Here is a 57,671-nt window from a genome sequence, read left to right as displayed (position 1 = left end):
AGTTGTCCTGGTTCGCGAACTCGATCGGGTTGGCGAGTTCGGTAGGACTCAAGTTCCTCGTAGACGGTTTGCGACAGTGCGTCTTCGCTCATCGAGTCCTCATCCAGATTGATCATTTGCATGATCGTCTTTCCGATGACGACTTGGGTGTCATTGTTCAGCCGTGCGGTGCTGACTTTCTTGCCGTTGACCAGTGTTCCGTTGCGACTCTCGGTGTCACGAAGTTGCCAGTTGTGGTCTTCAAAATAAATCACCGCATGAAAGCGACTGCTGTTGGGATCCGTCAGCATGATTTCACATCCTGCGGCGCGGCCGATGTGCATCGGGCGTTCAGGGTCCAGAGGGAATTGGGTTCCCTTTTCGTTGCCGTCTTGGATGGCGAGGTAGGCGACCATCGATTCAAGCCGTGTGGAAGTGTGTGGATGGATCGGATGAGCTGCTCGCGGACAACGCGGCCGCAAGTTGTTTGAGTGCGATGGGGGTCGGTTGATTGTTCAGCCCCACTTCATTCCACCAACGTTCGACCACGGGAGCCTTTGCCGAAGGAAGTTCGGGCTGCCACATCGACAACGCTTTGGTCAACGGGAAACGACCGCCGGGAATCATGCCAGCATCGGCTGCTTTCGACAAAATCAGAGGAACGATCGCGGTCGTCCAAGGAAGCTCGGACGAGTTGGCCGTGTCACCCGTCGCAGTGTCGGTGCTCGATCGAGTCCCGCTGCTGCTGTTGTGGGTTCGCGTGTGAGAGCTGATGGACATGCAGGTCAACTGGTAGACCAAACGAAGCCATTCGGGAACGTCGGGATCCATGTCGGTCAGCACCGCTTCGATCCACACGCTGGCTTGTTGCGAACTGGCACCCGCGGCACCATTGGCGATTGGCTGCACGGCGTGAACGCTGACCCGCGAAGGCCACCAATCGGTCGGCGGACTGCCATTCCAAATCGATTTACCGACTGAGCGAATCAGTCCGGGACCGTAAGATTCGTACGCTTGTTTGAGCGGAGCGTAACGCAGTCGAAGCTGATCAGCCAAACGAGGCGAACGCGTCGAGATGGCTCGTTGACAAGTTTCCAAGCCACGATGAATGGCCATCGCAATTTGATCGGATTGCAAATCGGAATGCCCGCTGCGAATCAGTGCGATCTCGCAGAGTGCGGGTGAGAGGTCAACATCGTTGTCTTGCGCGATGACTTCGTCTATCAGGTGTTCCCAGATGATTGCCGGATCAATGGACGCATTGATCAATCGTGTCGAGACAGACTGGACCGTTGGCTGAATCGCTTTTTGGAGCGACACATCCTTCAAGTCGCGTTGCCGACCGACCCACTGGACCGTGCGCAAGAGGCTGAGGGTTGTGGAGGGGATCCACTGCAATTTCACGGTGTCAGTCCTCTTTGAGGTGTTCCGCGATCCATCGTTCCAATTCCTCGATGTCCACCGCAGGGACCTTCGACAAGTCCGGACGCAGCTTTACCGCGTCACGAATGTAGACGTGCTGAATTTCAGATTGAGACTTGGTCGTGTTCCAATGCAGCAGCACTCGGATGCACTGCGGCAGCGAGCCTTCGACCGAAACTTCGTAACCGCACAGCAACGGGACTTCGAGCCAACCGAGCTGGCGTGCCGCGAGAGCCGGAAACTCACTGTGCAAATCCTTGGTGACGGTGAACGTCGCGCTGGCCAAATCGGCGGAATCAATCTCGTTGCGGCGGATCATCAGCGCCAGCAACTGCGTCGTTGCTTTGAGAATCTCTTCGCGGTCATCCTGCTCGACGGTGGTGGCCCCGCGAACTCCCCGGCACATGGTCATTTCGTTGCAAATCCTGTTTTGAGACGAGCCTCTTTGTTCCGCTACCATAGCTCCAATCTCAATTTGCGACCACTGGGGATCCCTTGTTTCCACTCGACGTGCGATCGTCGCGGAGCGACGTGGAAGAGTTTCACGGAGCAAAATGCAAGGTGCCAGCCAACCTGTAGCCGACGGAGGCCCTCCGTCGGCTCGAGCGCAACCGATCGCAGTTAGTGTTGGGGGGCTGCGGGGAATGAGGGGACGAGTCTTCGGGGGGATGGTGCGTTTCAGGTGTGGTTTGCCGACTGAGAGGCCTCAGTCGGCTACGGGTGCTGGATCGGAATTGGATGGTGCCACCAACCTGTAGCCGACGGAGGCTCTCCGTCGGCTTGAGCGCAATCAATCGCAGTTCGTGTTGGGGCTGCGGGGAATGAGGTGATGAGCCTTCGCGGGGTTGGTGCGTTTCTGGTGGGGTTTTGCCGACTGAGAGGCCTCAGTCGGCTAGTGCGCCTGCAAAGGCGATTGAATTGTCAGGTGAAAGTCCTGACCGGGGAATTCGTTACCGCCCCGTAGCTGATGGTAACTGCGTTTTCAACAGAAAGGGTGGAGAGCAACCAAAAGCGAATGAGCAGTCCGTAACTGTATTGTGAACTCGATTCGGCCAAGCCTGTCGGGGAGCCTTCTAGCAATGAGCGAACCCTTGACTGCACGCAATCGGCCCAGCGATGACCGGTCTAGGTCAGCCCGACGACTGTGCGGGCGGTCGGTGCAGCAGCCGCGACGATGAACGAACTCGGTAACGTGAGAAATCGAGCGTGGCGAAATGGCGATGCGGTGGTTGGAGACGGAATGTTCGGAAGTTCAATCGAGAGAAGCAGGGAGATCTCGGCGAGCAGCAGACCGCTGAAGCTCAGCCGAGAAGTCAGAGCCTTCATAGTAGTGTCGACCACTGGGAACCAAACCCGGTGCGAGCGAAGGGAGGCAGGGAAGTGGATACGAGAAGACCATGCCAGCGAAACGTAAATCGAAAGACTACATCCCGGTGACAGTGCCGTTTTCGGCGGAATCCCCGTCGGCCAAGGCTAGCCGTGCTGGAGAACCTGAGAAGAAGTCAGCAATTGAGATTTCTTCGTGGGCGAATCGCAGTGTCTGGACGGATCGTATGTTGAACGCACTGTCCGTAGGAGTGCGAGGAGGTAAATGGCATGCCTTGATTGACAAGGTGTACCGTGAGCTGAACCTGTTCGTGTCGGCCCGCAAGGTTGTCGGCAAGAAGGGAGCAGCGGGAGTGGATCGGCAAAGCACCGAGGATTTCAGCGAACAGGAGATCGCTGAGATCAAGCAACTGTATGAACAGTTGCGAACCGACACCTATCGCCCACAGGCGGTACGTCGGGTGCAAATTCCCAAACCGGGCAGCAAACAAACGCGGCCTTTGGGAATTCCAACGGTTCGAGACCGCGTCGTGCAAACGGCATTGGTCAACGTCATCGAACCGATCTTCGACAACGAGTTCCATGAAAGAAGCTTCGGCTTCCGCCATGGCCGCAGCTGTCATGATGCACTGCGAGTGGTCGAAGGGTTACTGGAGACCGGTCATGTCTTTGTGGTCGATGCTGACCTGCAAGGTTACTTCGACACGATTCCGAAAGACCGCTTGCTGGCTTTGGTCAGCGAGAAGATTTCGGATCGCCGGGTATTGGATCTGGTGAAGCTATTCTTGGACCAATCGGTCCTGGAGGAACTTCGCGAGTGGACGCCTGAGAGTGGCGTGCCGCAAGGGGCTGTGCTTTCCCCGCTGTTATCCAATCTGTACCTCAACGAGCTGGACCACCGGATGGCCGATCTGGGCTATGAAATGGTTCGCTACGCTGACGACTTTGTGATCCTGTGTCGTAGTCAGGAGCAAGCGGAGTTGGCCCTTGAGGAAGTCAAACGCTTCGTCTGTGAAGCCGGTTTGACGTTGCACCCCGAGAAGACGCACATCGTTGACAGTCGGGTCAAGAGTTTTGACTTTCTTGGGTACTCGTTCCGCGGGAAGCTCCGGTTTCCTCGCGCGAAGAGTCACCAGAAGATGGTCGACACGATTCGACGGTTAACGCCCCGGAAGAGCGGCCAATCCATGGAAGCGACGATCGCACAGATCAATCGCGTGACGGTGGGTTGGTTCAGTTACTTTCGTCACTGTACGTGGAACATCTTCGACAAGTACGACGGGATGGTCCGCAAACGACTGCGACGTCAGCTCTTGAAGCGTCATCGACGCAACCCCAAGCGGCTCTGTCGCACTCATCGTTGGCCCAATGCCTACTTCAGCGAGCGAGGTTATCGAAGTCTGCGTTTAGCCCACTCAGCTTACGTTCAATCCCTCGACGGGACCCACTGACTGGCGAGCCGTATGCGGGAGAACCGCACGTACGGTTCTGAGGGAGGGGAGTCCGGCTCAACCGGACTTCCCTACCCCTATCGTAGTTGCTCATCGTGCGGAGGCCCGCCCTGAATCGACTGACACACCGAATGGCAGTTCAGTAACGTCGCCGATCAAGTCAACGCCTTGTGAGGCCCCCATCCCGCTGCAACCATCCACAAACCCTCGCCAACCACCGACCAGCAACCATGTAGCCGACTGAGGCTCTCAGTCGGCCTGAACGCACCAATCGCAGCAAGCGATTGATCTCCCCGGCGGACACAAGTCCACGAGCATCCGAATGTGATCGCATGGCAGAACTGTTTTGCCGACAGAGGGCCTCCGTCGGCTACGTTGTTGTTCAGGGGGCTTGGATCTTGAACAGGAACTCTTTTCCACGAACGAAGATTGCGCTGTTGGAGACGGCAGGGCATGCGGAGGTCGCCATCCCTGGCACGTCGTTGGTCGCGATGATCTCGGGTTCTCGCTGAGCCTTCACGACTGTTCCGAGTCCACTTTGATTGAAGAAGTACAACCGATCGCCAGCGAGAATCGGCGACGCCAAGTAGTCGCCGGAAATACGTTTCTTCCAAAGTTCCTCACCGTTGTTCACATCAATGCACGACAACACACCGTTGTCGGTGACTTGGAAGATCAGTCCGTTGTGCTCGATCGGTTTGGCGAAACGAGGGTTGCCGCGTTCACGCACCCATTCGACGTGCGAGTCGGTGACGTCGCCTTGGGTGGACTCGTCTAGGCGAACCGCGACAAGCTGTGCACCACGGGAACCAGTGTTGATGATCGCGAGCTTCTTTTCTGGCAACCACAGCGGCCGAATGCCAGCGTTGTAGCTGTTGTGTCGCAGCGTCCAAAGTTCTTTGCCGGTTTCAAGATCGTAGCTCTGCATCGCTCGAGCACCGACGGAGAGAACTTGCGTTTGCTCGCCAACTTGGACGATCGCGGGTGTGCAGTAGGCTTTCCGCATATCCCCGTCACGCAGTGGTTTTCCGTCGTCACCCAGGTCTTCGTAGTCGGTGCTGCGATCGGTTCGCCAGAGAGCCTTGCCGGTTTCGGCATCGAGTGCAGTGGTGTATTGCTGGTCAACGCCGTCAAAGGTCAGCACCAACTTGTCGTCGTACAAAACAGGCGAGGAACCTGGTCCTCGAAAATGCTGGCACGGCAAATCGCGTCGTTGCCAAATCACTTCAGCAGTCTTCGCATCCAGCTTCGCGGTTCCATAGCTGCCGAAGTGAACGTAAACGGCCCCTGGTCCCAGCACACAACTTGGTGCCGCGTAGTTGTTGAATCCGCGAGCACCGCCGAGTTCTTCGACTTCCTCGTTTTCAAACAGCAATTTGTCGTGAAGGATCTCGCCAGTTTGCTCATCGATCGCGATGACAAATTGCTGCTTTCCATCCTTGGTTGCTGTCGTCAGCCAAACCTTTCCGTCGCTGATCACTGGCGTCGAGTGACCTTCATCGTGCAAAGGAGCCTTCCAGGCAACGTTCTTGGTATCCGTCCAGTGAATCGGCAGTTGCTCGGCATCAGCGTCAGCGACCACGCCGTTGAGATTCGGCCCATGTCGATCCGGCCACTGCGCAAATCCACGCGGTGCAGCATTGGTCAACGACGCGAGGAAAACGGCGACGCATAGAGAGTTCAAAATCAATCGAGTCATGACGATCGCTTGCACGAAACACGGTGGGCAGTGGGGAGGGAGTCTCAAGGACAGCATTGTAATTGACGTTCCGCATGGATTGGTCGTCAAGCGGCAGCGATTCGTTTCTGCGATGTTCGGTTCTGATAAAATTCGTTCGCAACACGATTTGACCTGCCAACAGCGAGCCACCTTGATGATCCAAACATTCTGTTTTTTGCTGACACTCAATGTTGTTGGCCCGCCCGTCGTGGAGGATCTGAACGTTCTGGACAGCGGCAACCCCAACGGTCCGACTTGGATCGATTGGAGCGACCCGGGTTTGATGCTGGTGCACCATCTCAATGACATGACCCGCGAATGTTTGGCATCGCGTGAAGACGAAGTTGGCAAACTGAAAACAGCGGAGGAATGGAAGGCTCGCCAGCTCAAGGTTCGGCAGACGCTTGATCAAATCCTCGGACCTTGGCCCGATCGATCGCCACTGAATCCTCGAGTCACAGGCACACTGCAGAAAGACGGCTACCGAGTTGAAAAGATCGTCTTTGAGTCGATGCCCAATTTTTACGTGACGGGAGCACTCTTCATTCCGGAAGGACACAAGGAGCCTGGCCCCGCCATCCTGAAAGTCATCGGACACTCTGCGCAAGCGTTCCGGAGAGACCTTTACCAGAACGTCATCTTGAACCTGGTCCATAAAGGGTTTGTGGTCTTCGCGATCGATCCGCTAGGACAAGGCGAACGGCTGCAATACTTTGATCCTAAGACCGGGAAGTCGACGGTCGGTTCCGCCACCAGAGAACACTCGCACGCAGGCGTGCAGTGTTTCTTGACGGGACGATCGATTGCTCGCTACTTCATTTGGGATGGCATCCGTGCGATCGACTACCTGACAACTCGGCCCGAAGTCGATCCCAATCGCATCGGTGTCACGGGATTGTCGGGAGGTGGCACGCAAAGCAGTTACATCGGGGCGGTGGACGAACGGGTTCTCGCCGTCGCACCGACCGGATTCATCACCAGCATCAGTCGCCTGTTGGGATCGATCGGGCCACAAGATGCCGAGCAAGTCTTCTACCACGGGCCGATGCTGGGAATCGATCATGCGGACTTGCTGGAAGTCCGGGCTCCCAAACCGACGTTGCAAGTCACCACGACGCGAGACTTCTTCAGTATTCAGGGGGCTCGTGAAACGGCCGCCGAAGTGCATCGTGCCTTTCAAATCCTTGGTCATCCCGAGCGGTTTGATCAAGTGGAAGATGACTTCGGACACGGATTCACGAAGCAGAACAACGAATCCACCTACGAGTTCTTCCAGACGTTTTTGGAATTGCCAGGAGACGCGGAAGAGCAGCCCCACCCGTTTTTGACCGAAGCGGAATTGACCGTCACGGAAACCGGTCAGGTTTCCACAGCGTTCGAAAGTGAGAACGTTTTCAGCATCAATCGGCGGGAGGCCAAACCGCTGCTGGAGAGACTGGAAGAGAGCCGGCGAGATTTGGACCAGCATCTTCCGCAGGTGTTGAGCGAAGCGACAAGGTTGTCCGGCTATCGCAACCCCGAGGCGGCAGTGGCTCCGGTCTTCCGCGGCCAATACCAACGCGAAGGTTACCGGGTTGAGAAATGGGGAGTGCCGGGTGAAGGCGAAACCATCATTCCGACGTTGGTGTTTGCTCCCGATGAACCCGGCACTCGACCGGCCATCATCTACGTGCACGGCGAGGGCAAGACGACGGATGCCGCTGCGGGTGGAAAGATCGAAGAATTGGTGCGACGCGGGTACGTGGTCGCGGCACCGGACCTGCTCGGATACGGCGAGACAACGTACAAGTTCCGGCAAGGGCACTCTCCCGTGCAACCATTTTTCAATGCGTTGATGTCAGGACGAAGCGTGGCGGGAATCAACGCGGGAGACGCCGTTCGTGTCATGAATTTTTTGCAGAACCGAGACGATGTAAAACCAGACCAGATCGGTGCCATCGCGATTGGCGATGTTGGGCCAGCCTTGTTACACGCGACTGCGATGGAACAGCAAATCCAGTGGTTGGTGCTCGTCGACTCTCTGCTCGACTACCAGAGCATCGTCAATCATGAACTGTATGACGTGAACGCCAACTCGTTGGTCGCTGGAGCTTTGACCGCCTACGACTTGCCCGATTTACTGGCGAGCATCACGCCACGACGCGTCGCGGTTGTGCAGCTGCGAACGCACCAGCAAGAAACGGCCACAAGCAATCAGATCGCATCATCACTGGGCTTCGTCCAGCAACACGCGAAAGATCGGTTGCGTGTTGAAACGGAGGCAACCGATCTTTTGGAATTGGTCCAATGGTGTGTCGCTCCCTGATGGTTGACTGAGCGAACGCCAACAGAACTCTCTTGCGATTAATCCCGCGTCGTCAGGAAGACTTGATGGACGCCAGCGCTGATGGAATCGGACAAGGTCACCGAGAGAGTATGCGGCCCCGCCGGAATCGTTGCTTCCAAGAAATGACCACGCCGTTCGCCCGGTGCGACATCGAATGTGTGCGTCTCATCATTCAAGTGAAGTGTTGCGGTTCCTCCACGATGATCTTTGTCGGTCAGGATCAATTCGATCTCGTAGCGTTTCTCTTCCGGAGCGTCCAACAACCAGAAGCCAGTGGAGTTCTTCGCCCAGGGACGGCCGCTGGAGTGCCGCCAATCTTGCCGTGTCAAAACCGTTTGCGGTTCATGCTCGGTGCCGATGACGATCCGAGGTGGTGCGTAGTTGTCAGGACGAGTCGAGGAAACATCATCGAACCACTTGGAATAAGCCTCTTTGAGCCGCTGAACGATCTCAGGATGTTTGTCAGCAAGATCATTTTGCTGCTTGGGATCCTCTTCCAGGTTATACAGTTCAAGTTTGGGCTCGCCCTCAAAACGTTCTTTGCCAAAGCCACTGGGATGAACCAGTTTCCAAGGATGTTCGTGCATCGCGAAATGATGGAATTTCTGAGGAACGTTGCCTCGGTGAGTTTGAAAGGCAATCGATCGCGTTTCCCACTGGGAGTCGTCCATTTCGCCGGTCAGCAGTGGCAGGAAACTCTTGCCATCGAGTGCGGGCGATTCCGGAACCGCGACTCCACAAGCATCGAGCAACGTCGGCATCAAATCGATGTGAGCCAGCATCACATCCGTGGTGTCGCTTGCATCGATTTTCGCAGGCCAATGAAACAACAATGGAGAACGAATGCCGCCGTCATCCACCTGTGTTTTGTTGCCTCGCATGTTGCCGACAAAGCGACGCGAATTGGGACCGTTGTCATTGAGGTAAAGCACAATCGTATTTTCGCGAATTCCGAGTTTGTCGAGTGATGCGAAAAGTTTGCCGACGTTTTCATCGATGTTGGTGATCATCGCGGAGATCCGAGCCAGTTTGTCAAACTCGGCGCTGCGTCTTTTGGCGGGAAGATCGTTCACCAAAATCGGCGAGAAATCGACCTGTTTGTATTCCTCATAGAGTTCGTTTGGTACATCGTCGAACGGACCGTGAGGGGCATTGGTGGCGATGTAGCTGAAGAACGGTTTTCCCGATTCGGTTTGCTTGCGAGCGAAATCAATTGCCGCGTCAAAGAAGATGTCGGTGCAGTAACCTTCCATGGCCACTTCGTCACCGTTGTGAAAAAGTGTCGGGTCGGTGTACTTGCCTTCGGCTCCAATCGGATCCGAAGGCTGCCCGATACCGCCGCCACGGTGAATCAAGCTCTCGTCGAAACCTTGGTCCATGGGACGCATGGGGTAGTTGTCGCCCAGATGCCATTTGCCAAAGATGCCGGTTTGGTAGCCCGCTTCGCTAAGCCGTTCTGCCAGCGTGACTTCGTCCGGATCCATCATCGCTCGACCAACATACGTGTCGATGCAACGCGTTCGGTAGTTGTATCGCCCCGTCATCAGGCTGGCTCGAGTCGGGGCACACACGTTGCTGACATAGAACCGGCTCAGGTATCCGCTCTGCGTTCGCATTTGATCCAGCGAAGGCGTGCGGATGAGCGGATTGCCCATGAAGCCGTAGTCGCCGACGCCTTGATCGTCGCTCATGATCACGATCACGTTGGGACGACCCGCCTCGTTGGTTTCAGCCGCTGAAACCGACGGAGAAGACAGGACCGAGCAAGCCAACAACAGAATGCTTGCGGAGGCAAAGAGAGAGAAGGTTTTCATGTGGGAACCAGGTGGAAATCAAAGGTGGGATGCGTTGTTCAGAAGAGCGGCGAGTTCAGCGACTGCGGCCATCGTCGACGATTTGTTTCATGCGTTTCTGAAGCCGTTGAACGATGTCAGGATGGTCTTGGTAGAGGTTGTTGGCTTCGGCGGGATCGTTCTTCAAGTTGTAAAGTTGTCCGGTCGGGCCACCGGGTTTCGGCGGGATGCGTGATGGTTTGGAAAAACCGCCAGAACCCAGTTCGGTGATCAATTTCCAATCGCCTTCTCGGATCGTCATCGTGGATTTGCTTCCGGCCCGCATCACGAATTCGGTTCTCTTTGAGTCTGGCTGGAATGGCTGTTGAAGCAACGCCGGCAAAAAACTGTGGCTGTCCGGTCCAGCGTTTTGGGGAAGCTCCGTTTCCCAAATGTCGGCAAACGTGGCCATCAAATCCGTGAAGCAAACCAGATGATCCGTGCTGCTGGATGCGTTGGCGCGACCTGGCCAGCGAACGATGAACGGCATCCGGTGCCCAGCCTCCCAGGCGTCGGCTTTCATCCCTCGAAAACCGCCGGCCGAGTCATGCTGGAATCGCTCTGTGTCGTTCTCGTACCAGACCGGACCATTGTCTGAGGTGAAGACGACGATTGTGTCTCGTTCCATGTCCTGCTGTTTCAGAGCACCCAGCACGCGTCCAATTTCGTGATCGACCATCATCACAAAATCACCGTACGAGTCGACTTGGCTCTTGCCAGCAAATTCAGGACTGGGCAACCAAGGTGTGTGGGGAGCGGGATAAGCGAGATACAGCATCAATGGCGTCGCATCGTCAGCGTTTGGATGAGCTTCGATCGTGTCGATTGCCAAGTCCGTGAAGTGTGGCAAAACATCGGACAGTTCCAGATCCGGAGCAATGCCGCCGGCTCGCCAGAACGCACCTTGAATCGGCGACCATCCTTCACTCGCGTTGGCTTCGATGCGATCCGTTGGCGGATGGACCGCTTTCCGATCGTTGATGTAGAAGTAAGGCGGAATGTCGGTGGAGGCTCGGATGCCAAAGAAGTGGTCAAAGCCGCGGTCCACGGGGCCACCCAACAACGGACGGTCGTAGGTTTCGTTGGCACGCTCTTCAAATCCCAAGTGCCACTTTCCAATCATCGTGGAACGATAACCCTGCGATTTGGCAAGCGAAGCCAGCGTGGCTTGATCGGGCTCGATCAAAGGTTCACGTGGCCAAACGCTGACGTTGGTCCGAAACGGATAGCGTCCCGTCATCAGCCCATACCGCGACATGTGACACAGAGGTCCGGGTGCGTGGGCGTTGGTGAATCGCATCCCATCGCGAGCAAGCGAATCGATGTTCGGCGTTTCGATCTTGGAGTCGGGATTGAAACATCCCGGGTCTCCATATCCCATGTCGTCCACCAAAATCAGAACGACATTGGGACGTTCGGCAGCGAAGAGTACTGATGCAAAGAATGCAAACGAAAGCGAAAGAATAGAGCGATTCACGAAATTGGTAGGCGAGAGGCGAGAGGCGAGAAGCTAGTGGTCTGTCAGGACTTGTTTTTAGGGTAGTGGACGAGGCCACGAGTCCTGAACCGGCGTCAAATCCAAGGACTCGTGGCCTCGTCCACTACGATCAACCCTAACTTTTAACTTTGACGGACCACTAGAAGCTAGAAGCTTCAATCGCTTCTTTCAAAGCTTCAATCGTTGGCGGGGACGGTTTGACACTGCCGGGACGTTTGCCACCGGCGATGTCCAGCGGCGTCCATCCACGTTTGTTCTTGTGGTTCCAAATCTTGGGATCAGCGCCGACCGAAGTTAGCTTTCGAACCGCAGTCGGAAACGTTCGCAGCGCGGCGCCGTGCATCGCGGTTTCTCGGTTGCGATCGACGACATTGGGATCGATCCCGAGATCAACCAACATCTCGATCGCTTTGTCAACTTCTTCGGGCGTGCCCGGTTCTTCGCCAACCGCGATCACGCCGACACCGGCCGCCGCCATCAATGCGGTGGTGCCGTCGGCGTTGGGAATCAGCGGGTTGGCTCCGAAATCCAAAAGCAGACTCATTAGTTCAATGTCAGCGCCTCGAGACGCCAAGAAGAATGGTGTGGCACCGTTGGGGTTGAGACGTTGGCCTCGCGATTTGCCGTTCTCCAACTGCAGATTCACGTCGGCTCCCAGGTCCACCATTTGACGGACGAATTCCAAGGTGTGAATCGATCCGGTGATGCGAGGTGCCGGGTCTCCTTCCGGGTTGTCGCCCAGCTCCGTTTTGCGAACCCAAGTGATCGCGTGCAGAGGAGCGTATCCGCTGCGTTGATCGTTCGGATCGGCACCGCGACGGACCAAATCGCAGGCCAACTGAAGGTGCCCGCTTTCAATCGCGAACATCATCGCCGACATTCCCGACCGCGGGTTTCGGCCGCCGCTGCGTTTGGGGTTCGCGACCGTGTTGACGTCCAAACCCGAGTCGAGCAAACGCATGACCACTGCGGATTGACCGTGTCGTGCCGCGAACATCAGTGCTGACAACCCGGACTGCTTCAGTGTTGTTTCAACGTTGCATCCCGCATCGATCAATGCGTCGACGGCATCCAGGTTGCCGGCCGCGGAGGCCCACATCAACGCGGTTTGGCCGCGAGCTTCTTTGTCTTCCATGTCGGCTCCGGACTTGATCAGCGAACGGACCACATTCGCGTTGCCCTGCCGTGCCGCAAACATCAACGGCGATTCGCCGCCGTGTCGAGCCGCGTTTGCATCGGCACCCGCGTCCAACAAGGCTCGCACTGCTCTAAAATTGCCATACTCACACGCCAGGCTCAGTGGCGTGACCTCGTACAGCGTTTTCGCATCCACGTCCGCACCGGCAGCGACCAGTGCCGCGATACTGCGAGCGTGATTGTGGTAGGCCGCCCAGTGCAACGCCGTCATCCCATCGGGTTGAGATGCATCGACGTTCACCCGATCGCCAGCCAACGATTCTCGAACCAAATCCCAACGTTGCTGTTCCGCCGCGGCAACCCACTGGTGATCGGATGCTGATACCTCGGCGCCAGCGACTTCGGTCGATTCCCGATCGGATGGATCCGCCGCGACGACGCCAAGACAAACCAGGAGCGATCCAGTAATCGGCAAGATCATTCGCAGCATCACAGTGTCACCGGATCAAAGAGGTCGTCGACCGTTCCCGTGCTGTCCGCGAACGATTCCAAAGGCACACCGATTTTGTTGAGCAACGTCAGGTGCAAGTTCGACAGTGGCTCAGGGTCTTTGAACCGAAGGTGACGATTGCCACGCATGTTTTCGGCGGCACCACCAGCCACCAAGATCGGCAGATTGCTGTGGTCGTGCGCGTCCGGATCGCCCATGCCGCTGCCGTACATGTAGAGCGAATGATCGAGCAATGTCCCGTCGCCTTCGGGGACTTCATCCATCCGCTTGAGGAAGTCAGCGAACAACGAAACATGGAACTGGTTGATCTTGGCAACCTTGGCCAGCTTTTCTGGATCGCGACCGTGGTGCGTCACGGGGTGGTGTGGGTCAGGCACGCCGATCTCAGGATACGTTCGCGTGCTGGCTTCGCGAGCCAATTGGAACGAAACGACTCGAGTGATGTCGCCTTGGAAAGCGAGCAACTGCAGGTCGAACATCAGCTTCGCGTGATCAGCGTACGCGGTCGGCACACCGACGGGACGGTCCAAATCGGGCAGCGGATTCTCCTCGCTGTTTTGTTCCGCCAATTGGATCCGGCGTTCGACTTCGCGAATGCTTTCGAGGTAGCCATCGATCTTGTTGCGGTCCGAGGCACCCACGCGATTCTTGATTCGCTTGATTTCCAAGTTGATCGAATCCAGCAGGCTGGCTCGTTTCTGCATCGCGGCTCGGCGTTGCTCGGGAGTCCCGCCTTCGCCAAACAAGCTTTCAAACACGATTCGCGGGTGAGCTTCGGATGGCAACGGCTGCGTCGGAGAAGCCCAAGACAAACTGTTCTGGTACACACACGCGTAACCATTGTCGCACTGCCCGACGGTGGACAGCAGGTCCATCGAAAGTTCCAACGATGGCAACTGAGTGGTCGCACCAATCTTTCGAGCCGCGACTTGATCGACCGTGGTGCCGTTGTAGTAGTCGCTGCTCTCGGTTCGCTTGGCACGCGCCGCACTCAAAAACGCCGAGTTCGAAGTCGCGTGGGAACCGGGGTAAGCGTTTTGCAAATCCGTGTTGGAAATCACGGTCAAGTGATCCTTCACGTCTTCCAGTGGCGACAAACTGGATGGCAATTCGTCGAGCGTTTCACCTTCGGGAGTCCATTCGGCTGGGTTGAATCCCATCGGAATGTAGATGTAACCAATCCGTTTGAGGCGACTGGGCGCGGCTGCGGTCGCCGCTGATGCGGTCATCGCGGGAATCATTGCGTCCAGCAGTGGCAACGCGACGGCGGCACCGGTGCCGCGGAGCAAGGTTCGGCGAGAGAGATGGGATCGTTTCATCGAGCTTCCAGTTTAGAAGTGGGCAGCGTGACGGATCATCGGGATGTGTGGCGATTGTTCGGTTCAGACGCGATTTCTCGGTACCGAAACGGCTCGCTTAGAACGATGCCGTTGATCAAAGAAGCCAGCGTGTAGTTGGACTGCGCTGCACCACGAACGATGCGGCGGATTGCCGGTCCATCGTGTGGCTCGACGGCTCGTCCGAGTGCGTATGTCATCAGTTTTTCGGCGACGGTTTGAGCAAAGATGTCCGGGCGAGCGACGATGCCGGCTTCCAGTTCATCGACCGATTGCAACTCGGTACCATCTGGGAGTTGGCCCGACGAATCGACATCCAGCGTGCCTTCAAATTGTCGCCACCGTCCGACCGCGTCAAAGTTTTCGAGTGCGAACCCAAGCGGATCGATCAAGTCATGGCAACTCGCACAAGTCGGATTGGCTCGGTGCATGGCCAGCCGCTCGCGGACTGTCATCGCCGCGAGCGTGTCTTTCTCTTTCAAGTTGGGAACGTTCGGTGGTGGTGGAGGAGCCGGAGTTCCGAAGATGTTTTCCATCACCCAGTTGCCGCGAATCGTTGGCGAAGTTCGCGTGGCGTACGAGGTGACCATCAGAATGCTGCCGTGCCGCAAGATGCCGCCACGATGTGACTCCGGTGAAACTTTGACGCGGCGGAAATGACTTCCGGTGACGCCTCGGATCCCGTAATGCGTGGCCAAACGTTCGTTCAAAAAGGTGTCTTGCGAAGCGATCAGATCGGTGACGCTTCGATCGTTCGTCAATACGTCCTGAAACAACAATTGCGTCTCGCGTTGAAAAGACTGCCGAAGGTTGTCATCGAAGTCGGGGAACAAACGCAGGTCAGGCGTGATCGAATCCAAGTTGCGTAACTGCAACCACTGCGAAGCGAAATTCCTGACGAGCGAATTGGCACGAGGATCGTCCAGCATTCTTGCGACTTGTCCCGCCAGCACGTCATCGTTTCGCAATTGCTTGGCGTCGGCGAGGTCCAACAATTCTTCGTCGGGCAAACTGCTCCACAAGAACGACGCCAATCGAGACGCCAACTCATTATCATTGACGGCGACAACATTCTTTTCTTGTGTTGCCGAGGCATCCGGATCAACGGATTCAATCCGGAACAGGAAGTTTGGGTTGACCAACAACGCAGTGAGAGCGGACTCGATGCCCTCATCAAACTTGCCGGCTGAGAAACCTTCGTCAAAGAAGTCCATCAACAACGCCAGCTCCTCATCCGTGGCGGGACGGCGATAGGCTCGGCGAGCCAACCGCGAGAGAATCTTTTCCGCTTCGTCCCGGTCGGCGTTTTCACCAGACCAGTTCTCGCCGAAGATTGCTTGGCGACTGGTGGTGATGCCGGGACCTTCCGGAGCAAACGGGCCCACGATCGAAACCTGATAGATCGCCGGCGTCAGGCGTGGATGGCGGTGCCGATTGAAGTTGGCATCAAATGGCTGTCGTTTGCCCTCGGTCAGCGACGAGAACGTCTTGGGAAAGGTGACGCCAATCGAATGCCGGCCGGCGTCGAAGTGCAGACGCTGTTTCAGGTGAGAATCCGAATGCGTGTAATCGGGACCGCCGTACTTGCCGGTCTTCTTGGGTGGATACACCTTGAACTGGTGGACTCGAGCACGATCGACCAGCACATCGATTTCGTGTTCGCGATGCAAACCCTCGACTTGTTCGTCTCGGTCGCGAGTCAATTTCAATTCGATTTCGTACTCACCCGTTTGCGGGAAGTGTTGATCGAACAACACGCCGCCGCGGGTTCCAAACGGCAAGCCTTCAACATGCTTTTCTTGCGAACGGTCGGCCGGCAACCGAATCGTCACTCCGGCGGGGCCGTTGCCCAAGCCTCCGACGGCCACGCGAGCGATTTTTTGCGCGGCCGACACGTAGCGGTTCAAGTGAGTCGGAGAGAGTTCCTCGACGGTGATGTTATCAAAACCGTGACTGGATTCGTCTTTGGGAAGGTAGTCCGATGCATCAATGGTCACCGCCAGCAAATCACGGATCGCGTTTTGATACTCCACACGGGTCATCCGCCGCATCGCTCCCACTCGGCCCGGTCGTGGGAACTGCTGGGCGTGATGATCGAGAATCGAAACCAACGAGGCTGTTACTTGAGAGTAGGTTGTCTCGTCGGGTTGGCCGTAATCCGGCGGCGGCATCTGGCGTGTGTTGACGCGTCGAAGAATCTGTTCCCATTCAGCCGTCGCGAAGTCAGGTTGCGTGAACTGATCGGCACCGAAATCAAACGCATGCAAATCCAATCCCGCTTCGGCATCGTTTCCTGTGTGACAATCCAAGCACTGATCGGAAACAAATTCGCGAATCGCAGAAAGATCGTCCGAGACCAGCTGTTTCTCTTTCAATGCAGTCGGTTGAACGGGATCGCTCGCAGCATCACCGCTCTCAGACGTGCCGACTTGGGCGGTCATCCATTCCTTGGGCAGAGTCTCGGTGGGAGCAATCTCGTCGCGTAGCAACTGAGCCGCTCGGCCGACAATCTTGAGGTAGTGATCGCTGGGCAAACCTTCGTATGTCAAGAATTCTGCGTCGCGTCCCTGCGGTGGATCGTTGGTGCATTTGAAAATCGCCGTCGCTTCATCGACTTCGTCAAACATTGCGACATACAGCATCTTGGCTCCGGCTTTCTTCGCCGCCACGATTTGCGACCAAAGGAATTGGCCTTCCAATCGCGGGATGTCATCCAGAGGAGCCTGCCCGTTGCGAAGATTGAACCAACTGAAACCGGGGAAGACGACGGGCAGGTAGCCTTGTCGGTTGGCATCGCATTCCTGTTGATCCGGTTGCCAAGTTTGCTCAGCATGTCGTTGGGCTTGTTCTGGGTTGCGATAGCGTCCAGGTGTCCACGGGCTAAGCACATCCGCCATCTCGAAGATCGTTCGAACGGCGGGGTCGGTCACGCAGTCTCGCTCAAGTTCTCGCCATCCGGTCGGCACACCCAGCATGATGCTGCAGCCAGCTTGTTTCAGTTGAGCGATCAACGATTTGCAATCATCCAGCGTGTAAGCACCGGGTTGGTGTCGTTCGGCGAAACCGACACCCCAAATCGCAACGAGGGGCATGCCGTTGTGATGCAAGTAAGAGTCGCTGTCGGTGATCGCGTCATCGTTGACCAAGCGAGCCCAGTCCTTGCGAACGATGTCGAGTTCTCCTTCTCGAAGCCCCGACAAGTCATACATGACGGCGAAGGCTCGCCCGTTCTCTTCGGCGCCGCGACGACAGTGATTCAAAATCGCCGTTCGATTCGAGAGGCTGGCGGGAGATCGCAGCGAGGTGGCGAACCGTTGGACAAACGCACCATCGATTCCGTACTCTCGCATCCATTCGAAGTGACGCCGAACGGTTTGTTCATTGGCACTGCTGAACACTTCCGCGACGCTGCCGTCGGAATGCTTGAACTTGGTGGCAAAGCGTTCTTCCGGGGAGTATTCCGACATGTCCGGCCAAAGGTCGACCGTGACATTGCCCGGACCAAGGGGCTTGCGCGAGTCGCGCCCCCAATGTCGCCAACCAAGTCCAGCGCCGTCTCCGTCGCAGTTGAACCATCCTTGGTAGCCGCACATCACTTTGCCGTTCAGCGTGCTGCAATCGACCGCTTGAATCGGCTCGGATTGGTCCTTCGAATCGTCACCCAACGAGGGTTCAACGAACCCAAAAATCAACAAGACGGCAAAGACAAAGGCGGGGCGAAGCAAAGGAGTTCTCTTGGGGAGGATCCAAGCGGATGAGACGAGAACAGGAATGACCAGCGAGTCGTCGGATGCAATCTGCTCGCCGTTTTTTGGGACGAGGGAGCGACCGCACCCACGACCAAAAGTTCGCGGTCCATCCTACTCGATCAGCCGGTCTAATGCACCCGGAAAGGGGCTGCATTGCCCCTTATTCGCGGCCATCAGGATCGCATTCCCCGTTGCGTGAGACTACTTCGAAGTCCCCGAGCTCAGTTTTCTCAGATGCTGGCCCCAATAAACCGCTCGGCCTGCAACGAGCGTCATCCGCGGCAGGCCGATTTTGGCAACCCGTTTCACTTAGAAACCCAGGGCCGATCCAGCCAACTTCTTCGTCAGGTCTTGCACCAAACGATCGGTGTTCAGGCTCAGTCCGATCGTTTGGTTGTAGCCGTTGAAGCTGAAGTCGATCTCCGCGTGCACTCCGGCGCTGACGTAGTTGGAGACATTGCCGGAGAGCAAAACGTGATTGACCTCCAGGCTATTGGCGATCTCCAAGCCTCGCAGGACGTGTGCGTTGGCATCTTCGATTCCATTCAGAATCGCTTCCGCTGAATTGACGGCCAAGTTCCCGGCGGCCAGCAGAGCTTTGATTCGCAACACTTCGGGGTTGGCTTCGACACCAACGTTGTCCAGCACCCAACCCGCCGAGTTGCGAATGGTGTTGTACGTTGCCGAAGTCGCGTGATACGTCACCACTTTCGCGGAGTAAACCGTTGCGGCGTATTTGTAGCTGGCGTACTTGGCAACTTCCTTTGCTTTGTAGGATGCGTAGTTGTACCAAGCCGCACGTTTGGTCGCGGCCTGAGCACTTCGCCATGCGTTGTAGCGTGACTTGCGGACTCGGTACCAATAATCTTTGCTGGCTCGAGCACTGTCCACGATGCTTTTGGCCGAATCCAGTTTCGATTGGATCTCGTCGATCTCCTTCTGTGCCTCTGCCTTCGCTTCGGCCAGTTCTGTGTTCAGTTTGTCCACGTTGCTTTTTGCCGTCGCAACGACCGCTTGAGCATTGTCGATCTTCGTTTGCACACTCTGCGCCGCTTCGAGCATCTCACCGGTGACGGCATTGGTGACGTTGTTGAACAGCGTCCCTTGAACGATCGCTTCGAACTGCATGCCGGAGTTGTCCACGGTGAATGTCACCGAAGCATCCAAGCCGGCAACGTCCACGTTCGCAGTTCCGGTCAGCGAGAAGTCGCCATCCGATTGGATCATGCCTTCCAAACTGACTTCCGCTCCCATCATCTCAGCCGACCCGGCAACGCGAAAATACGAGTCGCCCGTCGCGATGCGGATGTCAACGATGACGTCGCTTAGATCCACCGGCCCCAGTTCAATCTCGGGAATGTTCAAGCCAACTTCGAACGAGAGCGTTTCCAGGTCGACGACGAACTCACCAGCGGCGAGCAGTTCGCCATCCTTGTAGAACTCACCACCAATCCCAAACCCGTCGGTGATGCCGAGAGCTTCGTTGCCACCATAAGGAGCGAAGTTGATGTACGCGTCTTGCATTTCGAAATCGCCAAGGGCATCGCTTGGGATGGGCTTCGCATCCGGATCACCTGCTCGGGTCATCGTGTTGGCGAAGACGACCAGGTCCGTGCTCGCCAGCACATCAATGCTGCCGCGGAAAGCGACTTCCCATCCGGTTGTTCCGACGCCGACCAACCCAGCGACTTCGATCTCTTTGGCACCGATGCTGATGCCGGCTCCCAAACCGATGAACATGCTCGCGCCAGCCGCACTCTTTTCGGCACCCACGGTCATGACCACGTCTTCGAGATTCAAACCGGAGACATCAAACGCATCGTCCCACCGGTCAATGCTGCCCGTGAGACTTGCGGAAACTTCGTCTTGGCTGATGGAGAACAGGCCTTCGAAGTCGACGTCCACGCTTCCCATGTCCATCGTCGCGTCCAAGGACAGGCTCATCCCGTCGGTTCCAGCGTCGAGCGTGACGTCGGCACTGCTGAGCGAAAATCCGGAGATACCCAGCAGGTTCTCAAGTTCCAATTCTCCCGGAGGAGAAAGGCTCACCGACACGCCACTCAAGCTGAAATCGAGGTTTCCGACCACATCGACGTAGCTCCCAAACAGCTCCAAGTCCGTGTCCAGCTCAATGTTGAATCCAGACTCGTCACCGTCGGTGGGATCGTGTGCGATCGACAACTCAGTGTCTCTCAATTGCAACGCATCGATGCCAAACGCCCCGGCCCAATCTCCCGCAACGGTCCCTGACAAGTTCGTGCTGACTCCGTTGGGTGTGAGCTGAATCATGCCGCCGATGCCGACATAGGTACCGAACAGATCCATGTCAGCGTCGACATCAACATACAGTTCTTGCGAACCCTCTCGATCGGTCGACGCCAGAACGGTCAAGTTGGCATCCTCCAAATCAAGGTCATCGAACCCAAAGGCATCGTCCCAGTGGGGAACGTTGCCTGTCATCACCACGTCGATGTTGTCTGGTGTGATCTCGACACTTCCCGCCACTTCAACGTCCGTGTTTTCCACTCGCATGTCCGCCTGGATGCCAACCGCAACGCGATGGTCCTCTTTGCGATCCGTGGATGCGACGACGTTCAGGTGAGCGTTGCTCAGCGAGAGTTGTTCGATTCCGAAAGCATTTGCCCAGTTTTCGACGGAGCCACTCAGTTGAGCGTCGATGCGTTCGGGGGAGATGTGGAGAACGCCGGCGACCGCCACGAGAGTCGAATCGATCAACATGTCGGCGCCGATTTCAATGCTGAATTCGGAATCCGATTGCTCGTCAACGGATCCGCTGATCGAAAGCTCGGCTTGTTGCAAATCCAAGTCATCGATGCCAAACGCATCGCCCCAGTTTTCAATGCTTCCGGTGAACGATGCGTCCACGGTTTCCGGAGCCAGATCAACGGTACCGGCGATGCCGATCAAAGTTCCGTCGGTATCCAGGTGCGAATCGACGTGAACGCGGTAGGCATCTCCCGCCAACTCATCCGAGCTGGTGTCGAGGACGATTTGCGTGTCTTTCAGTTCCAATCCAGCGACGCCAAAAGCATCTGACCAAGAGTCCACGGATCCAGCGACGTGAACGTTGACTCCTGATTCGCTGACCTCAACCGCGCCAGAGACGTCGATGAGTTGACCCGCGATTTCAGTTCGTCCGTCCAGTTCGACTTGCAAGCTGATTCGGTCGTTGGAGTCAAACTGGGGCACCGCATCCAGATCGCTCAGGTCCAAGTCGAAACCTTCGACCCCGAGTGCGTCTTCCCAGACACCTTCCAATTGTGAATCGTAGATCCAATCCAGACCTTCACCGCCATCCATCGCCGCGGTTGCTTGGTCGGAGAACAAGAAGTCGTTTCCTGACTCACCAAACAGGCTGACAGGGATCTCGGACTGATAGCTGAACAAGACATCGTCGCCGTCGCCGCCCGCAACTTTGATGCGAGAAGCCTCCGCGAACGGGCGACCTTCCAATTCAGATTGAATCGTGTCGCCGGCAAAGACTCGGGTTCCGGTGACGTCGTTTTGCACGGCGATAAAATCGTTGCCGTCTGTCCCTCGGACTTGCAACGTGTCACCGAGCCAGGAAAAGTCCGCCGCCATCAATTCGCGAGATTGCAGTGCCTCCATCGAGAGCACGCGTTCACGACGTCGGCTCTTCTTGCCGCGGCGATTCTTCTTGTTTTTTGGCGTGCCACGCAGTTTTGTTGCGATGAAGTTCGTCATGGGATCGTCTTTTCACAGCCAGGGTCTGATGCGATGGAGGGCCTGATTCGCAATGAGCGAAAGCCCGGAACAGACGAACCTGCGTGAAGACCCCAAGGATCCCCTCACGGTTTCTCAAAGAATCTAAATGAGTCAGATGGGGCAGGCGATTGAACCATCAGATGGCGATTTGCGCCGTTCGAAATCGGTGCATCGGTTTGTTGTTCAGTGAGTTTCTGGCGTCTGAAGTGGGTCAGTACTCTCGCCAGTATTTGATGCAAACACTGAGGTTCGCACCGGTCTGCCGCACGTCAAAAAGAGACCATCGAACATCCGCTGCCATGCTCGATGGCCACGTGTTCACATCGAGCATTTTTGTTTGACTTGTGAAACCTTGCCCGATAGGTTCGTCCAGATGGTTGTCCCCACACCCCTCTTTGCACGAGATCGGATTCACATGCAGATTTCCGAGATGATCAAGCGGCCTTTCAGCACTCAGAGCAAAAAGCAAACGAGCAAGCGACGTCGCAGACTGCAGCTTGAGACAATGGAAGACCGAAGGTTGCTGGCAGTCATGGTCGATACTTTTAACGACAGCATCGATCCAAACGATGGAGTCACCAGCATTCGCGAGGCAGTCGTCGTCGCCGCGAATACACCCGGCGATGACATCATCAGTGTTCCGTCGGGCAACTATGAGCTGAATTCGCCGTTGTATATCAATGATGCCAGCGGTCATCTCTTGATTCAAAGCCTCAATGGCACGGCCACTCTCGATGCCAGTCAAGCAGTCAGTGCAGACAAGCGTGCAATCGACGTGTCTGCGGACTCGGATGCTACCGTTCAAGGGTTCAAGCTAACCGGCGGATCTGCGGGAATCGGTGGTGCAGTGTTCAACCAAGGCAGCTTGGAGATTTTGGATTCAATCTTAACTGACAACTCCGCTGTCTATGCCGGCGGTGCAGTGTTCAACACTGGTGCGTTCACGGTCAGAGACTCGGTACTAAAAGACAACGAGGTGACGCAGGGGGATGGCGGGGCAATCCGGACGACTCCGCAATCCTCGGTCAACGTGGTTGATTCAACGCTGAAGAACAATTCCGCAGCATCCAATGCTGGGGCAATCTTCGTCGAAGACGCCCTACTGTCGATCAGTAACACTCAGATCAAAGACAACGTCGCCGGCAGTGGTGGCGGGGGAGTGTATGCCGAACGAGCTTCCAATGTGTCCATCCTGGATTCAAAAATCCTCAATAACTCAGCCAGGTATGCGAGCGGTGGAGTCTTCGTGTTTGAAAGCAGTATCTCGGTCGTCGACTCGGCCCTGACCGGAAATGAATCCATCGAAGGTAGTGGTGGAGCGATCTCTTTGCTCGGCCAGAGCACTGGATCGATTGTCGACAGCAACCTCTCCAACAACACTTCTTCGATCGATGGAGGTGCGGTCTATGTGAAAGGTAGCAGCGTCACCATCGCTGACAGCCGAGTCAAAGAGAACGAGTCCGGGAGCGCCGGCGGCGGGATCTACGCGGACGATCTCTCGACAGTGGACATTCAAGATACTGTCATCAAATCCAATCGAACGCGATACATCGGTGCCGCTATTTTTGTTTATGCCGTCGACATCAGCATCGACGACAGCCGAATCTTGGACAACTCCGTTTGGGAATCTGATGGAGGTGGATTGGCTATCCTTGGGAGCTCGTCTCTTCAACTGACGGACAGCAGTGTTGCCTACAACGAAGCACCCAACAATGCCGGGGGAATGATCATCAACAATAGTGTTGCCTCAATCGAAGATTCCAATATCGCGAACAATACTTCGCAAAGCGGCGGAGGTGGTATCTACATCGAAAACTATTCCAATGTCGAAATCACTGACAGTGTGATCGCTGAAAATTCGACGTTCTACGCCGGTGGCGGGCTCTTCAGCTACGACAGTTCGCTGGAAATCGAGGACAGTCGCTTCGTCCGAAACACGGTGGTGTATGGCGATGGGGGCGGAACCAGCATTTTGGGTGGATCAAACGCCCAGATCACCGACACGAAATTCATCGACAATGACACCGCTTCAAGGGGAGGCGGAATTTTCTTTGACGGCAGCTCACTCAACCTGTTGGACAGCCGTTTCGACGGCAATAGTTCTGGAGCAAATGGCGGAGGTTTAGCGATCCTGGGCGGACAGGCCACCATCATTGATTCCGTTCTCAACAACAACGTTAGTCTCTCCAGTGGAGGAGCCATCTACAACGAAGGATCGACCAACATCGTTGATACGAACTTAATGTTCAATCAAGCGAACGTTTACGGTGGCGCGATATTCAATGCCAGTTCCGGCCTGATCGATATCTCCGAATCGTTCTTCAAAGCAAACGAGACCATCTACACTCGCCAAGGAACCGCGATCTACAACGACGAAGATGGCGTTTTAGTTTTGGATGCCAACACGACGTTCAAGGATCAACGCTTCATCGCCATCTATTACGCGTAGTCCGATTTGGATCGCTAGCGATGGTTCCAACAGCGGCGGAGTGATCGCCGCTGTTGGATTCAGACGATGCTGGAGCGGTTGCCTTGAAAGACGGCGCTCTTTTGTAGTCCAAAGAATGAACTAGTCGTCCAGTGGCATGACTTCCGATTTTCGGATGTGCACGATGCTGCCCGGGTCGTGTTGTTGGAATGCGAAGTGGCCGGGGCCGTAGGTCTTTTCGAAGTCCATGTATTCGTACAACTCGTTGCCATCGACGGTGATCTTGATGCGAGTCATGTCGCGTCCGCGCCAGTTGTCGTCTTTGACTTCGATCTCGTAGGTGAACCAGGTGTCTGGTTTGACCAACTGTGGGTACACATGGCAGAAACCGTATAGCGAACCGGTGCGAATGGGATCGGTATGGGTGCTGTCGACTTGGGCTTCATAGCCGTCCATGAAACCGGGTTTGCGTGTGGTGCGAAAGTAAACGCCCGAGTTGCCGCCGTCGTTGATTTTAACTTCCGCGCGGTAGCGGAAATTCTTGTACGGTCCCGATGTGTTGACCAACATCGACACTCCACCGGTGCCTTTGATCACGCCGTCAACAACTTCCCATTTGCTGTCGTCTCGTCCGACTTTCTCCCAGCCTTCCAGCGTTTCACCGTCGAACAGAGTTGTCCACTTGGCCGACTCGTCGCCTTTCGCGTCGTCTTCCCCTGAAACACTGAGGCCTGCAAATGAAACGCACAGTGCGAGGGCGAGCCCCATCGGATAGCGGAGCGAATGAACAAGGTTCGTCATGTTGTTTCTCTGATGTGACTGAATTGGAAAGACAACCCGCCTGAGACGCGTTGTCGAACAGGCCGGTGTCGAATGATTAAAACTACCGCGGTTGCGTTTGTCCATAGACTGAGGGGCGAACGCGAGACAAGCATGCGGGATTCATTCGGGAAAGCGAGTCTCCTGGGTGTTTCTGGCATTTTTCGTGGACAACCGGGACTAACGCCCAAACGGCTGATGTGGTTGTTTTCGAAACCTTTTGAGGAGGGACTTCGCGACGTTGCGTTGGATTTTTTGTCAGCTGCAGATTGCGACCGGCTTCTGTGAACATTCGAGCGGCGACCTCAACTGTTGGCCGGTGGCTCGGTGACTTTTTCCAATGGTTTGCCGCAACAACGAAATTCGGGTTCGCAGCCCTCGCAGTCGCAGCCTTTGGTCACATGAATCTCCATTTGGCAGTTCACGCATCGGTACATGTCGCCGACTTGAGGTGAGTCTTTTGAAACAGACATGAGAGGTCTCCTTTGTGAAGTGGTTTCGATCCCGATCATCGCGTGATCGGATTTCACTCGACGATGACAGCGATTTGTGCGCCGAGCAGATGTTCAGGTTCGAGCCAGTTCCATTTTTCGCCTGCAGCTCCGTTTTTCGCCCGCAAGGGAAGTCAAAAATCAGCTCATCGGCATGCGATTTGATTCACTCCGAGTGGATGTCCATCGAACTCCAAGCGGTGTGCTTGGATGGAGGCTTGAACGTTTGAAATGGTTTGGGCGGCGACGGAACTGGTCCGCTGGTTAGCCATAGCAACGCGATCGGCCAGATCCATTCCACGGCTGTCTCGAAGATGAGAGGAAACACTCACGTGATCCAGCGACCCAGCCTGGCTGATTTGAATTCGTATTGGTTGGCCACCAACTATCTGTCCGCCGCGCAGATTTATCTGCGCGAGAATCCTTTGCTGCAAGAGCCGCTGCGTCCGGACCACATCAAGCCTCGGTTGCTAGGACACTGGGGGACGTGTCCCGGTATCAATCTCATCGCCGCGCACTTGAACCGGTTGATTGTGAACCACGACCAACCAACGTTGCTGATCACGGGACCGGGGCATGGGGCTCCCGCCGTGCTCAGCAATCTATTCTTGGAAGGTTCGCTCGGTGAACGCTATCGCGAATATAAGCTTGATGGAGAGGGAGCGAAAAATCTGGTGCGTGATTTTTCTTGGCCTGGCGGTTTCCCAAGTCACCTGACGCCAGCCACGCCGGGGACGATTCACGAAGGTGGTGAGTTGGGCTATGCGTTGGCGACCGCGTTTGGTGCGGCAATGGACAACCCTGACTTATTGGTGGCCTGCATTGTCGGCGATGGTGAAGCGGAGACAGGACCGACCGCCACCGCTTGGCATTTGACGAAGTACCTCAATCCGAAACGCGATGGTGCGGTGTTGCCGATCGTTCATTTGAATCAATACAAGATCGCCAGCCGTACGATCTTCGGCGCGATGTCCGATGACGAGCTACGAGATCTCTTTCACGGCTACGGGTACGAGCCGATCCTGATTGAAGCCCACGACTCGGAGAATTCAGCGGATGAAAGGATCCCGGTCGCCAATCATCGTGAGGTCGCAAACGCGTTCGATCAAGCGATCGATCGCATTCAAAAATTGCAGCGTCGTTGGCGAAACGGCGAGGGAGAGCCTCGGCCTCGTTGGCCGGTGATTCTGCTCCGATCGCCGAAGGGTTGGACTGTTACGAAGGAACTCGATGGCGAGCGAATCGAGGGGACTCATCGGTCTCACCAAGTTCCAGTGGAAGATCCGCGAAACGATCCGCAACACCTGGACGCTCTGGACCGTTGGCTGCGTTCCTACCAACCGGAGACCTTGTTTGAGGAAGACGGATCGCCCAAGCCATCCATCATTCGTTGGTTGCCGAAAGGTGCACGGCGTCTGGGGATGATCCCCGAAGCGAACGGAGGTTCAATTCGCAAACCGATGACGATTCCCGATTGGAAGCAATACGAACTCGACATCGATAGGAACCATCGAGGCCGCGAAACGGCGAGCGACATGAAAACCACCGGAGAATTTCTTCGCGACGTTATCGACAACAACCGAGGCCGGTTTCGTTTGTTTTGCCCTGATGAGTTGAATTCGAACCGGTTGGGAGCCACGTTGGATGCAAGCCAACGACAGTTTGTGTGGCCCACTCCAGCGGACGATCCAAACATCGGAATGCAAGGCAGTGTCTTTGAAATGCTGTCGGAACACACCTGCCAAGCTTGCATGCAGGGATACTTGCTGACCGGTCGTCACGCGATTTTTCCGTGCTACGAGGCTTTCGTTTCGATCGTCGATAGCATGATGGGGCAGTACGCGAAATTCTTGAAGCGTTCGGATGAGATCGAATGGCGAGACCAAGTGAGCTCCTTCAACTACCTGCTCAGCAGCGAAGGTTGGCGACAGGATCACAACGGCTACTCCCATCAAATGCCGGGCTTTCTGAACATGCTGCTCAACAAAAAAGCCCAGAACGTCCGCGTCTACCTGCCGCCGGATGCCAATTGTTTGTTGTCGACGATCGATCATTGCATGCGAAGCACGGGCAAGATCAATCTGGTGATCGCCTCCAAGCAACCGATGCCGCAATGGTTGTCCGCCGAGGAAGCCGAAGAGCATTGTCGAAACGGGTTGTCGATCTGGGATTGGGCCAGTTCACCAACGGACGAAACCGTTGATGTCGTTTTAGCGTGTGCCGGCGTCTATCCCACCGCGGAAGCAGTCGTTGCCTCGCGTCTGTTGCGACAAACCATTCCAGACTTGCGGATTCGATTGGTGAACATCACCGACTTATTGATTCTGGAGCAGCAGTCGTTTCACCCGCATGGGCTGAACAACGAACAGTTCGATCACTTCTTCCCACCGGGCACACCGGTCATCTTCAACTTTCACGGCTACCCTTCGGCGATCAAACAATTGCTTTGGAATCGTCCAGGCCATGAGCGGTTTCGCATCAATGGCTACATCGAAGAAGGCACGACAACGACGCCATTCAGCTTGCTAGCCGCCAACGGGATCGATCGTTACACGTTGGTCGATCAAGTCCTCTGTGCCGGTGCGATCGAGCGTCCCGAATTGCGTGAGCGATGCGTCCAAACGCGAACTCACTTCCAAGACGTGAGGGAGGAGATGCTTCGACACGCACAACACAATGGCGAGGACGTGCCATCGTTCACGCAGTGGGAAATCGAACCGCTCGCCAACGCCGTGCAAGGAGACCCAATATGAAATTGCTCTGTTTGAATCCCGGAAGCGGAACGCTGCGATACCGAGTGGTGGAGACGGAGCGATGTGAATCTGACTTGCCATCGCCGGATCTTGAGCGCGGAATGGTCGACCGTATCAAGGGAAAAGAGAAGGTCGCCGAAGAAGCAATCAAGCTGTTCAGGCGAATCGGAAACGACTCGCTGGACGCGGTAGCGATTCGTTTCGTCCATGGTGGCCCGTTTTGGAAACAACGTTCGCGGGAGATCGATGCGAACGTGCTGCAGTCGCTCGAAGAGGTCCGGCATCTGGCTCCGTTGCATGTACCAACCGCGATCGCCGTTGCCAAGGCGATCCGCAGTGAAACGGGTTTAAAGGTGCACGCGGTTTTCGACACAGCGTTTCATCGCACACTTCCGGAGCATGTTTGGCGGTATCCGTTGCCGCACGACATCGGCGAGCGATATCGACGAATCGGTTTTCACGGGTTGGCACACGAGTCGGTTTGGGGCGCGTGGGATCGTGAGTCATCGAAGGTTTTGTCACTTCACTTTGGCGGTGGTGCCAGTGCATGTGCGATCTTGGATGGCAAAAGCGTTTGGACGACGATGGGGCTGACTCCACTGGACGGTTTGATGATGAGTTCGCGATCGGGCAGTTTGGATCCCGCGTTGGTGCTGGCGTTGCTTCGCGATGGTCGCTCGATCGACGAAGTGGATAAGATGCTCAACCGAGACAGCGGGCTGCTGGGCGTATCCGGGATCAGCGACGACACACGTGATTTGTTGCCCGCCGCGGCAACAGGCAACTCACGAGCTGAACTGGCCCTGCAAATGTATTCGGCTCGAGTCCATGAATGTATCGGGGCAGGGATTGCCGTCTTGGGTGGTTGCGATGCGCTGTTGCTGTCAGGAGCTTTGGTGAAAGAGTCGGCCGAGTTTCGCCGTCGGTTGCTTGGCGATTTGCAATGCTTTGGAATCAAGCTGGATGCGAATCGGAATGACCGAGACGACGAGCTCCAGCAGCCGACGCTTCTCTCGGCTGATGACGCACGCATGCCAGTGGCATTTGTGCCCGCGGAAGAAGAATTGCAAATGGCGCGGCAAGTCGTTGCTTCACAAGCTCCTGCGGATGTCACGCGATGAGTGTTGCGACTCTCGAACTGCGTTGGTTCTTTCAAGAAAGACCTGAATGGTTTGACAAAGCCGCTGAGTCTGCATGGCGGCCCGAGCGAAGTGTGCGCACGGATTGGTACGCGCCGATTGCGGACCGAAACTCCAGCGTCAAATTGCGAGGCGTGACCGAAGAACGCGGCCGAGGACAACAAGAGAACGTGGATGCGACACCTGCGATCGAGTCAAAGATCTTGCAATCGACCGACTGCCATCCCATCGCTGACGATCAATCGTTGATGATCGAACGCTGGGTCAAACACACCCTGAGAACTTTGGATCCGTCCGCGAAAGAGGACGCTGAGCTCAGGCAGTTGATCACGGAGAACTGGTTGCCAGTTCGCAAGGAACGGTTGCTCTATCAAACCGAGGATTCGATACAGATTGAATTCGCGACGGTTGAGCTTCTCGGCGGAACCTATTGGACGCATTGCATCGAAGCACCAACCAAGCTCAACGCAGGGAACTTGGTCCGATGGCTAGGTGACTCGGGGCAACCAGGGATCGCTCCGATCGAGGTGATGACTCGGAATCCGCAACAATCCTGGCCATCGTGGCTGCAAACAAGGATGTTGGTCTGAAATGTCAAATGTCCATGTTGGTAATAGAATTTGCGACTTTGCGACACGGAATCGGTTTGCGACTCGGAATAGAATTTAAGAAAACGGTCGCGCGAGCCAAACCTCGATTGAATACTGAAAGCCGGATGAACCATGCCTTACCGAATCAAGCGAAAAGAATCTGTTCAAGCCGCGACACGGCGAATCGCGACGGAACAAATCGACAAGGCACTTCGTGAAATCGACGAAGCGGCCAAAGATCGGAACCACGCCATTCATCAGGTTCGGAAGAGATGCAAAAAACTTCGTGGTCTGTTGCGACTGGTTCGGCCCGCCCTCGGGAAGACTTATCAAAAGGAAAACAAAGCCATTCGAGACGCGGCGAGGAGGATCTCGGACCTCCGTGACGCCCAAACGACCGTCGACAGTCACGACCGACTGATGACTCGGTTTGACAAGAAGATTGACCGAAACGCGTTCGCATCCACTCGTCTTCGATTGGCGGGAAATGTCCAGAAAATCCCCAACCAAAAAATTGATCGTGAACTCGCCAAAGTGCGATCAGAGCTTTCAGATGCAAGGCGTCGCGTCGGGAAATGGAAGTTGGATGAGAAGGAGTACGACGCGGTGCGGAAAGGAATGATCAAGACGCGAAAACGCGCGGAGAAGATGTTGCAGGAGGTTATGCGGGACCCGACAACAGAATCGTTGCACGAATTTCGGAAACGTGTGAAGTACCACGGGTACCATCTGCGTTTGCTTCGCAACGTCTGGTCTGATGCGCTGCACCCCATGGAGCGGTGGTCCAGTGACCTTGGTGAACTTCTGGGTGATGATCACGACCTGGCGGTGTATCGACAAAGCGTGCTTGATCGATCAAAGAAAGAAGGCAAGGTGTCGAAGAAGCATCAGCGTGTGCTTGGCAAACTGGTCGATCATCGACGGGAAACCTTGCAGAGCTCTTCGCTGACGCTGGGACGCAAGTTTTTCGCGGAATCGACAGATTCGTTCAGCGATCGGATTGGTGCCTATTGGTCGTTGTGGCGAGAGGATTCCAACTCAAATTCGCGTTGACTCGACCAACGAACGTTCGTTCACGGATGTGTCGGGAGAACGGCCGCGGACTTGGTTCGAAAGTTGCTTAATATCGGTTTGTCTGAATTGCCCAACCGATTTCAATTGCTTTCAAAGGATTGGAGATGAGTACCGATCACAACGCCCCCATTGAACAGATCATCCATCAGATCGATGAAGTCGCCGAGAACAACGAACAGGTGAAATTCGGCCAGGTCATGGACGCTGTTGGACGAAAGTCGTTCGCGTCGTTGCTGCTGATCGTGGGCGCGATCATGGTGTTGCCCGGCCCCGCTGATATCCCGGGCGTCCCCGTATTGCTGGGGACAATGGTGGTCATCTTGTGCGGCCAAATGCTGGCTGATGCCGACCACGTTTGGATCCCTGGTTGGATGGAACGATGGGAGATCGGTCAAAGCAAAGTCCAAAAAATGTTGGATTGGTTGCGCAAGCCTGCGTCCTGGATCGACAGCATGACCGCCCAGCGATGGACTTGGATGATGAATCACGCCACGATCAGCACGCTGGCGGTGGCCGCGATTTTGGTGGCGATGAGCACGCCGGTTTTGGAATTCATTCCATTCAGCGCCAACCTGGCCGGAGGAGCCATTTTCGCATTCGCTTTGTCGATCCTGGCTCGCGATGGTTTGCTGGCGGGAGTCGCTGTCTGCATCGCGCTGGCCACGTTTGGCTTGGTGGGATACCAGTTGCTTGGGTGAGTCACCTTTGCTGGCCTAGCACGCCGTGGTGTCTGGACGCTCGCCACGCTGATTCACTCTTCCTCCGGCCGGAACCACCTTCGCAGAAAAAGTTTGCTTTCTTTTCGCCGCTGATGTCGATCGTCGACAAACGAAATCGACTATTTAAGAGTCACCGCCAAATCCAATGGTTTTGGAAGGCGAACCATTCGACGCACGTGAACATTTTTCTAGTGAAGCAAACATCCCGATGGAGGAACATCAATGCGAGTCATGGTGATGGTGAAGGCGTCCGAGAGTTCAGAAGCGGGGAAGATGCCCGACGAAAAACTGCTGACCGACATGGGGAACTTCAACGAAAAGCTGGTCGAAGCCGGGATCATGAAAGCCGGTGAAGGATTGAAGCCGAGCTCCCAGGGAATTCGCGTCCACTTTCAAGGAAGCGACCGAACGGTAACGGACGGACCATTCGCGGAAACGAAAGAACTGATCGCTGGCTATTGGATCTGGGAAGTCAGTTCGATGAGCGAAGCGATCGATTGGGTGCGGCGTTGTCCGAATCCGATGATGGAAGATTCTGACATTGAGATTCGTCCGATCTTTGAGATGGCAGATTTCGGCGACGAGATGACGCCGGAGTTGCGAGAGCAGGAAGCTGCCATTGAGCGAAAAACGCAGAATGACGCGGAAGCCGAAGTACGACGAATGGTTCATCAATGGACCAAGGCGTTGGAAGCTCGTGACTACGACGGTTTGGTCGCGAATTACACCGAGGATTCAGTGCTGTACGGGGGTATTCCACCGTACAAGACCGTTGGACCACAGAACATTCGCAAGCTTTGGGAAGGTTGCTTGCCGCACTTTCCTGAATTCAAATCGGTTCATCAAAATCTGACGTTCGAGGTCGGCGACGATGTCGCCTTCGTTCATGGTTTGCATCAATTCCAAACCTCCCCGACGGATCATCCCGCCGGGCAATCGTGGATGAGAGTGACAATTTGTTTTCGGAAAATGCACGGGCAGTGGAGGGTGTTGCACGAACACGTGTCGTTGCCCTTTAATCCGATGACCAATGAGGCGTGGAAGATCAAAGATCCCGCTGTTTTGGACGAGCCCTCGTATGGTGCAGATGCCTGCACTTGAGAACCGACGATCGTGACGCACCGAGTCCGCGTTGCGATGGTTTGAATGGTTGTTTTTGTTTGCCCCACCTCCTTCAACATTGAGTCTGTTTATGTTTGCCAAACCACAATCCGAGCACCAATGGATCGAGCAAATCCTCGGCGAATGGGAATTCGACCACGACTGCAAAATGCCGGATGGTTCCAGCACGACCACGCACGGCAAAATGTCCTGCCGATCGCTGGGAGGCATGTGGGTGATCTGCGAGAGCGGCGGTGAATCTGCGGAAGGCGAACCTTGGTCGTCGATCATGACGCTGGGGTTTGACACAGCGGACGGTCACTACGTCGGGGCCTTTGTAGGATCCATGATGTCGAACATTTGGCCGTACGAAGGCTGCTTGGACGAGTCCGGCAAAAAGTTGCTGCTGAGCTCGCGTGGTCCCGCTTTCGATGGGGCAGGAAAAGCGAACTATCGAGACACGATTCACATCCTCGATAAAGACACGTGGATGATGACCAGCGAACTGCAAGACGAAAACGGTCAGTGGGTTGAGTTCATGAGTGGCAAGCACACACGTTGCTAGCGGGTTGTTGACTTGACGCACACACATTCAAGCGAAGTGAGAATGACATGAAATACATGTTGATGATTTTCGGGGCGGAGGAAGATTGGACGGAGGACGAGCGTGAACGCTGCATGCTGGATTCGATGGCGATCTGCGATGAGTTGGCGGTGGAGGGTAAATGGCTGGATTCTTCGCCACTTCATTCCGTCACGACCGCTACCAGTGTTCGTGTGCGAGAAGGCAAGTGCGAAGTGACGGACGGTCCGTTCGTAGAGACGACCGAGCAGTTGGGCGGGTACTACATCATCGATGTGCCCACGCGAGACGAAGCGGTTGCGATCGCGAGTCGGTTGCCACCAGCAAAGAAGGGAACCGTTGAGATTCGTCCCTTGCTGCCAGTTCCCATGCCGATGCCATCGTTGAGCGAGGATTTGATTTCGCTGCGAACGAAGGAGAGCAATGCCGGGAAAGACTACATCGTTCTGCTTTACGCTGGCGAAGGAGCCTGGCCACCGGAAGAACATTCGGCCGCGTTGGAGGAATCCATTCGTCTGTGCCATGAACTGCACGAACAAGGCAGCTATCGAGCTGCGGCGCCGTTGCAGTCGCCGACGACCGCGACATGCGTGCGGGTGCGCGGTGGCAGTCAGGAGATTGTCGACGGTCCGTTTCCGGAAACCAAGGAACAACTCGGCGGCTACTTCTTGATCCACGTCGCGGATCTGGATCAAGCGATCGCGGTCGCGTCGAAGATCCCGGGGGCCAGACGAGGCACGGCGGAGATTCGGCCATTGTTTCCGCTGCCGGTGCCACATCGGTCAGGTTGAGTTCGGCTCGTTGCGACAGTTCAAGCGTGCGTGGTGGGACAAGTGATCGAAGGCGGTTATGAGAGTTGTGTGTGGGAACCGGGGTCTATCGCCCAATGGCACTTGCTTTAGAATCAATCGAGGGGATTTTGTTAGCGAAACGGCGCAAGTCGTCTGGTAAATCGTGGGTGTTTTCCGGCGTGTCACCGGACGGCTCGCGCCGTTCCGCTACAAAGTAGATCGCATTCGGCTGTCGCCCAGCGCCTGATGTAGGCGTTGATTCTTCGATGCGTGATCAACTGCCGAGGGCGTCTTTTAGGATTGCCAGCTTCTGACTCAGGAATCTTTGTTCCGGGGCGTTCATTGCTAGCGAGAGTGCTTGTTCGAACGCTTGGATGGCATCTTCCTGCTTGCCCATCCGCCGCAACAATTCGCCCCGTGCGGAGTGGGCCAAGTAGTGATCGCGAAGATGGCCGGCATCAAGAATTGCTTCGATTTGCTTTATGCCTTCCGCTGGCGTGTCTCGCATTGCAATGGCGACGGCGCGATTGAGTTCGACGACCGGCGAGGGCTGGATTCGCAGCAACACGTCGTACAGCGCAACGATCTGTGACCAGTCGGTCTCACTGGCTCGTTCGGCTTCGGCATGCACGGCCGAAATTGCTGCCTGAATCGTGTAGGTTCCAATCCGTCGAGTACGGAGCGAACTCTGCAACAACTGACTGCCTTCTTCGATCAAGTTCCGGTCCCACAAAGAACGATCTTGATCCTCCAGCAAAACGATGTCGCCGTCTTCATTCACTCGTGCATTGCGACGTGACTCGTGCAACAACATCAACGCGAGCAAACCTGCGACTTCGGGATCAGGCAGGAGTTCCAACAACAGCCGAGCCAATCGGATGGCTTCCGCTGACAGATCGGTTCGCAGCAGCGTGTCGCCGCTCGTCGCCGAATAGCCTTCGTTGAAAACCAGATAGATGACGGACAGCACGGCGTCCAAACGCGAAGGGAGTTCGGACAGATTGGGAATCGAGAACGGAATTCCTGCGTCGCGAATTTTGGCTTTGCCTCGGACAATCCGTTGAGCCAACGTGGATGGTGCCAGCAGGAACGCTCGAGCAATTTCCTCGGTGGTCATCCCACAAACTTCTCGCAAGGTCAGCGGAACTTGGACCTTTTGGTCGATCGCAGGGTGGCAGCACGTGAAGATGAGTCTCAGCCGATCGTCCTGAATGTCTTGCTCGGCGACCGAATGGTTGGCGGATTCAATTTGGTCGATTCGCCGAACCAGTTCCGGTTGCAAATCATCGAAGCGTCGTCGGCGGCGAATGCGATCGACTGCTTTGAAACGCCCCGTTGATATCAACCAAGCCGCTGGGTTGTCCGGAATGCCATCGTGGGACCACTTCTCCATCGCGGCGGCGAAGGCATCGTGCATGGCTTCTTCCGCCAAGTCAAAATCGCCCAAAACCCGAACCAGCGTCGCGAAAACTTTTCTCGACTCGGTTCGGTAGATTCGATCGATTTGGTTGGAGACTGCTTGGGCGGAGCTCATCGGCGGCGGGACTTGCCATCCTTCCGGTGTCACGGGGCAAAGCGATGAACATAGTCCAAACGCGTGTTTCAACGCGAGATCGTCGGCCGGCTTGACACCTCATCGCAGCCGAATGTCTCCGAGAAAATCTGACTACGGATTGGTCTCAACCGGTTCGCGATCGATGCTGGCGTCGATGTTTCCTGCCGCACGGTCGATTGCGTTGGCGGCACCGTCGGCAGCATCTTTGGTTGTCTCGACGAGGGACGATGTGTCTTGCTTCATTTTGTCCGTGTCGACACGAACCGATGGATCACCATCGTCCGATGTGAACCGCAACCAACCAACGACAGCCATCAGCAGAACGATTGCGACAACAAAAATGAGGGCACGCATGGGATTTCTCTTGGTGAGGTAGAATGGCTGGCCGCCGAGGCTTTCTCGGTGGCCGATTTTGATTCAGTTTGGAATGCGACGTGGTGATGGACCGCCACGCTCGAGGTTCGATACCGATGCAAGTGGCATACCAGCATCCGAATCCGCAGATGCGATCGATTCCGTTCCGAGGAAGTGACGCGGTTGCAAAGACGTGGCACGAGAATTGCCAACTCCAATCCGGCTTGAGAGAATTGGCTCCGGTTGAGTCGTGCGATGTTTGATTCGCTGCACCGGACAGTTGCTCAGCGTTTGATCGTCATTAGAGGACGTGAGATGGGACAGACTGCGTTGTTGGACGGAATGGAAGAAAAGGCGGCTGAACAGTCGCAAGTCGCCAAGTCAGGAATGGGGGCCATCGTTCACGACGACGGAGTTGCCTTCCGAGTTTGGGCACCCAACGCGGATCGCGTGAGCGTGGTCGGCACGTTTAACGATTGGCAATCAGAAACCACTCCGCTGAAGCGAGAAGAGCACGGGACTTGGTACGTCGACGTTGCCAATGCGAAAGCGGGTGACGAATACAAGTACAGAATCACCCGAGGCGACAACTCCTTTGATCGCATCGACCCGTACGCCCGCGAAGTCACCAACTCGATCGGCAACGCGGTCGTCTACGAGGACACATTCGATTGGAAGCATCCGACCTTTCACCGGCCGACTCAGAACGAGTTGGTGATCTACGAGATGCACATCGGAACGTTTCATCGAGACGATCCGGATCAACCGGGGACGTTCTCCGATGCGGTTGCGAAGTTCAAGCATCTCAAAGAGCTCGGAATCAACGCGATTCAGATCATGCCGGTCGCCGAGTTCGCTGGGGATCTTTCGTGGGGCTACAACCCAGCGCACATCTTTGCGGTCGAACAGGCTTATGGTGGTCCGGACGCGTTGAAAGCGTTTGTCGACGCAGCACATGAAGCTGGTTTCGCGGTGATTATCGACGTTGTCTACAACCACTTTGGCCCCAGCGATTTGGATTTGTGGCAGTTCGATGGTTGGAGTGAGAACGACAAGGGCGGCATCTATTTCTATCAAGACCACCGGTCCAACACGCCTTGGGGCGACACGCGACCTGACTACGGTCGCGGCGAAGTTCGCCAGTTCATCCACGACAACGCAATGACGTGGATGCGGGAATACCATGCTGATGGTTTGCGGTATGACATGACCGCCTACATTCGTACGGTCTCCGGTATCGGCAACGACGACATCGCGGAAGGCTGGGGATTGATGCAGTGGATCAATCGCGATTTGCGAGACGAGTTCCCGGGGTGCTACTTGATCGCGGAAGACTTGCAGACCAACAACTGGTTAACCAAGACGGAAGATCAAGGCGGTGCGGGTTTCACTACCCAGTGGGACGCGGCCTTCGTTCACCCGATCCGAGCGGCGGTGCAAGAGATCGACGATGCACATCGAGACATGTGGGCGGTGCGAGACGCGTTGTGTCATCGATACAACGGCGACGCTTTCCAACGAGTCGTGTACAGCGAATCGCATGACGAAGTTGCCAACGGCAAGTCTCGCGTTCCCAGCGAGATCGATGCGGAAGATCCTGAAAGCCGCTTTGCAAAAAAGCGAACGATCCTGGCAGCGGCTTTGGCGCTGACTGCACCGGGAGTTCCGATGTTGTTTCAAGGCCAAGAGATGTTGGAAGACGATTGGTTCGAGGACACGGATCCGCTCGAGTGGGAACGGACTCGCCGCCTTCGAGGAATCAAACGTCTGTTCCGTGATCTCATTCACTTGCGTTTGAACAAAGACGGTTTGTCAAAAGGGTTGACGGGCCAACACATCGTGATGCATCACGTCAATGAAAATGACAAGGTCGTCGCATTCGTGCGGCGTGCCGAGGATCCTCAAGACGACGTTTTGGTGCTGGCCAACTTTGCCAATCGATCTTGGGATCAATACGAAATCGGTTTTCCCGATTCAGGGGATTGGCAATTGAAGCTGAACACCGATTGGTCCGGCTACGATCAAGACTTCGACGATCACCCGGTTGAACATGTCGATGCGACGGACCAGCCGTACGATGGTTTGGCAGCGAGAGCCGAAGTGTCGTTCGGTGCTTACGCTGTGCTGGTGTACACGCGGAAGTGAGGCTTGGATAAGCGAGTCCCAAGGCCGATCACGAACCTCAATGAAGGACTTCGTTGAGGACGTGGCCATGGACATCTGTCAGGCGACGTTCAAAGCCGTTGTGATAGTAGGTGAGCCGCTCGTGGTTCAAACCCAACAGATGCAAAATCGTGGCGTGGAGGTCGTAAACGGTGCTGACATTCTCGACGGCTTTGTAACCGAATTCGTCGGTTGCTCCGTATGTGAAGGGGGCTTTGACGCCGGCTCCCATCATCCATGCGGTGAAGCCTTCCGGATTGTGGTCACGCCCGCTTGCTCCTTTCTGAAAAGTTGGCATGCGCCCGAACTCGGTCATCCATACGACCAAAGTGTCTTTCAACAGCCCACGCCGCTTCATGTCTCTCAGCAGAGCGGCGCAGGGTTGATCGAGCACCGGACCGTGCTTGCTGTATTGTTCGTGAAGCGATTTATGTCCGTCCCAATTGCTCACACCTTCGCCTCCGGTTTGATAGGCGCCGTTGAAAAGCTGCACAAAGCGGACACCGTTCTCAATCAGCCGCCGCGCAAGGATACAGTTCTTCGCGAATTGTGCCTTCAAAATATTCTGCGAATCGTCGGCACCGTATTCCCTCAGGATGCTCTTCGATTCGCTCGATAAGTCGGTGACTTCGGGAACACTCAACTGCATCCTCGCCGCGAGTTGATAGCTGGAAATCCTGGCTGCCAATTCGGTATCACCCGGAAATTGTTTGAGATGCCGTTGGTTCATCCGTTCTAGAAAACCACGAGTTGCTCGATCGGTTTCGGGACTGACACCCGCCGGGATGTCTAGGTTGTCCAGCGGTTTGAGGGCACTGAATTCGGTGCCTTGAAAGGCGGCCGGAAGAAAGCCCGGTCCCCAGTTGTTGACGCTTGACTGCGGAGTGCCACGCGGATCGGCGATCGCGACGTAGGCGGGTAGGTTTTCGTTTTCGGTTCCGAGGGCCCATGTCGCCCACGCTCCCATACTGGGGAAACCGTCGAGCGTTTGACCAGTCGACATGAAGTTTTCGCCGGGCCCGTGCGTGTTGGTTTTCCCGGTCAACGAATGGAGAAAGCACATGTCGTCGGCAAGTTCTCCGAGTTGAGGCACCAGCTCCGAGATCATCTTGCCCGACTGGCCACGTGGTTTGAACGCCCACGGACTCTTGGTCAGCATCCCTTGTTCGCCTTGAAACGTTACCAAGGACTCCGCACCCGGCATCGGCTGACCGTGGCGTTTGATCAGCTCCGGTTTGTAGTCAAAGGTATCGAGTTGACTGCAAGCGCCAGCGCAAAAGATCACCAACACGTTTTTCGCAGCGGCAGGATGGTGCGGAGGTCGGCTGGCAAACGGTTTCGCCGGATCGATGTTGGGGCGAATTGGTGTTGAATCAGCGAGCAATCGTTGCTGATTAAGCAAGCTCGCCAGAGCGATGCTGCCCAGCCCAGACGTCGCTTGAGTGAGAAAGTGTCTGCGGTTTAGGAATGGAGTCATGATTTACTCTCTTCGCGTTGCTCCCAATTACGGAATGAACACAAACTCATTTGCATTCAGCATCGCCCGGGTGAATTGTTGAATGCCTTCTTGCTCGATGAAACTGACGCTATCGGCTAGTTCTTCATCGGTTGGCTTTCGTTGAAAACACAACCGCCAAGCTCGCGTGATTTGCTGTGACAGTGTGTCTGATTCATTTTCCAAACGCTTCGCGAATAGGTCGGCTTGTTGCATGACAAATCGGCTGTTCAGAAGATTCAACGCTTGCAGTGGCGTGGTGGAGTGACTGCGTTTCGCCACGACCATGCTGGCGTCGGGACAATCAAAAGCACCGAACACCTGCTCGCGTTCTTGACGAACCTTGGTCATATAGATCATCCGTCGCCAATCTGCTGGGCCAAACGCCTGCTTTGCGTGATAGTGCCGCACGTTCTCCAGTTCCACTTCAAACGGGCTGAATCCTGGCCCACCGGCGGCCTCAAGATCAAGGACATCGGTGACGGCAAGAATGGAATCGCGAATGGCTTCCGCCTCCAATCGTCGCGGAGGGAAACGCCATAGCAACCGAGAGGTCGCATCGACTCGGATAGCATCTTCGTGGGGCCGATTGCTTTGTCGCCATGTGTCTGAATTCAGAATGAGCCGATGGATGTGTTTGAGAGACCAATCGTGGTCCATCAGTTCGCTGGCCAGCCAATCGAGTAGCTCGGGGTGACTGGTCGGTGATCCGTTGAGTCCAAAATCACTTGGCGTATCGACGAGTCCCGTGCCAAAGTGGAACTGCCACAAGCGGTTGACGATCACGCGAGCGGTCAGCGGGTTGTCCTTGCTGGCGATCCAGTTTGCCAATGCGAGACGACGGTCACGTTCGGGAGCATCGGTTGACAAATTCAGTGATGTGAAGACTTCGATCGCGTTGGGAGCAACTTGCTCACGCTTCGCGTCCGGCTCGCCGCGATAAAGACGATGAGTTGGCCCGGGCTGTACGAAGGTCCCCGCATAAGCGAGCGCTGACTTCTTGAGTTGTTGTTTTTCTTCGAGAGCCGCCTGCAAACGGTTTTGCCAATCTCGTCCTTGCTGTGCTTCCGCCGAGGGAAACTTCTCGAACTGATACTTTGGACTCGCTGACGTTTTGCCAGCAAACGTTTGTCGATCCGCCGATGAAGTAAGCAATTCCCAGTTGTCGGCTTCCATGGCGGAGTCGATGCGATATTCGATCGGCAATCGGTCGGTGTACTTTTCGCTGCGATCGCGACTCCACACGATGCGGTCGATGACGGTTGGTTCGGCGAGTTCAATTTGTACCCAACCGCCACTGGCTGATTCGACAATCCAGCTGTGGTCATTGCCGTGGCGAGCATCATTGATGTGCATCAATTTGTGTTTTGGATGCACGAAGTCGCCGGACGATATTGCCTTGGAACCGCTGCTCGCCAAAGCGACATTGAGTCCGTTGGAATAGATTTCCAGTTCATCCAAGCACCCTTCCCCGCCGGTAGTTTTCTGAATGGTGAAACGAATGAACCGGGCTTCTCGTTCTTCGAAATCCTCTTCGTTTCGCTTTGCGTTGACTGCCGGACGGGGCTTCGACTCGTCAATGACGATGAATTTCTTCAAACGTTTGGTTAGTTCTGAGATCTCCTCATCGAGCGATGCGATTCGTTTCGCGGTTTCTGGCGTAGGTGGCAGTGCGCGATCGCCATGCTGGACGCCAGCGAACACGGCTTGCATGGAGTAGTAATCACGCTGGCTGATCGGATCGAACTTGTGGTTGTGGCATCGTGCGCATCCAGTCGTCAGGCCCAAGAATGCGGTGCCGGTGGTGTTGATCATGTCGTCCAACTCGTTCATCCGCTGAGTCTGTCGCAGCTTCGGATCGGACCCTTTGACTTGATCGACCGGACCAGCAACCAAGAACCCGGTTGCAACATCCGCTCCCAGGGCATCGCCAGCGATCTGCTGCCTGACAAATTCGTCATAGGGCTTGTCGTCATTGAGCGACTCGATGACCCAATCGCGATACTGCCAGGCTGTCGGACGTTCACGGTTCATTTCATAGCCGTGAGTCTCGCCAAACCGCACCAGGTCCAACCAATACGTCGCCCATCGCTCGCCGTAATGCGGGCTGGCGAGCACACGCTCGACAAGGTTCTGCCAGGCGTCGTCACTTTCATCGGTCGCAAACGCTTCGACTTGCTCCGGTGTTGGCGGGATACCGAGCATGACGAGATACAATCGCCGAACCAAAACCCTTCGTTCCGCGGTCGGTGACAAGGTCAAACCGTTGGCCACCAGTTTGTCTCGAATGAAACGATCGATGGTACTTCCGTGCGAACGTTTCACAGGCTGAAACGACCAGTGTGATAGCTCGATGTCCGTCTTCTCAGGTCCGTAGCTTTCGGGAGTCTTGGCACCGCCGGCGATCCACGTTTTGATCGACTCGATTTCAGAATCTGAGAGCGAATCATCGGGCGGCATTTCCATACCGGATTCTTCGTGCTGAATGAGTTTCAGTAGAAAACTCTCGCCCGGTTTTCCCGGGACAACGGCGGGTTCGCCGGAGTTGCCACCGGAAATCAGAGCGGCTAGGCGGTCCAGGCGAAACTGGCTTTCCTGTTCATCCGGTCCATGGCAATCGATGCAATGAGCCTGAAAGATCGGTTCAATGTCTTTGATGTAGTCAACGGCTGTGGCTTCACAACCCAAGATGATTGTGAAGAGAAAGACAGAAAGAAGGACCCGAGAGAAAGATCGGCCTTGTCGATTGAGCGTCATAAGCCTGACATTCCATCATGGAGGAAGATCGTCTGGTCAGCCGATTGTGCATTTGCCGCTATGGAATATACACGTCGGCGAGCCCGGTGGTGGCGTGATGGCTCTTGAAGACTGACTTATGAAAGGTTTGGCTGCTCCGGATTTCTGTTGGATCTTTCTCGTGTGGACAAGTGTCAGACGGTGGCTATTGCTCTTTCGCGGGCGTGATTTTGCCGAACAAGTGACCGCCCTTTGCATCGTGCTGCCAAGTGCCGGCGTAGCGTCCGTCGTGAATCAGAACTCGCGAAGAGAACGTTCCCAGTCCGGGGATCCAAACCGAGTCCATCGTGATCACTGGTGTGCGGTCAGACCAAAGAATTTTGAGCTGCATTGGGAACTCGCCGTCGGTGTCACCGTATTTGATGCCGACTTTCAACGAGTACATGTCTGGCTCGGGAAGCTTTTCGCACGACTGAATCGTGTACGACTCGGGCTTCAGCGCGCGGTCTTCTTTTCCATCCACGGTGAAGTGACCGGTGAAGGTCGCGCCACTCAGATACTTCGCCAATCGAATTTCGCGGTCGGCAGCTTTGGATTCGGGTGGTGTGACTTCCGTTGCGACTTCAGCGGTTTCCGAAGACGTTTGCGTCTGAGCCGCGGACATGCTGCAGTTCAGCGACGCAAAACACACAAGTGACAAAGCGATGGATCGAATCATGGTTTCAGACTCCTGACGGGTCGGTGGGAAAACACTTTCGCAACCAGAACAGCCCGGCTTTTGCGACGCGGGCGTGCAAGATGCTTGGGTGAGCCCCAAGGTGTTGAGTGATGGAAGGAAAGGATTCATCGGGGGCAGCCACGGTGAATGTGACCTCTCCTCCCGGTAAAGGGTGCTCGTTCGTTTGATGAAGGCTGGGGTATTCGTCAACCAACAATACCCAGTCGGCCGACACTCGTTGGCGAAGCGCTGACAGACACGTTTCGACCGAAGCGTCGGCAGGCATCCCGGCCCATTGTCGCAGATCGTCGACGTTCGCGAGCGAGATTCCACCGACAAATGCTGGAACGTCGGCGGTGAATCCGGGTTCGTCAGAGACAGCGGCAAACCAATCGCCCAAAGGTGCGGCGCGTCCGAGTTCGACTAAAAGAAGACGCTGGCCGACTTTGTTGAGATGCTGGACGACAGCGTGATGTTGCTCGAACGTTTCTCCATCACCGAAGTAGAACTCGCCGGCTTTGCGGAGAATCTCATCACGAGTGGTCGCGCTTGCGGATCCGCAAGCTTCCATGGTTTCGCCCGTCGCGACGATCCGCAGCGAGATGGTTGCGGCGCTGACCGTGATCCCGACTCGTGGTTGGCGGTCGCGAGCGATCATGTCGCCCAAGCGTTGTTCCATGTCGCTCTCGCCGACGCCGAAGAATTTCATGACGTGGTGAGCGATGTGCCTTCGCTGGCCATTGGAACCTAGAACCGCGGGAGCGACGGTTTCGTCGAACATTGTCTTCATTTCCGCAGGCACGCCGGGCAACGCAAAAATTCGGGACTGCGTGCCATCCTCGCGAGGCGCACGAACATCGATCCCCGGCGCGGTGCCTTGCGGGTTGTGAATCGGCACAGCCCCGATGGGGAACATGGCTTGGGATTGATTCCGCTCGGGCATCTCACGACCACGCCGTTGGAACATCGACTCAATGAACTTCAACGAAGGTTCATGCAACTGCAGTGGACGCCCGAGCGATTCGGCGATGGCTTCGCGGGTCAGGTCGTCGCGTGTGGGTCCCAATCCACCCGTGGCGATGACCAGGTCGGCACGCCGCGCGGCAATGCGAAACACATCGGTGTTGTGCGACAACGTGTCGGCGACCGTGGTATGAAATTGCACGTCGACACCCAATTCGCCGAGGCGTTGGCTCAGCCACTGAGTGTTGGTGTCCAATCGTGCTCCGGTGATCATTTCATCGCCGATGGAAATGATTTCGGCCGTGATGTGTGGCATTCGGTTGACGTGACTGATGGTTGCAAAGAGAAGCGTGAAAAGACCTCGCCTCCACGCTGACCTGGGGCGACAAATCCGTCCACGCAGCTTAACCTTTGCGGGACAGTTCGTCATTGGATTCGAATCAGATCACGAGATTCCAGGCGGTGTTTCCTGGCACACGGGAGACGCCCCGGATCTGAGGTTTGGCCCGTGAACGATCCCAAGAATGGCTGGCCAGTCGTCGCAACCGCCAAACGCTCGGTTCGGTCATTGAGTAGTAAAATCAGACGCAATTTGGACATTCGCCACGCATGACATCATCGCTCAATGGTTACCCCGACGTCCGCGCCGTCATCGAAAAGTCGCATTCAGTTAACACGAGCGGGGGATCTGATCTTTCGCAGGAATCCGACTCACCCATCCGCTGGACGGTGGGCTATTGCACGAACATCCACGCCGGAGCGGATGTCGAAGGGGTAACGAACAACTTGCAATCGATTTCCGCGGAAGTTCGCCGCCGGATTTTGGATTCGCAATACTCGGATGAGAGCGGTTCGCCGAAGGTCCAAACCGGAAAGAATTTTGCAACCATCGTGAGCACTGCACCTCCGTTGGGTCTCGGGTTATGGTTGTCATCAGAAGCGACTGCCGACTTGCGACGCAATGGGCTGGATCCATTGACGTCGGCGATGAAGCAAGCTCGTTTGCTCGCTTACACCTTCAACGGATTCCCACACGACAACTTTCATCAGGATGTCGTCAAACATGCGGTGTACACGCCGACTTGGTGGGAAGACGCTCGGATCGGCTACACCCGAGACCTCGCGAAAATCTTGGCTGAGATTTTGCCGGCGGACACGAACCTGGGCACGATCAGCACGTTGCCGATTGGATGGCCACAGCACACTGACGAAGACGGCAATCGGATCAAGGTCACCGAGGATCAACTGCATCACGCGGGAACGAACCTGCGACGGATGGCGGAAGATTTGCGTCGCTTGGAAGATCGCACTGGCAAACGAATCGTTTTGGCGATCGAGCCCGAACCCGGATGCATTCTGGACACCGCGGCCAAGGTGATCGACTGGTTCGAAAAGCAATTGCCGGACGCGACTCATCGGCGGTACATCGGTGTGTGCCATGACGTTTGTCATTCCGCCGTGATGGGTGAATCGCAACATGAAGTTTTGGCCGCGTACGCCAAGGCCGGCATCGTTGTTGGCAAAGTTCAGATCAGCAGTGCCATCATGGTCGACTGGAGCCGAATCGCGGACACGGATCGCGAAGCCACCTTGGTTCAGCTGCGTTCGTTTGCTGAGGACCGTTACCTGCACCAAACCGGCCGCGTCACGGGGTCGGGGAAGTTCGTGTTGGAAGAAGACTTGCCCGCCGTGTTGGCGGATTTGGATGCCAACCCGAGTCGTTATGCGACCGACAAACGATGGATGATCCATTTCCACGTGCCGATTTTCGCGGAGCAGTTTGGGCATCTGCAAACGACTCGCGGTGACGTGCTGGACACGTTGAATAGTCTCGTTGAATTGACGGATGCATCGAAACGTCGACAGCCATTGCAGTTCACCGGTCACTTGGAAGTCGAGACATACGCTTGGTCGGTGTTGCCTGAGTACGCCGGTCGAAATGACTTGGCTGGCGACATCGCCTCCGAACTCATTTGGTTGCACGATGTCTTAGATGAACTGTCTAAAACGAAATGCCATTGAAAGCAGAGTTGCACCGAACAGGCGACTGCAGGCATTCACCATCTCCACTCCATTCTGATTCCGCATTCCACTCATGCCGCACTTCATCGATCTAGGCGTCAACGTCGATCACGTCGCCACTCTCCGTCAGGCTCGCCGAGGCCAAGAGCCCGATCCGATCATCGCAGCGGCTTTGGCTGAGCAAGGTGGCGCCGACGGCATCACGTTTCACTTGCGAGAAGACCGGCGTCACATCATCGATCGCGATGTTGAATTGTTTGTGAAAACGGTTCAAGTGCGAACGAATTTCGAGTTGGCTTGTGCGGCCGATGTCTTGGCGATCTGTTGCCGCGTTCAGCCGGATTGGGCGTTGCTGGTTCCCGAGAGTCGCGAAGAAGTGACAACCGAAGGTGGCTTGGACGTCGTGGGTGATTCCGGTCGAATTGCCGACGCGATCAAAATGTTGAAAGACTCAGGCATCGCGACGAGCGTGTTTCTGGATCCAGAGCCCAATCAAATCGAAGCCGCCGCCAAGTTGGAAATTGACGCGGTGGAACTGCATACCGGACCGTATGCGTTGGCGAGAGACGCCGCGGTTGAACACGAGATCAAACGTTTGGCTGATACCGGCAAGATGATTCGCGATGCCGGGATGCGTCTGCACGCCGGACACGGATTGAACTACGCGAACGTTCGACCCGTTGCCGCGATCGAAGGAATGGCGGAACTGAATATCGGACACAGCATCGTCAGCCGTTCCGTGATGGTCGGCATGCGAGAAGCGGTGGCGGAGATGCGTCGTTTGCTGGATAGCGTGACGATCGCTTGCGGTTGAGTTGTTGGGGAAGGGGTTGCGGGTGGGATGTGAGGCGGAGATTGCAATTTGCAATGAAGCTCCGTGAGGAGCTGTTTCCGTTACCGAGTCGGGGCGATTTGGACTCGGTAAGCTTCAGGCGAATCATTGTTGACGGACGCGATCGGTTTGTGACCGGCGGGCAAGTTGATTCGCAACAGCACCCACGAGGGCTCTTTGATTTCGATGATTTGGGAACCCAAGACCGCAGTGGAACTATCTGAAGAGTTCGTTGACTCAGCGATCGTCCGCGCCACGTCGGTTCGCGTGATCACGGGGCGAACATCCAGTCTCGGGATGGTGGCTCCCGCGGGAGTGGCGATTGGCAGCACGCAGACCTGCAATTGACCAAGCGGTGTGCCGCGGTTGTATTCCAACGTGATCCCGGCAGGCTCGCTGACCCATTCCGGCGAGACGTGACATCGTCCCTCAGCGGCAAATCGTAGCTTGGCTCCTTTGGGGAACCACACGCCGACGGATTGCCATGCTTGGTCCGGAGTCACACTCATCTGGATCGGCGAACCACTGGCTCGCGAATCGGAGGTGGACAGGTTCAGGTTGTGACGCGACCAATCGAAACCGTAGTCCAAGTCGTGAAGCAGCAGTCGCCATCGGGCCGACAGTACCGGCCATTGATCAGCAACGTCTCGGTAGAACTCCGATGTGAATGCCTCGGTTCGATCCTTGCCACGACCAGCGGCTTCCAAGAAGGCTTCGCGGGATTCTGGGGATTGGGTGAACAACGATGAGGCGGCCCAGCACCACGTGTAGGCTTCGACTTCACCATTGAGTGCGGTCGGAAGTTTCAAAACACTTTTCAAGGTTGGCAACGTGCCCGCGTCGCGGTGGCGAGCCACGATTTTGTAGCGTCCCCAACCCGGTGTATCCAAACGGTTTCGCGGCAATTGATTGATGGTAAATGCATCGATCGATTGAGCCAGCACGGGAGCGTTGGCGGAGAGTCCGGAAGGAGGTTGTTTTGACGGGGTTGGCACGCGATCACGGTGCAGGGACAGCAATTCGGCGGTGCCTTCCATGTACCAACTTGGGCCACCTGCACCAAACAGTTCAAACGCAAGCGAGTGGACGCCTTCGTGCAGCACCAAGTGTCGGTTGTAGTAAGTCGTGTCTTGGTACCGAATCCAAACCGTGTGCGGCGTCGAATAGCCATGGTCGAATCGCGGCAGGTAATCTGGCAGGGCACCGGAACGGCGAAACGTGTCCACGTTCTGCATCAGGTACGCTTGGATCTTCCAGTTCGTGGCCCGCGATTCAGGCACATTCCAAAACGCGAGCCACTGTGGCAGGGCATCGTCAAACGATTGAACCAAGTCATCCAGCAAGGCCGGATCGTCGACATCGCTGGTCAGCCGTAGATGCTGGCTTTCTCGGGTCAGCAAACCGGTTTCGGTGGCTGGGGAATCGTCGGCGGAAAGCGAAACAAATGGCGACGAAGCGATCCCACCGATCGCCATCACGAGCAGCACACGCCATAATTGAGTTTGCAAACGCTTGTCCATCATTCCTCCAGCGTACTCGGCTTCACGTGTCATTGAAAACTGTCTGTGCCTCCACCGCTTCGTTTTCCGCCACGCAGCTGGTTTTTGCGGCCGCCTCGGTGTTGCTTTGTTCCGGTTGTGTGCCTCGTAGCGAATCCGATGTCGTTGTGTATTCAGCTCTCGACGAAGAGTTTGCTTCACCGATCTTGGCGGCGTTCGACCGATCGACGGACAACGAGATCGGCGTGATTGGCAAGTTTGACATCGAATCAACGAAGACGGTTGGATTGGCAAACCAATTGATTTCGGAAGCGGATGCACCTCGCTGCGATCTGTTTTGGAACAACGAAATCATGCACACCGTTCGGTTGCAGAAGCTGGGAATCCTCGAGTCACATGATTGGCAGGTCCCGGCGACTTGGCCGCAAGACATGATCGCTAGCGACGGAACTTGGTGCGGGTTTGCAGCTCGCGCTCGGGTGCTACTGATCAACACGGACTTGCTTCCCAACATTGATGACCGCCCGACTCGTGTAAACGAATTGGCGGACCCCAAGTGGGCTCAAAAATGCGCCATGGCTCGACCGTTGTTTGGAACCACCGCGACTCACTTCGCCGTGCTTCGCGAGATCATGGGCCGAGATGCGGCTTTGGAATTGTTGCAACAGATTCATGACAACGCAGTCGTGTTGTCCGGCAACAAACAAGTCGCACAAGCCGTATCGTCCGGCAAGGTGGCTTGGGGGCTGACCGACACCGACGACGCGATCATCGAAAAGGATCTGGGGTACCCGGTGGAGATCATCTATCCGGATCAACAGCCCGACCAGCCAGGAACACTTCGGATTCCAAACACCCTGGCGGTTCTGAAGGGCTCACCGCATCCAATCGCGGCGGGCAAGCTCGCTGATTTTTTGATGACGCCCGAGATCGAGGATCGGCTGGCGATGGGACGCAGCAGCCAGTTGCCGATCAGCAAGGACTCCAATTTTCCGCCGGCGGTATTGCCCAACGAACCAGTTCGATGGATGCGGGTGGATTTTGAAGCTGCTGCCGACGACTGGGATGCATGGGCGAAAACCTTGGCGGATCTTTTCGCGAATTGATCAAATTCGGTTGCCGGTTGTCACCGCGCGAACGAGACTTCTTTTGGGTCGAGGCGTTGGCTTTCTTCAACAGCCGAGCTGGCTTGGACGACGCACCGATGTTGCTTTGATGACCGTTCAACGGTCATGCAATCGGCACTCATGAGCACCGTGTTCTCGTTGAGGAAGCGAACTCTCAGGTGAAATTTCACATGCGGTGTGCGTGTTTTCTCATTGTTGCTCGCCGCCCTATGTTTAGCATCAAGTCGTTGTTTGCATCACAATGGCTAAGTCCGCCGCTTTGGGCGTCCCAAATCGCGTGGTTGCATTGATGTCAGCGGCGTCGATTCCCTTCCGAGCACTTCGTATCACGGCACTGGTTGTCGTCCCATCCTTATGAAGAACACCTTGCTACTCGCTCTCGCATTCCTCGCGTCTTGGACGTCCACCGCGGTGTGGCAAGCCGAGGCCGCATCCGCAGCCGAGGACCAACGACTCAACGTGTTGTTCCTGGGCGACAATGGTCATCACCAGCCCAAACCGCGGTTCGAAGAGCTGCAACCGGCGATGGAAAGCAATGGCATCGATCTGACTTACACCGACGACATGTCGGTGCTGAGTCTGGACAAGCTCAACGAATACGATGCGTTGGTGGTCTACGCCAACATCGACGAGATCGAGAAATCACAAGCTGACGCGTTGTTGCAATATGTCGAAGACGGCGGTGGATTCGTGCCGCTTCACTGTGCGACGTACTGCTTCCGCAACAACTCAGAAATTGTCGCGTTGATGGGCGCGCAATTTCAGCGACACGGCACCGGTGTGTTCCGGGCGACTCCGGCCAAACCCGGGCACGAGGTGATGCGTGGTTTCAGCGGTTTTGAAAGCTGGGATGAGACTTACGTCCATCACTTGCACAACGAAACAAATCGAACGGTTTTGGAATACCGAGTGGATTCCAGTGGCCGGGAACCATGGACTTGGGTTCGCGATCAAGGCGAGGGACGCGTCTTCTACACCGCCTGGGGACACGACAGCCGAACCTGGACGAACCCAGGTTTCTTGAATTTGGTCGAGCGCGGCATTCGCTGGGTTGCGAAGAAAGACCCGCAGCAGGCCGGTGAGTTCGCCGATGCGGCAGCCTTTCCCGTTCCTGAAATGACATCGCTTCCTGAAGGCGACAAGCCATTCACGTTCACGGATGTCGGAGCAAAAATTCCGAACTACACGGCTGGCAAAAAGTGGGGTGTGCAGGGCGAACTGAAAACGCTGATGCAGAATCCACTTCCACCAAGTGAGTCGATCAAACGCTATACCAATCCCCAAGGCATGCACATGGAATTGTGGGCCTCGGAAGCTGGCATGGGTGGCAAGCCGATCGCCATGACATGGGACGAGCTCGGACGATTGTGGGTTTGCGAAACGATGGATTACCCCAACGAACTGCAGCCCAAAGGCAAAGGTCGCGATCGCATTCGAATCTGCGAAGACACCGATCAAGATGGCGTGGCGGACAAGTTCACGGTGTTCGCTGAAGAACTGAGCATTCCCACCACGTTGGTGTGCTATCGCGGCGGAGTCATCGTCCAAGACGGCCAAGAAACGGTCTACTTGAAGGACATCGATGGCGACGACAAAGCGGACTTTCGCCAAAGCCTGATCACCGGTTGGGCGATGGGCGACACGCACGGCGGCGTCAGCAATTTTCGTTACGGTTTGGACAATTGGATTTGGGGGATGCAGGGTTACAACGCCTCTCGCCCGGTCATCAACGGTGAACGCCAGCAGGGATTCCGCCAGGGTTTTTGGCGATTCAAAGTGGACGCCGATCCCAATGGCAAAGCTCGCAAAATCGCGGGTTCCAACGCCGGTGACGACTTCGCCGACCACACGTTGCGTGTCGACAAGGTCGAATTTATGCGTGCGACCGACAACAACACCTGGGGATTGGGTTTCACCGAAGAAGGCCTCGTGTTCGGATCGACCGCGAACCGAAACCCCAGCAACTTTCTGCCGATTCCAAACCGTTACTACGAGCAAGTTCGCGGATGGTCACCTCAAACACTGCACATGATCTCGGACACTCACCTGTTTGAACCGATCACACCGAACGTTCGTCAGGTTGACCAGCACGGTGGATACACGGCAGCCGCCGGACACGGAATTTACACTGCTCGGCAGTACCCGCAGGCTTGGTGGAACCGGACCGCATTTGTCTGTGGTCCGACCGGTCACCTGGTCGGAACGTTTGTGTTGACGCCTGATGGAGCCGGATTCAAATCCACCAGCCCGTTCAACTTGGTCGCCAGCGACGATGAGTGGGCGGCGCCGATCATGGCTGAAACTGGACCCGATGGGTTCGTATGGGTCTTGGATTGGTACAACTACATCATCCAGCACAACCCAACACCTCATGGTTTCGAAACCGGTAAGGGCAACGCCTACGAGACTGATTTACGAGACAAAAAGTACGGGCGTGTCTATCGCTTGGTCACCGACGGCGATGCAGCGAAAACGGTCTCCGTTCCCAATCTGAACTCGGGCGATGTGCCGGGCTTGTTGGCTGCTCTGAAGCATTCGGCCATGCCCGTCCGATCCCAAGCCCAACGCTTGCTGGTTCAATTGGGACAACTCGACGACGCGACCGTTTCCGCGTTGCTGGGATTGATCGCTGACCAACAGCAAGACGCGATTGGTCTGACACCCGGTGCGATTCATGCACTGTGGACCTTGGATGGCTTAGGGTTGGTTGGCAGCGGAAACGCAACCATCGACGCGGCCGTTCGCGAGGCTTTGCAACACCCAAGTGCCGGTGTCCGTCGCTCGGCAGTCACCGTGCTTGGTGACTTCGAAGAAGACATTCAGCATCTGATCGAATCAGGTGTGTTGAACGATGGCAACGCTCAAGTCCAATTGGCCGCGTTACTGAAGCTGGCGGAACCGACGACGCCAACCACCGATGGGGTTGTCTCGGCGTTGGTTCAAACAGCGAAGGGTCTCGGCAATGATCGCTGGATGTTGGATGCTTGGACGAGTGCCACCGCGATGCACTCCAGCGGAGCTTTGCCGGCCGTGTTGGCATCGGCACCTGAACGTGACTTACCGCGATCGATTCGCGGTCGACTCAACGTGATCAGCGAACACTTCGCTCGATCGCAGCCCGATGCCGATGCCATGCAGCGATTGATTTCGGCGGTTGCTGAGACAGCCCAAGGCAATGCGTCAGGCGTTATGGAAGGACTCGCAAAGGGGTGGCCGAAGGATCACAACGTTGAACTTCCCGAAGCGGCTGAAACGCAATTGGTCGCGTTGTTTGATCAAGTCTCGGTTGATCAACAAAGCCAACTCGTTCGGTTGTCTGAGAACTGGGGCACCGATGCATTGACCGAGAAAGTCGCTGAACTGGCGGAGCAATTGCTCGGGTTGGTCCAAGACGATTCGCTGAGTGACCAAGACCGAATCAGCTCGGCTCGCCAATTGGTTGCGATGCAGCCGACCGATGACGACGTGGTGTACGATCTGTTGGAAAGCATCGGCCCGCAAACGTCACCTGCTGCGACGACCGGAATCTTGGACGCCTTGAAGTCCAGTCGTAGTGAAGAGCTCGGTGGTGCTTTGGTGGAACAAACCGCTGCATCGACTCCCTCCGTTCGCGGAGCCATCATTCGCGTGCTGCTGTCTCGCCCCAACACGACGTTGGAGCTGATCAACAGCATCGAAGCTGGTGAATTGCGGATGTCAGACCTTTCGCTCGATCAACGTCAGGCACTGAACAATCACCCTGACAAATCGATCAAGGAACGAGCTCAGAAATTATTGAAGTCATCCGGTGGCGTTCCGACTGCGAACCGTGTGGCTTTGCTGCACGAGTGGTTGCCGGTTGCTCACGCGGAAGGCAACGCGACTCTGGGAGCCCAGGTGTTCAAGAAACATTGTGCCAACTGTCACCGCCACAGCGGCGAAGGTGCCGACGTGGGTCCCGATTTGACGGGCATGGCGGTTCATCCAAAGGAAGAGTTGCTGACCCACATCTTGGATCCGAACCAAAGCGTGGAAGGCAACTTCCGCACGTTTGCCGTGTTGACGACCGAGGGCCAAGTCTTCACGGGGATGCTGGGTGGTGAGTCACGAACATCGATTGAATTGATCGACGCTCAAGCCAAACGGCACACGATTTTGCGAGAAGAAATTGAGCAATTGAATGCTTCCAGCCAATCGCTGATGCCGGAAGGTTTTGAAAGCCAGATCAAGAAGGAAGAGATGACGAATTTGCTTGAGTTTTTGACTTCTCGGGGCAAGTACACACCTTTGTCATTCTCGGGAATCGCCACCGCGGTCAGCACCAAAGGGATGTTCAGCGATGTTGACAACGGTCCCGACCGAATCATCTTCTCGGATTGGGGACCGAAGGAGCACAACGGTGTGCCGTTCAGTTTGGTCGATCCGCAAGACGGACGAGTGCCAAACGTGATCTTGTTGCACGGGCCGCAAGGCAGCAAGCCATCGTCGATGCCCAAGCAGGTGCCGATCGTTTGCAACGCGAATGCGTCGGCGATTCATATTCTGGGTGCCGTCAGCGGTTGGGGATTCCCGTTCGGAGCTGAAGGGGAACACACTGCAACGGTTCGTCTGAAGTACGCCGATGGCGAAGTGGAAGATCACAAGCTGCTCAACGGTGTGCACTTCGCTGACTACATCCGTCGAGTGGATGTCCCGGAATCGGAATTCGCGTTCGATGTTCGCGGTCAGCAGGTTCGTTACTTGAAGCTCACCCCGAAACGCCAAGAACCGCTCGAGACGATCGAGTTGATCAAGGGAGACGACAGCAGTTCGCCCATCTTTGTGGCAATCACGGTCGAGTCACCCTGACCCTGACTTGGCAACTTGTTTCGCGATCACCTCGCTCTTGCGAGTTGGTCGCTCTAATGGGCTTGCAGGTTCAAAGAGTTGAAACGCGGAGTGAACGGAGAAGCGGAGAACACGGAGTGGTCTGGATACGGAAGTTCCTCCGCGATCTCCGCTCCTCTGCCTCTCCGCGTTTTTGATCGAGCGCCCCGCTCGCGGATTTGACAATCAAAGCAAGTCAATTTGCTTGCCCTATCGTTCTTGGCGTTTCCGAGACCTTAAGCGCAGAACGAACGAAAATGCTGAGATACCGGACTTCGTGCCGCCAGAAAACAGCCGATTAGATCTTCCGGAATTTGCGCCGGTAGGTCGCCGGCGGATGTCCCATGGCACGTCGAAATGCGACGCTCATGTACTCGTGGTTTTGAAACCCGGTCCGTCGAGAGATTTGTACGAGCGTCAGATCGGTTTCAATCAAGAGATAACGCACCCGTTCGATGCGTCGCCGCGTGATTTCTTGGTGAGGCGTGCGTCCCATCAATGCCAAGAAACGGCTTTCGAAAACGCGTCGCGACAGCGGGACTTTTTTCACCACGTCTTGGACGTTGATTCCATCGCAACAGTGGTCGCGAATGAAACGGACTGCGGCGGCGATCTCTGGATCTTTGATGGCCAGGACATCGGTTGATTGACGAGTTGCAACGCCGAGCGGTTCGATCAAATGAGGCTTAGCGTTGACCTCGTCGCCACGCATCATCGCATCGAGTAACGACGCGGCTTCGCGTCCTGTCTGATGCGCCGCCGGAACGACGCTGGACAGCGGCGGCGTGCACAAGTCGCAGAGCAGTTCGTCGTTGTCTACACCGAGCAACGCGAGTTCGCTTGGGACCTTGATGCCGTGCAATCGACAGACATCCAGAATCTTCTGAGCCATGATGTCATAGCATGCCAGCACACCGATGGGATGTTGAAGCGAGCGAACCCATCCTGCCAAACGATCTCGTTCGCGTTTGAGAGATTGAGGACTCTTGTCATCGACGTCGAAATCGAAAGAGTGGCACTCGAATCCGTCCTCCTTCACGCGGGCTTCGAAAGCCTCGCGACGCAAGACGGACCAATTGAATCGAGACTCTCCGCAGAAAGCGAAGTGTTCAAAACCTCGTTCGCGAAAATGTTGGTAAGCCAATTCGCCGATGGCGACATCGTTGGTTTCAACCCACGGGATATTCGGAATCCGGCGAGCGGCACTCACGTCGACAACAGGGATCTTCAATTCGCGAACGGCGGAGGCGATTTCCTCATTCTCGATTCTGGCGATCAGTCCATCGCCATCCCAATCCTCCAACCAGGTTGGTGGTGCGGCTCCGCGTTCTTGCTCAACCAAGTAGATCGACCACAGGTCGTGCTCGTGAATGTAGGAGGCGATTCCGCCGAGCAGTCCTCGCGCATAGGCGTTGGACGTTTCAATGAGGAGAGCGACCGCTTTCTGCTTTGGCATCTTCGTCCAACAAATCAAACCTGACGAACGAGGTCTTTCCTCGCGATCCGAACGGTGAAACGGGAACAAATAGCCTCTCGGTTCCGCACGGGAAGCCAATCATAAACGATCAGGTTTTGCTCGGCCCGTGAAAGAAGACAGGTTTTGTGTCCTATTTAACATGTGCCCGATCGTTGACTCGATACAGAATCAGACGACATGATCGACCGTCGCAGGGCGGCCATACAAATATCCTTGCCCAAGCTCAAAGCCCAGTTGCACGCACGTCTCGTGCTCCGCTTCTGTTTCGACTCCTTCTGCGAGCGTGATCGACCCCGAGTCTTGAGAGATTCGGATGAGCGATCGCAGCAGATCCTGGCGAGCGGCAGACGCACGGTCGATGTCTCGAATCAATTGCATGTCAAACTTCAGAATGTCCGGGGGAACTTCGACCAACTCTAGCAGACGCCCTTGTCCCGCACCAAAGTCGTCATAAGAAAGCTGCATTCCGAGTACCGCCAGTTGCTCGCGGAGTCGTCGCATTTCGTTGACTTGCGTGACCGCACCTTCATGGATCTCGATGATAAATGCGATGGAAGGAAAACGCTCGCGAAGTTCGGTCAGCGACGAAAGCAAGCGATCGGTCCCGACTTCATCAGGGTGGGTGTTGAGAAAGATCTTGGCGTTGGTTTTGCAGGACGCCATCAACAGCCGAGACGCTTCGTCTCGCATCAGTTCACTGAGCGCCGCGTTCTGTCCCAAACGTTCGGCAACCTCGAACATCGCGGCGGGACTTTTGAGTTCAGGCAAATCGCTTCGAGCCAAGACTTCATAGCCTGGGGTGGATGCCCGATCCATTGTGATGATGGGTTGATAGTGCGGCACCACCGCTCGCTGCGAGAGCAAACGCTCGAACGTCATCAACGTTTGTGCCCAAGGGATCAGCCCTTCTTCCATGGTGCCATCGGACATCTCCTCTTCATTGCATCCCACGCGGAAGACAGCGTTGGCGAATTGCAGAAGATCGCCTTCGGCGAGCGTCGCTTCTTGAATGGGACGACCGTTGTGATGCGTTCCGTTGGTACTGCCTAAGTCCTGGACGTGCAGCCCATCGTCTTCGACCCAAATTTTTGCGTGTTGTTTGGAAACGGAAGACACTGCAATGCAAACGTCAGATTCGTCAGTGCGTCCGACGGTTGCAATTCGATTGGGAACCTTGATGGTGCGGCGTTGCTGGTTTCCACTCCCATACTCCGACAGAACCCACTGACTTTTTTGTGGCGATTGAATGATCATGCTGTGCGACCCGAGAGCAAGAGGGTAAGACGTTTGGTTCGAGTGTTGGGGCTTCCTGGAAGATCCACTGACTCAACTTGATGGTTCAGGGTGGTCAATCGATCCGCC

Annotated in this window: 40 protein-coding genes (2 of these 40 cut by a window edge); 16 read left to right on the top strand and 24 right to left on the bottom strand. The window is 55.8% G+C overall.

The genetic code is table 11. The features are described from left to right. From CEE69_RS01605 to CEE69_RS01590, 4 genes are all read right to left on the bottom strand, one after another. Positions 1–395 carry the start of a sigma 54-interacting transcriptional regulator gene (locus tag CEE69_RS01605; RefSeq protein ID WP_099258818.1) on the bottom strand. The gene continues 1,411 nt to the left of window position 1, outside the view, so only the first 395 of its 1,806 coding nucleotides appear in the window; its start codon is at positions 393–395; the stop codon falls past the left edge of the window. Positions 396–399: 4 nt separating this feature from the next. Further along, positions 400–1,383: a hypothetical protein gene (locus CEE69_RS01600; protein WP_099258816.1), complete on the bottom strand. Its 984-nt coding sequence runs from the start codon at positions 1,381–1,383 to the stop codon at positions 400–402. Positions 1,384–1,387: 4 nt separating this feature from the next. Continuing rightward, positions 1,388–1,813, bottom strand: a complete 426-nt coding sequence (gene aroH / locus CEE69_RS01595; protein ID WP_099258815.1) for a chorismate mutase — start codon at positions 1,811–1,813, stop codon at positions 1,388–1,390. Between the two features lie 713 nt (positions 1,814–2,526). Continuing rightward, complete coding sequence (locus tag CEE69_RS01590) at positions 2,527–2,727, bottom strand: hypothetical protein (protein WP_008656111.1); 201 nt, start codon at positions 2,725–2,727, stop codon at positions 2,527–2,529. Between the two features lie 71 nt (positions 2,728–2,798). Here CEE69_RS01590 and ltrA point away from each other — a divergent pair, with 71 nt between their 5' ends. After that, complete coding sequence (ltrA, locus tag CEE69_RS01585; protein ID WP_099258814.1) at positions 2,799–4,178, top strand: group II intron reverse transcriptase/maturase; 1,380 nt, start codon at positions 2,799–2,801, stop codon at positions 4,176–4,178. Positions 4,179–4,560: 382 nt separating this feature from the next. Here the strand turns inward: ltrA and CEE69_RS01580 are convergent, their stop codons facing one another. Further along, entirely contained in the window at positions 4,561–5,892 is a 1,332-nt protein-coding gene (locus CEE69_RS01580; protein WP_099258813.1) for a PQQ-binding-like beta-propeller repeat protein, read from the bottom strand. Here CEE69_RS01580 and CEE69_RS01575 point away from each other — a divergent pair. After that, the gene (locus CEE69_RS01575) at positions 5,876–8,203 is read left to right on the top strand and encodes an alpha/beta hydrolase family protein (protein ID WP_233214492.1); all 2,328 of its coding nucleotides are present in this window, start codon (positions 5,876–5,878) and stop codon (positions 8,201–8,203) included. The two genes, CEE69_RS01580 and CEE69_RS01575, sit on opposite strands and share 17 nt — an antisense overlap. A gap of 38 nt (positions 8,204–8,241) precedes the next feature. Here the strand turns inward: CEE69_RS01575 and CEE69_RS01570 are convergent, their stop codons facing one another. The 6 genes from CEE69_RS01570 to CEE69_RS01545 all read right to left on the bottom strand — a co-directional run bounded on the left by CEE69_RS01570 (position 8,242) and on the right by CEE69_RS01545 (position 22,014). After that, positions 8,242–10,038 carry an arylsulfatase gene (locus CEE69_RS01570; protein WP_099258812.1) on the bottom strand — a complete coding sequence of 599 codons (1,797 nt, stop codon included), beginning with the start codon at positions 10,036–10,038 and terminating at the stop codon, positions 8,242–8,244. 55 nt (positions 10,039–10,093) lie between these two features. Beyond that, positions 10,094–11,533 (bottom strand): sulfatase-like hydrolase/transferase, encoded by a 1,440-nt coding sequence (locus tag CEE69_RS01565; RefSeq protein WP_099258811.1) that lies wholly within the window; start codon positions 11,531–11,533, stop codon positions 10,094–10,096. 160 nt (positions 11,534–11,693) lie between these two features. Next, positions 11,694–13,181 (bottom strand): ankyrin repeat domain-containing protein, encoded by a 1,488-nt coding sequence (locus CEE69_RS01560; RefSeq protein ID WP_099258810.1) that lies wholly within the window; start codon positions 13,179–13,181, stop codon positions 11,694–11,696. After that, positions 13,181–14,521 (bottom strand): DUF1552 domain-containing protein, encoded by a 1,341-nt coding sequence (locus tag CEE69_RS01555; RefSeq protein WP_099258809.1) that lies wholly within the window; start codon positions 14,519–14,521, stop codon positions 13,181–13,183. Before CEE69_RS01555 ends, CEE69_RS01560 begins: the two co-directional genes overlap by 1 nt. 35 nt (positions 14,522–14,556) lie before the next feature. After that, the gene (locus CEE69_RS01550) at positions 14,557–18,264 is read right to left on the bottom strand and encodes a DUF1592 domain-containing protein (RefSeq protein ID WP_099258808.1); all 3,708 of its coding nucleotides are present in this window, start codon (positions 18,262–18,264) and stop codon (positions 14,557–14,559) included. A gap of 333 nt (positions 18,265–18,597) precedes the next feature. Further along, on the bottom strand, positions 18,598–22,014 hold the full coding sequence (locus tag CEE69_RS01545; RefSeq protein ID WP_099258807.1) for a coiled-coil domain-containing protein: 3,417 nt from the start codon (positions 22,012–22,014) through the stop codon (positions 18,598–18,600). Positions 22,015–22,450: 436 nt separating this feature from the next. On the opposite strand from CEE69_RS01545, the gene CEE69_RS01535 reads away from it, so the two are divergent. Continuing rightward, a complete protein-coding gene (locus CEE69_RS01535) occupies positions 22,451–24,484 on the top strand; it encodes a right-handed parallel beta-helix repeat-containing protein (RefSeq protein WP_233214491.1) in 2,034 nt (677 codons plus the stop codon). A gap of 120 nt (positions 24,485–24,604) precedes the next feature. Here the strand turns inward: CEE69_RS01535 and CEE69_RS01530 are convergent, their stop codons facing one another. From CEE69_RS01530 to CEE69_RS32325, 3 genes are all read right to left on the bottom strand, one after another. Further along, entirely contained in the window at positions 24,605–25,264 is a 660-nt protein-coding gene (locus CEE69_RS01530; protein ID WP_099258804.1) for a 3-keto-disaccharide hydrolase, read from the bottom strand. A 323-nt stretch (positions 25,265–25,587) separates the two neighbouring features. Continuing rightward, positions 25,588–25,755 (bottom strand): hypothetical protein, encoded by a 168-nt coding sequence (locus CEE69_RS32725; RefSeq protein ID WP_199169778.1) that lies wholly within the window; start codon positions 25,753–25,755, stop codon positions 25,588–25,590. Positions 25,756–25,939: 184 nt separating this feature from the next. Further along, complete coding sequence (locus CEE69_RS32325) at positions 25,940–26,101, bottom strand: hypothetical protein (protein WP_158230943.1); 162 nt, start codon at positions 26,099–26,101, stop codon at positions 25,940–25,942. 4 nt (positions 26,102–26,105) lie between these two features. Here CEE69_RS32325 and CEE69_RS01515 point away from each other — a divergent pair, with 4 nt between their 5' ends. The 8 genes from CEE69_RS01515 (at position 26,106) to CEE69_RS01480 (ending at position 34,523) form a co-directional block, all read left to right on the top strand. Further along, positions 26,106–28,526 carry a phosphoketolase family protein gene (locus CEE69_RS01515; RefSeq protein ID WP_099259208.1) on the top strand — a complete coding sequence of 807 codons (2,421 nt, stop codon included), beginning with the start codon at positions 26,106–26,108 and terminating at the stop codon, positions 28,524–28,526. Continuing rightward, complete coding sequence (locus tag CEE69_RS01510; protein ID WP_099258799.1) at positions 28,523–29,647, top strand: acetate/propionate family kinase; 1,125 nt, start codon at positions 28,523–28,525, stop codon at positions 29,645–29,647. The genes CEE69_RS01515 and CEE69_RS01510 overlap by 4 nt, the downstream gene beginning before the upstream one ends. Next, entirely contained in the window at positions 29,644–30,255 is a 612-nt protein-coding gene (locus CEE69_RS01505; protein ID WP_099258797.1) for a hypothetical protein, read from the top strand. The genes CEE69_RS01510 and CEE69_RS01505 overlap by 4 nt, the downstream gene beginning before the upstream one ends. Positions 30,256–30,387: 132 nt before the next feature. After that, positions 30,388–31,308, top strand: coding sequence for a CHAD domain-containing protein (locus CEE69_RS01500; RefSeq protein ID WP_099258795.1), 921 nt, complete (start codon positions 30,388–30,390; stop codon positions 31,306–31,308). Between the two features lie 125 nt (positions 31,309–31,433). Next, entirely contained in the window at positions 31,434–32,027 is a 594-nt protein-coding gene (locus tag CEE69_RS01495) for an exopolysaccharide biosynthesis protein (protein WP_099258793.1), read from the top strand. 243 nt (positions 32,028–32,270) lie between these two features. Further along, a complete protein-coding gene (locus CEE69_RS01490) occupies positions 32,271–33,149 on the top strand; it encodes an SgcJ/EcaC family oxidoreductase (protein ID WP_099258791.1) in 879 nt (292 codons plus the stop codon). A 91-nt stretch (positions 33,150–33,240) separates the two neighbouring features. Further along, complete coding sequence (locus tag CEE69_RS01485) at positions 33,241–33,714, top strand: DUF1579 domain-containing protein (protein WP_099259207.1); 474 nt, start codon at positions 33,241–33,243, stop codon at positions 33,712–33,714. 47 nt (positions 33,715–33,761) lie between these two features. Then, positions 33,762–34,523 (top strand): YciI family protein, encoded by a 762-nt coding sequence (locus tag CEE69_RS01480; RefSeq protein ID WP_099258790.1) that lies wholly within the window; start codon positions 33,762–33,764, stop codon positions 34,521–34,523. 274 nt (positions 34,524–34,797) lie between these two features. Here the strand turns inward: CEE69_RS01480 and CEE69_RS01475 are convergent, their stop codons facing one another. Together CEE69_RS01475 and CEE69_RS01470 are read right to left on the bottom strand one after the other, a co-directional pair. Next, positions 34,798–36,057: an RNA polymerase sigma factor gene (locus tag CEE69_RS01475; RefSeq protein ID WP_099259206.1), complete on the bottom strand. Its 1,260-nt coding sequence runs from the start codon at positions 36,055–36,057 to the stop codon at positions 34,798–34,800. 132 nt (positions 36,058–36,189) lie between these two features. Continuing rightward, on the bottom strand, positions 36,190–36,432 hold the full coding sequence (locus tag CEE69_RS01470; protein WP_008658394.1) for a hypothetical protein: 243 nt from the start codon (positions 36,430–36,432) through the stop codon (positions 36,190–36,192). A 255-nt stretch (positions 36,433–36,687) separates the two neighbouring features. Between CEE69_RS01470 and CEE69_RS01460 the strand changes: the two genes are divergently transcribed. Continuing rightward, positions 36,688–38,577 (top strand): alpha-amylase family glycosyl hydrolase, encoded by a 1,890-nt coding sequence (locus CEE69_RS01460; RefSeq protein ID WP_099258788.1) that lies wholly within the window; start codon positions 36,688–36,690, stop codon positions 38,575–38,577. 37 nt (positions 38,578–38,614) lie between these two features. Here the strand turns inward: CEE69_RS01460 and CEE69_RS01455 are convergent, their stop codons facing one another. The 4 genes from CEE69_RS01455 to CEE69_RS01440 form a co-directional block, all read right to left on the bottom strand. Further along, entirely contained in the window at positions 38,615–40,072 is a 1,458-nt protein-coding gene (locus tag CEE69_RS01455; RefSeq protein ID WP_099258787.1) for a DUF1501 domain-containing protein, read from the bottom strand. A 27-nt stretch (positions 40,073–40,099) separates the two neighbouring features. Next, positions 40,100–42,847, bottom strand: a complete 2,748-nt coding sequence (locus CEE69_RS01450; RefSeq protein ID WP_099258786.1) for a PSD1 and planctomycete cytochrome C domain-containing protein — start codon at positions 42,845–42,847, stop codon at positions 40,100–40,102. A gap of 184 nt (positions 42,848–43,031) precedes the next feature. After that, entirely contained in the window at positions 43,032–43,544 is a 513-nt protein-coding gene (locus tag CEE69_RS01445; protein ID WP_099258785.1) for a hypothetical protein, read from the bottom strand. A gap of 4 nt (positions 43,545–43,548) precedes the next feature. Further along, complete coding sequence (locus CEE69_RS01440; protein ID WP_099258784.1) at positions 43,549–44,823, bottom strand: competence/damage-inducible protein A; 1,275 nt, start codon at positions 44,821–44,823, stop codon at positions 43,549–43,551. A 293-nt stretch (positions 44,824–45,116) separates the two neighbouring features. Between CEE69_RS01440 and eboE the strand changes: the two genes are divergently transcribed. Both eboE and CEE69_RS01430 read left to right on the top strand, forming a co-directional pair. Further along, on the top strand, positions 45,117–46,529 hold the full coding sequence (gene eboE, locus CEE69_RS01435) for a metabolite traffic protein EboE (protein WP_099258783.1): 1,413 nt from the start codon (positions 45,117–45,119) through the stop codon (positions 46,527–46,529). 73 nt (positions 46,530–46,602) lie between these two features. Beyond that, positions 46,603–47,343 (top strand): pyridoxine 5'-phosphate synthase, encoded by a 741-nt coding sequence (locus CEE69_RS01430; RefSeq protein WP_099258782.1) that lies wholly within the window; start codon positions 46,603–46,605, stop codon positions 47,341–47,343. Positions 47,344–47,423: 80 nt separating this feature from the next. Here the strand turns inward: CEE69_RS01430 and CEE69_RS01425 are convergent, their stop codons facing one another. Continuing rightward, positions 47,424–48,914: a hypothetical protein gene (locus tag CEE69_RS01425; RefSeq protein ID WP_099259205.1), complete on the bottom strand. Its 1,491-nt coding sequence runs from the start codon at positions 48,912–48,914 to the stop codon at positions 47,424–47,426. On the opposite strand from CEE69_RS01425, the gene CEE69_RS01420 reads away from it, so the two are divergent. Together CEE69_RS01420 and CEE69_RS01415 are read left to right on the top strand one after the other, a co-directional pair. Further along, positions 48,908–49,966: an extracellular solute-binding protein gene (locus CEE69_RS01420; RefSeq protein ID WP_099258781.1), complete on the top strand. Its 1,059-nt coding sequence runs from the start codon at positions 48,908–48,910 to the stop codon at positions 49,964–49,966. The genes CEE69_RS01425 and CEE69_RS01420 overlap by 7 nt on opposite strands. 375 nt (positions 49,967–50,341) lie before the next feature. Next, positions 50,342–54,814: a PVC-type heme-binding CxxCH protein gene (locus CEE69_RS01415; protein ID WP_099258779.1), complete on the top strand. Its 4,473-nt coding sequence runs from the start codon at positions 50,342–50,344 to the stop codon at positions 54,812–54,814. 316 nt (positions 54,815–55,130) lie between these two features. Here the strand turns inward: CEE69_RS01415 and CEE69_RS01410 are convergent, their stop codons facing one another. The 3 genes from CEE69_RS01410 to CEE69_RS01400 form a co-directional block, all read right to left on the bottom strand. After that, the gene (locus CEE69_RS01410) at positions 55,131–56,288 is read right to left on the bottom strand and encodes an AraC family transcriptional regulator (protein WP_199169770.1); all 1,158 of its coding nucleotides are present in this window, start codon (positions 56,286–56,288) and stop codon (positions 55,131–55,133) included. 189 nt (positions 56,289–56,477) lie between these two features. Beyond that, on the bottom strand, positions 56,478–57,563 hold the full coding sequence (locus CEE69_RS01405; RefSeq protein ID WP_099258777.1) for an EAL domain-containing protein: 1,086 nt from the start codon (positions 57,561–57,563) through the stop codon (positions 56,478–56,480). Next, positions 57,560–57,671 carry the end of a protein kinase domain-containing protein gene (locus CEE69_RS01400; protein ID WP_099258775.1) on the bottom strand. Its footprint extends 3,458 nt past the window's final position, so the window shows 112 of its 3,570 coding nt (coding positions 3,459–3,570); the start codon falls outside the window, past its right edge; the stop codon is at positions 57,560–57,562. The genes CEE69_RS01405 and CEE69_RS01400 overlap by 4 nt, the downstream gene beginning before the upstream one ends.

The sequence above is a fragment of the Rhodopirellula bahusiensis genome (genome assembly GCF_002727185.1).
Lineage (GTDB): Bacteria > Planctomycetota > Planctomycetia > Pirellulales > Pirellulaceae > Rhodopirellula > Rhodopirellula bahusiensis.
This window is presented reverse-complemented; position numbering and strand designations above follow the sequence as displayed.

What these genes read in the sequence shown, in the direction of transcription:
- aroH (WP_099258815.1), bottom strand. Translation starts at nt 1,813, where the DNA reads ATGACCATGTGCCGGGGAGTTCGCGGGGCCACCACCGTCGAGCAGGAT.
- CEE69_RS01590 (WP_008656111.1), bottom strand. Translation starts at nt 2,727, where the DNA reads ATGAAGGCTCTGACTTCTCGGCTGAGCTTCAGCGGTCTGCTGCTCGCC.
- ltrA (WP_099258814.1), top strand. Translation starts at nt 2,799, where the DNA reads ATGCCAGCGAAACGTAAATCGAAAGACTACATCCCGGTGACAGTGCCG.
- CEE69_RS01575 (WP_233214492.1), top strand. Translation starts at nt 5,876, where the DNA reads ATGACGATCGCTTGCACGAAACACGGTGGGCAGTGGGGAGGGAGTCTC.
- CEE69_RS01570 (WP_099258812.1), bottom strand. Translation starts at nt 10,038, where the DNA reads ATGAAAACCTTCTCTCTCTTTGCCTCCGCAAGCATTCTGTTGTTGGCT.
- CEE69_RS01560 (WP_099258810.1), bottom strand. Translation starts at nt 13,181, where the DNA reads ATGCTGCGAATGATCTTGCCGATTACTGGATCGCTCCTGGTTTGTCTT.
- CEE69_RS01555 (WP_099258809.1), bottom strand. Translation starts at nt 14,521, where the DNA reads ATGAAACGATCCCATCTCTCTCGCCGAACCTTGCTCCGCGGCACCGGT.
- CEE69_RS01545 (WP_099258807.1), bottom strand. Translation starts at nt 22,014, where the DNA reads ATGACGAACTTCATCGCAACAAAACTGCGTGGCACGCCAAAAAACAAG.
- CEE69_RS01535 (WP_233214491.1), top strand. Translation starts at nt 22,451, where the DNA reads ATGCAGATTTCCGAGATGATCAAGCGGCCTTTCAGCACTCAGAGCAAA.
- CEE69_RS01530 (WP_099258804.1), bottom strand. Translation starts at nt 25,264, where the DNA reads ATGACGAACCTTGTTCATTCGCTCCGCTATCCGATGGGGCTCGCCCTC.
- CEE69_RS32725 (WP_199169778.1), bottom strand. Translation starts at nt 25,755, where the DNA reads ATGTCTGTTTCAAAAGACTCACCTCAAGTCGGCGACATGTACCGATGC.
- CEE69_RS01510 (WP_099258799.1), top strand. Translation starts at nt 28,523, where the DNA reads ATGAAATTGCTCTGTTTGAATCCCGGAAGCGGAACGCTGCGATACCGA.
- CEE69_RS01505 (WP_099258797.1), top strand. Translation starts at nt 29,644, where the DNA reads ATGAGTGTTGCGACTCTCGAACTGCGTTGGTTCTTTCAAGAAAGACCT.
- CEE69_RS01500 (WP_099258795.1), top strand. Translation starts at nt 30,388, where the DNA reads ATGCCTTACCGAATCAAGCGAAAAGAATCTGTTCAAGCCGCGACACGG.
- CEE69_RS01495 (WP_099258793.1), top strand. Translation starts at nt 31,434, where the DNA reads ATGAGTACCGATCACAACGCCCCCATTGAACAGATCATCCATCAGATC.
- CEE69_RS01490 (WP_099258791.1), top strand. Translation starts at nt 32,271, where the DNA reads ATGCGAGTCATGGTGATGGTGAAGGCGTCCGAGAGTTCAGAAGCGGGG.
- CEE69_RS01485 (WP_099259207.1), top strand. Translation starts at nt 33,241, where the DNA reads ATGTTTGCCAAACCACAATCCGAGCACCAATGGATCGAGCAAATCCTC.
- CEE69_RS01480 (WP_099258790.1), top strand. Translation starts at nt 33,762, where the DNA reads ATGAAATACATGTTGATGATTTTCGGGGCGGAGGAAGATTGGACGGAG.
- CEE69_RS01475 (WP_099259206.1), bottom strand. Translation starts at nt 36,057, where the DNA reads ATGAGCTCCGCCCAAGCAGTCTCCAACCAAATCGATCGAATCTACCGA.
- CEE69_RS01470 (WP_008658394.1), bottom strand. Translation starts at nt 36,432, where the DNA reads ATGCGTGCCCTCATTTTTGTTGTCGCAATCGTTCTGCTGATGGCTGTC.
- CEE69_RS01460 (WP_099258788.1), top strand. Translation starts at nt 36,688, where the DNA reads ATGTTTGATTCGCTGCACCGGACAGTTGCTCAGCGTTTGATCGTCATT.
- CEE69_RS01455 (WP_099258787.1), bottom strand. Translation starts at nt 40,072, where the DNA reads ATGACTCCATTCCTAAACCGCAGACACTTTCTCACTCAAGCGACGTCT.
- CEE69_RS01450 (WP_099258786.1), bottom strand. Translation starts at nt 42,847, where the DNA reads ATGACGCTCAATCGACAAGGCCGATCTTTCTCTCGGGTCCTTCTTTCT.
- CEE69_RS01445 (WP_099258785.1), bottom strand. Translation starts at nt 43,544, where the DNA reads ATGATTCGATCCATCGCTTTGTCACTTGTGTGTTTTGCGTCGCTGAAC.
- CEE69_RS01440 (WP_099258784.1), bottom strand. Translation starts at nt 44,823, where the DNA reads ATGCCACACATCACGGCCGAAATCATTTCCATCGGCGATGAAATGATC.
- eboE (WP_099258783.1), top strand. Translation starts at nt 45,117, where the DNA reads ATGACATCATCGCTCAATGGTTACCCCGACGTCCGCGCCGTCATCGAA.
- CEE69_RS01430 (WP_099258782.1), top strand. Translation starts at nt 46,603, where the DNA reads ATGCCGCACTTCATCGATCTAGGCGTCAACGTCGATCACGTCGCCACT.
- CEE69_RS01425 (WP_099259205.1), bottom strand. Translation starts at nt 48,914, where the DNA reads ATGACACGTGAAGCCGAGTACGCTGGAGGAATGATGGACAAGCGTTTG.
- CEE69_RS01415 (WP_099258779.1), top strand. Translation starts at nt 50,342, where the DNA reads ATGAAGAACACCTTGCTACTCGCTCTCGCATTCCTCGCGTCTTGGACG.
- CEE69_RS01410 (WP_199169770.1), bottom strand. Translation starts at nt 56,288, where the DNA reads ATGCCAAAGCAGAAAGCGGTCGCTCTCCTCATTGAAACGTCCAACGCC.
- CEE69_RS01405 (WP_099258777.1), bottom strand. Translation starts at nt 57,563, where the DNA reads ATGATCATTCAATCGCCACAAAAAAGTCAGTGGGTTCTGTCGGAGTAT.